At 56.1% G+C, this 57,671-nt stretch carries 47 protein-coding genes (2 of these 47 cut by a window edge); 16 read left to right on the top strand and 31 right to left on the bottom strand.

The window, feature by feature from the left end:
- Both mukF and cmoM read right to left on the bottom strand, forming a co-directional pair.
- A protein-coding gene (mukF, locus tag OWK27_RS15550) for a chromosome partition protein MukF (RefSeq protein ID WP_015570962.1) crosses the window boundary here: on the bottom strand, positions 1–646 show its start. Its footprint begins 677 nt before the window's first position; only the first 646 of its 1,323 coding nucleotides appear in the window; its start codon is at positions 644–646; the stop codon falls past the left edge of the window.
- A gap of 3 nt (positions 647–649) precedes the next feature.
- Complete coding sequence (gene cmoM, locus OWK27_RS15545; protein ID WP_063449157.1) at positions 650–1,429, bottom strand: tRNA uridine 5-oxyacetic acid(34) methyltransferase CmoM; 780 nt, start codon at positions 1,427–1,429, stop codon at positions 650–652.
- A gap of 124 nt (positions 1,430–1,553) precedes the next feature.
- Here cmoM and elyC point away from each other — a divergent pair, with 124 nt between their 5' ends.
- Complete coding sequence (gene elyC / locus OWK27_RS15540) at positions 1,554–2,333, top strand: envelope biogenesis factor ElyC (RefSeq protein ID WP_267590718.1); 780 nt, start codon at positions 1,554–1,556, stop codon at positions 2,331–2,333.
- Here elyC and OWK27_RS15535 read toward each other — a convergent pair.
- From OWK27_RS15535 to OWK27_RS15475, 13 genes are all read right to left on the bottom strand, one after another.
- Positions 2,310–3,203: a YcbJ family phosphotransferase gene (locus OWK27_RS15535; protein WP_148421038.1), complete on the bottom strand. Its 894-nt coding sequence runs from the start codon at positions 3,201–3,203 to the stop codon at positions 2,310–2,312. The genes elyC and OWK27_RS15535 overlap by 24 nt on opposite strands.
- 142 nt (positions 3,204–3,345) lie before the next feature.
- On the bottom strand, positions 3,346–4,092 hold the full coding sequence (gene kdsB, locus OWK27_RS15530) for a 3-deoxy-manno-octulosonate cytidylyltransferase (RefSeq protein WP_148421040.1): 747 nt from the start codon (positions 4,090–4,092) through the stop codon (positions 3,346–3,348).
- The gene (gene ycaR, locus OWK27_RS15525) at positions 4,089–4,271 is read right to left on the bottom strand and encodes a protein YcaR (RefSeq protein WP_006174474.1); all 183 of its coding nucleotides are present in this window, start codon (positions 4,269–4,271) and stop codon (positions 4,089–4,091) included. Before ycaR ends, kdsB begins: the two co-directional genes overlap by 4 nt.
- A gap of 45 nt (positions 4,272–4,316) precedes the next feature.
- On the bottom strand, positions 4,317–5,546 hold the full coding sequence (locus OWK27_RS15520) for a winged helix-turn-helix domain-containing protein (RefSeq protein WP_267590717.1): 1,230 nt from the start codon (positions 5,544–5,546) through the stop codon (positions 4,317–4,319).
- A gap of 43 nt (positions 5,547–5,589) precedes the next feature.
- The gene (gene lpxK / locus OWK27_RS15515) at positions 5,590–6,567 is read right to left on the bottom strand and encodes a tetraacyldisaccharide 4'-kinase (protein WP_267590716.1); all 978 of its coding nucleotides are present in this window, start codon (positions 6,565–6,567) and stop codon (positions 5,590–5,592) included.
- Positions 6,564–8,312, bottom strand: coding sequence for a lipid A ABC transporter ATP-binding protein/permease MsbA (gene msbA, locus OWK27_RS15510; protein WP_176610724.1), 1,749 nt, complete (start codon positions 8,310–8,312; stop codon positions 6,564–6,566). The genes lpxK and msbA overlap by 4 nt, the downstream gene beginning before the upstream one ends.
- Before the next feature lie 36 nt (positions 8,313–8,348).
- Positions 8,349–10,613, bottom strand: coding sequence for a ComEC family protein (locus tag OWK27_RS15505; protein WP_267590715.1), 2,265 nt, complete (start codon positions 10,611–10,613; stop codon positions 8,349–8,351).
- Positions 10,614–10,824: 211 nt separating this feature from the next.
- Positions 10,825–11,112, bottom strand: coding sequence for an integration host factor subunit beta (gene ihfB, locus OWK27_RS15500; protein WP_003858233.1), 288 nt, complete (start codon positions 11,110–11,112; stop codon positions 10,825–10,827).
- A 170-nt stretch (positions 11,113–11,282) separates the two neighbouring features.
- The gene (rpsA, locus tag OWK27_RS15495; RefSeq protein WP_003858235.1) at positions 11,283–12,956 is read right to left on the bottom strand and encodes a 30S ribosomal protein S1; all 1,674 of its coding nucleotides are present in this window, start codon (positions 12,954–12,956) and stop codon (positions 11,283–11,285) included.
- Positions 12,957–13,067: 111 nt separating this feature from the next.
- A complete protein-coding gene (gene cmk / locus OWK27_RS15490; RefSeq protein WP_152084089.1) occupies positions 13,068–13,751 on the bottom strand; it encodes a (d)CMP kinase in 684 nt (227 codons plus the stop codon).
- A gap of 185 nt (positions 13,752–13,936) precedes the next feature.
- On the bottom strand, positions 13,937–15,220 hold the full coding sequence (gene aroA / locus OWK27_RS15485; RefSeq protein WP_267590714.1) for a 3-phosphoshikimate 1-carboxyvinyltransferase: 1,284 nt from the start codon (positions 15,218–15,220) through the stop codon (positions 13,937–13,939).
- Between the two features lie 70 nt (positions 15,221–15,290).
- Entirely contained in the window at positions 15,291–16,379 is a 1,089-nt protein-coding gene (gene serC / locus OWK27_RS15480; protein ID WP_148421052.1) for a 3-phosphoserine/phosphohydroxythreonine transaminase, read from the bottom strand.
- 162 nt (positions 16,380–16,541) lie between these two features.
- A complete protein-coding gene (locus OWK27_RS15475) occupies positions 16,542–17,234 on the bottom strand; it encodes a DUF421 domain-containing protein (RefSeq protein WP_148421054.1) in 693 nt (230 codons plus the stop codon).
- 127 nt (positions 17,235–17,361) lie between these two features.
- Here OWK27_RS15475 and ycaO point away from each other — a divergent pair, with 127 nt between their 5' ends.
- From ycaO to pflA, 4 genes are all read left to right on the top strand, one after another.
- Positions 17,362–19,122, top strand: coding sequence for a 30S ribosomal protein S12 methylthiotransferase accessory factor YcaO (gene ycaO / locus OWK27_RS15470; protein ID WP_267590713.1), 1,761 nt, complete (start codon positions 17,362–17,364; stop codon positions 19,120–19,122).
- Positions 19,123–19,528: 406 nt separating this feature from the next.
- On the top strand, positions 19,529–20,386 hold the full coding sequence (gene focA, locus OWK27_RS15465) for a formate transporter FocA (protein ID WP_176610729.1): 858 nt from the start codon (positions 19,529–19,531) through the stop codon (positions 20,384–20,386).
- 51 nt (positions 20,387–20,437) lie between these two features.
- Positions 20,438–22,720, top strand: coding sequence for a formate C-acetyltransferase (gene pflB, locus OWK27_RS15460; RefSeq protein ID WP_003858247.1), 2,283 nt, complete (start codon positions 20,438–20,440; stop codon positions 22,718–22,720).
- A gap of 198 nt (positions 22,721–22,918) precedes the next feature.
- Positions 22,919–23,659 carry a pyruvate formate lyase 1-activating protein gene (pflA, locus tag OWK27_RS15455; protein ID WP_003858250.1) on the top strand — a complete coding sequence of 247 codons (741 nt, stop codon included), beginning with the start codon at positions 22,919–22,921 and terminating at the stop codon, positions 23,657–23,659.
- A 36-nt stretch (positions 23,660–23,695) separates the two neighbouring features.
- On the opposite strand, the gene OWK27_RS15450 is transcribed toward pflA, so the two are convergent.
- The 10 genes from OWK27_RS15450 to lrp all read right to left on the bottom strand — a co-directional run bounded on the left by OWK27_RS15450 (position 23,696) and on the right by lrp (position 37,673).
- Positions 23,696–24,217 carry an anti-virulence regulator CigR family protein gene (locus OWK27_RS15450; protein WP_267590712.1) on the bottom strand — a complete coding sequence of 174 codons (522 nt, stop codon included), beginning with the start codon at positions 24,215–24,217 and terminating at the stop codon, positions 23,696–23,698.
- A gap of 123 nt (positions 24,218–24,340) precedes the next feature.
- Positions 24,341–25,489 carry an MFS transporter gene (locus OWK27_RS15445; RefSeq protein WP_148421062.1) on the bottom strand — a complete coding sequence of 383 codons (1,149 nt, stop codon included), beginning with the start codon at positions 25,487–25,489 and terminating at the stop codon, positions 24,341–24,343.
- Positions 25,490–25,763: 274 nt separating this feature from the next.
- A complete protein-coding gene (locus tag OWK27_RS15440; protein ID WP_252003376.1) occupies positions 25,764–26,627 on the bottom strand; it encodes a dimethyl sulfoxide reductase anchor subunit family protein in 864 nt (287 codons plus the stop codon).
- Between the two features lies 1 nt (position 26,628).
- Positions 26,629–27,246: a DMSO/selenate family reductase complex B subunit gene (locus OWK27_RS15435; RefSeq protein WP_017384545.1), complete on the bottom strand. Its 618-nt coding sequence runs from the start codon at positions 27,244–27,246 to the stop codon at positions 26,629–26,631.
- A gap of 10 nt (positions 27,247–27,256) precedes the next feature.
- A complete protein-coding gene (dmsA, locus tag OWK27_RS15430) occupies positions 27,257–29,701 on the bottom strand; it encodes a dimethylsulfoxide reductase subunit A (protein ID WP_267590711.1) in 2,445 nt (814 codons plus the stop codon).
- 211 nt (positions 29,702–29,912) lie between these two features.
- Positions 29,913–31,205, bottom strand: a complete 1,293-nt coding sequence (serS, locus tag OWK27_RS15425) for a serine--tRNA ligase (RefSeq protein WP_148418764.1) — start codon at positions 31,203–31,205, stop codon at positions 29,913–29,915.
- A gap of 92 nt (positions 31,206–31,297) precedes the next feature.
- On the bottom strand, positions 31,298–32,641 hold the full coding sequence (gene rarA / locus OWK27_RS15420) for a replication-associated recombination protein RarA (RefSeq protein ID WP_267590710.1): 1,344 nt from the start codon (positions 32,639–32,641) through the stop codon (positions 31,298–31,300).
- Positions 32,642–32,650: 9 nt separating this feature from the next.
- Positions 32,651–33,265, bottom strand: coding sequence for an outer membrane lipoprotein chaperone LolA (lolA, locus tag OWK27_RS15415; protein WP_267590709.1), 615 nt, complete (start codon positions 33,263–33,265; stop codon positions 32,651–32,653).
- 127 nt (positions 33,266–33,392) lie between these two features.
- Positions 33,393–37,043, bottom strand: coding sequence for a DNA translocase FtsK 4TM domain-containing protein (locus OWK27_RS15410; protein ID WP_267590708.1), 3,651 nt, complete (start codon positions 37,041–37,043; stop codon positions 33,393–33,395).
- Between the two features lie 135 nt (positions 37,044–37,178).
- The gene (lrp, locus tag OWK27_RS15405; protein ID WP_000228469.1) at positions 37,179–37,673 is read right to left on the bottom strand and encodes a leucine-responsive transcriptional regulator Lrp; all 495 of its coding nucleotides are present in this window, start codon (positions 37,671–37,673) and stop codon (positions 37,179–37,181) included.
- A 543-nt stretch (positions 37,674–38,216) separates the two neighbouring features.
- On the opposite strand from lrp, the gene trxB reads away from it, so the two are divergent.
- The 5 genes from trxB to infA all read left to right on the top strand — a co-directional run bounded on the left by trxB (position 38,217) and on the right by infA (position 44,039).
- Positions 38,217–39,185 carry a thioredoxin-disulfide reductase gene (gene trxB, locus OWK27_RS15400; RefSeq protein WP_148418759.1) on the top strand — a complete coding sequence of 323 codons (969 nt, stop codon included), beginning with the start codon at positions 38,217–38,219 and terminating at the stop codon, positions 39,183–39,185.
- A 114-nt stretch (positions 39,186–39,299) separates the two neighbouring features.
- Complete coding sequence (gene cydD / locus OWK27_RS15395) at positions 39,300–41,066, top strand: heme ABC transporter permease/ATP-binding protein CydD (protein WP_267590707.1); 1,767 nt, start codon at positions 39,300–39,302, stop codon at positions 41,064–41,066.
- A complete protein-coding gene (cydC, locus tag OWK27_RS15390; protein WP_267590706.1) occupies positions 41,066–42,787 on the top strand; it encodes a heme ABC transporter ATP-binding protein/permease CydC in 1,722 nt (573 codons plus the stop codon). The genes cydD and cydC overlap by 1 nt, the downstream gene beginning before the upstream one ends.
- A gap of 45 nt (positions 42,788–42,832) precedes the next feature.
- A complete protein-coding gene (aat, locus tag OWK27_RS15385; RefSeq protein ID WP_176610739.1) occupies positions 42,833–43,537 on the top strand; it encodes a leucyl/phenylalanyl-tRNA--protein transferase in 705 nt (234 codons plus the stop codon).
- Between the two features lie 283 nt (positions 43,538–43,820).
- Positions 43,821–44,039 carry a translation initiation factor IF-1 gene (gene infA / locus OWK27_RS15380; RefSeq protein ID WP_002211347.1) on the top strand — a complete coding sequence of 73 codons (219 nt, stop codon included), beginning with the start codon at positions 43,821–43,823 and terminating at the stop codon, positions 44,037–44,039.
- A 206-nt stretch (positions 44,040–44,245) separates the two neighbouring features.
- On the opposite strand, the gene clpA is transcribed toward infA, so the two are convergent.
- Together clpA and clpS are read right to left on the bottom strand one after the other, a co-directional pair.
- The gene (gene clpA, locus OWK27_RS15375; protein ID WP_267590705.1) at positions 44,246–46,525 is read right to left on the bottom strand and encodes an ATP-dependent Clp protease ATP-binding subunit ClpA; all 2,280 of its coding nucleotides are present in this window, start codon (positions 46,523–46,525) and stop codon (positions 44,246–44,248) included.
- Between the two features lie 27 nt (positions 46,526–46,552).
- On the bottom strand, positions 46,553–46,873 hold the full coding sequence (clpS, locus tag OWK27_RS15370; protein ID WP_006174393.1) for an ATP-dependent Clp protease adapter ClpS: 321 nt from the start codon (positions 46,871–46,873) through the stop codon (positions 46,553–46,555).
- A 267-nt stretch (positions 46,874–47,140) separates the two neighbouring features.
- Between clpS and cspD the strand changes: the two genes are divergently transcribed.
- Positions 47,141–47,362 carry a cold shock-like protein CspD gene (gene cspD / locus OWK27_RS15365; protein WP_006809408.1) on the top strand — a complete coding sequence of 74 codons (222 nt, stop codon included), beginning with the start codon at positions 47,141–47,143 and terminating at the stop codon, positions 47,360–47,362.
- 70 nt (positions 47,363–47,432) lie between these two features.
- Here cspD and macB read toward each other — a convergent pair whose 3' ends face one another.
- The 3 genes from macB to OWK27_RS15350 are packed head-to-tail and all read right to left on the bottom strand — an operon-like array spanning position 47,433 to position 50,655.
- Positions 47,433–49,373 (bottom strand): macrolide ABC transporter ATP-binding protein/permease MacB, encoded by a 1,941-nt coding sequence (gene macB / locus OWK27_RS15360; protein WP_176610747.1) that lies wholly within the window; start codon positions 49,371–49,373, stop codon positions 47,433–47,435.
- On the bottom strand, positions 49,370–50,485 hold the full coding sequence (macA, locus tag OWK27_RS15355; protein ID WP_148418753.1) for a macrolide transporter subunit MacA: 1,116 nt from the start codon (positions 50,483–50,485) through the stop codon (positions 49,370–49,372). Before macA ends, macB begins: the two co-directional genes overlap by 4 nt.
- Positions 50,482–50,655 (bottom strand): hypothetical protein, encoded by a 174-nt coding sequence (locus OWK27_RS15350; RefSeq protein WP_176610748.1) that lies wholly within the window; start codon positions 50,653–50,655, stop codon positions 50,482–50,484. Before OWK27_RS15350 ends, macA begins: the two co-directional genes overlap by 4 nt.
- On the opposite strand from OWK27_RS15350, the gene OWK27_RS15345 reads away from it, so the two are divergent.
- On the top strand, positions 50,645–51,601 hold the full coding sequence (locus OWK27_RS15345) for a VirK/YbjX family protein (protein WP_267590704.1): 957 nt from the start codon (positions 50,645–50,647) through the stop codon (positions 51,599–51,601). The genes OWK27_RS15350 and OWK27_RS15345 overlap by 11 nt on opposite strands.
- Here OWK27_RS15345 and OWK27_RS15340 read toward each other — a convergent pair.
- Entirely contained in the window at positions 51,598–53,256 is a 1,659-nt protein-coding gene (locus OWK27_RS15340; RefSeq protein ID WP_267590703.1) for an ATP-dependent endonuclease, read from the bottom strand. The two genes, OWK27_RS15345 and OWK27_RS15340, sit on opposite strands and share 4 nt — an antisense overlap.
- Before the next feature lie 373 nt (positions 53,257–53,629).
- Here OWK27_RS15340 and aqpZ point away from each other — a divergent pair, with 373 nt between their 5' ends.
- From aqpZ to hcr, 4 genes are all read left to right on the top strand, one after another.
- Positions 53,630–54,325, top strand: coding sequence for an aquaporin Z (gene aqpZ, locus OWK27_RS15335; protein ID WP_267590702.1), 696 nt, complete (start codon positions 53,630–53,632; stop codon positions 54,323–54,325).
- A gap of 177 nt (positions 54,326–54,502) precedes the next feature.
- Positions 54,503–55,402 (top strand): lysine exporter LysO family protein, encoded by a 900-nt coding sequence (locus OWK27_RS15330; RefSeq protein ID WP_267590701.1) that lies wholly within the window; start codon positions 54,503–54,505, stop codon positions 55,400–55,402.
- 144 nt (positions 55,403–55,546) lie between these two features.
- Positions 55,547–57,199: a hydroxylamine reductase gene (hcp, locus tag OWK27_RS15325; protein ID WP_267590700.1), complete on the top strand. Its 1,653-nt coding sequence runs from the start codon at positions 55,547–55,549 to the stop codon at positions 57,197–57,199.
- 10 nt (positions 57,200–57,209) lie between these two features.
- On the top strand, positions 57,210–57,671 hold the 5' end (the start) of the coding sequence (gene hcr, locus OWK27_RS15320; protein WP_242174642.1) for an NADH oxidoreductase. Its footprint extends 507 nt past the window's final position; 462 of the gene's 969 nt are visible here — the first part of the coding sequence; its start codon is at positions 57,210–57,212; its stop codon lies beyond the right edge, outside the window.

Raw genomic sequence — 57,671 nt, 5'->3', positions numbered from 1 at the left:
GCAGCGTACCGGAGGTTTCTGACAGTAAAAGTTCACAGCTGGAGATAGCCGCGCGCCAGTCTTTATTAAGCAGCTGCGCAATATCGTCCTTAACCTGCTGCTGCTGTTCGTCCATCAGACGCTGGGTCAGATCGATACTGTCAAAAATCTCGGCGACCGAGTATTTCAGCGGTGCGTACACGTTGCGATGCCAGTGGAATTCGTCACCGTTTTCATCGGCCGCGTCGGCGGCACGCTTCAGCTCTCCTGCAACGATAGAGAGCTGCATGGAGAGGCGCAGCGTGGAAAATTCACGCTGGCGAATATAGTAATCGGTAATGCCGATGCCCAGTGGCGTCAGGCGATAGATAGCGTTTCCTTCCGCCTGCTCGCTGGTAAAGCGGTTCAGCAGACGTTGACGCACCATATCATTGATGGCGTTGTTGGCGCGCACGCTAATGGTTTCGCTGGTTTGCTCAAACGCATCACTGACGTGGCGGAACGCATCCACCAGTTCGCCTTCACTCATTTCGCCATCCAGGCGTTCGCCGTTTAGCGTCGCGACCGCCAGCAGGAAAGAGAGTCTGTCTACCGGCAGCGAGATGGAGAAATCATTTTTCCTGGCCCAGGCAACCAGTTCGGGGACTGTCTGGGAAAATTCACTCATAGATTATCCTTGCATCTGCGGCTTGCGCGCGGTGACGTGTATATAGCGGCCAAGGCTGAGATAAGGCTCCTGGCGGCAGTACCGCGTCTCTATTTCTGTTAAGGCGTCTAAACAGTCGTCCTGTTTTTGTTTATCACGCAGATAATCATGAAACACCCTCACGCCTGTTTTACCGGTAATTTCCCAACCGATCTCCTCCAGCCAGCCGTAGACCTGCTGCGGTTCACGTGGGAAATCCGGTGAAAGCGTGCGTCGTTTCTTTTTATACATGCCCTGCTGTACGTAGCCAAAATTGCCCACCAGCACGTTTCGCATCAGCAGGCCGTTGGCATTGTAAAACATCAGCGATAAGGCACCGCCCGGCCTCAGCATCGACCACAGCGTTTTTAACATCGCTTGCGGTTCAGCGACCCATTCGAGCACAGCATGAAACAATATCAGATCAACCTGCGTTTCCAAATGCTGCGGAATGTCCTGAGCGGCGCAATGTATAAAATGCATGTTGTCGCTCACACCTTTCTCTTCTGCCGCTCGCTCAGCGCGCGCCACCATCTCGGCAGAAAGATCGCACAGCGTGACGTGATGTCCCCGCTGCGCCATAAGGATCGCAGTCTGACCTTCCCCGCCACCGGCGTCCAGCACGCGCAACTGTCGGTCACCGAATTCGGCCAGCAGCTTGTCCAGATCCTGCCAGAGGATCGTCTGGCGAAGCTGACCTTTGGTGGTGCCATAAATGTTGCGCGAAAACTTTTCCGCGATGTCATCAAAATTGCGATCCCGCATTGGGAGGGTTCCACTCACTTACTGCAAAACCGCTATTTTGTCACACCCGCGCGGAGAATGAACCACTCTGGTGTAATATCACCGGAAATCGCCTGCTGTATGGTCAAAAAAGGAACCAAAAAGGATGCTTTTTACCCTAAAAAAATATATTGGAGGCATGATGCTTCCCCTACCCCTGCTGTTGATTATTATCGCGCTGGGGCTGGCACTGTTATGGTTTAGCCGGTTTCAGAAAAGCGGTAAATCCATCGTGACCGCGGGCTGGCTGGCGCTGCTGTTGCTCAGCCTGCAACCCGTCGCTGACGGTCTGTTACGCCCGATAGAAAACACCTACCCGACATGGCAGGGAAACCAGAAAGTGGGCTACATCGTGGTGCTGGGCGGTGGATATACGTGGGACCCGAACTGGGCCCCCAGCTCTAACCTGATCAACAATAGCCTGCCGCGTCTGAACGAGGGGATCCGCCTGTGGCTTGCCAATCCGGGATCGAAGATGATCTTCACGGGGGCTGCCGCAAAAACTAACCCGGTCAGCACCGCGGAAGCGGGTGCAAGAGTGGCTGAATCGCTTGGCGTGCCGCGTTCCGCCATCATTACCCTGGATAGCCCGAAGGATACCGAAGAGGAGGCAGCGGCGGTAAAACAGGCCATCGGCGACGTACCGTTCCTGCTGGTGACCTCTGCCTCACACCTTCCACGCGCGATGATTTTCTTTGAGAAGCAAGGCCTGCATCCGCTGCCAGCCCCGGCAAACCAGCTGGCTATCGACGCGCCGCTTAATACGTGGGAACGGATTATCCCGTCTCCGGTATGGCTGATGCACAGCGACCGCGTCGGATACGAGTCGCTAGGCCGCCTCTGGCAGTGGCTCAAAGGATCGTCAGGCAAGCCAAGGCAAGAGTGATTTTGCGGCAAGGTCGAAGCCGGCGCGATTAAATCGCCCGGTGTTGACCAGCTGCGCGACCTCATCCCACAGCAGATAGAGCCAGCGACGCCAGAGGAACGCTTCCGCAACGGGGGCGCGCTGAAGGTAGTGCCAGAGCAAATCTTCCGCCGCCCCGCCCTCGCTCAGCCTGAACAGCTCGTACTCACGCGGCGCCCAGAGCATGATCCCTGGCCCGAGCATCGCAAGAAGCTGGTCGCTGCGGGGATCTTTTAACATGCTGCGCAGCGTGAAGTTGCCGTGCACCAGCACGCAGTTGTCGTTAAACCCCTCAAACAGCGTCGGCAGGCATTCCCGGGTGCGAAAAAGAATGCGTTTGTCCTGCATCGTTAAGCCGGTGTTGTTGAATTGATTGAGCGTTCCCCACAGCACTTCAACGCGCTGGCGATACCACAGCGGCCAGAGGTTTTCCTGGGTGCTGTCTACCGCGCCAACCAGGCCGCGGCTGTCCTGCCGGTGCCAGGCAAGGAGAGCCTCGACTATCTGATCCTTCAGTTGTTCCCAGCGCTCAGGCGTACGCGCCGGGGCTTCAACAGAGACTCCGCGTAAACGCTCGATAAGCAGGACATCCGGCCCGGGATGCTCCTCATGCGTCATCACGCCGTAAACCGTGGGCATACGCACCGTTCCTTCCCGCGCCAGCATCGACATTTTCCACGCCAGCTGTCTGGCGACGCCCGGTGAGGTAAAGCTTCTGGCCATCAGCGGCATGGGGTGTCCCTGACTGTCATACAATGACCAGAGCGCGGTATCGGCCTTTTCATTCACGCACTCCACCCGGCTTAGCTTTTCGCCAAGGAGATGGCTGAGTTCTGCACGCAGCTGTTCCATATGAGATTACCCCCATTAAGACTACTGCTTTTATAATGAGCGTGCGCGACCCGGATGTCACCCGGAAGAGATCAATAATGGACAAGAAAAGGAAAATAGCCTGGCGGGAGAACATCCCCTCAAGCGAGGGGATGGTCGCGAATTAACGCATTTCGACGCGAACGCGCTCGAGATCTTCAGGGGTATCCACTCCGGTGCCGGGCACTTCCCGGGCGACCGCAACGTGAATTTTTTCGCCGTACCACAGCACGCGAAGCTGTTCGAGCATTTCGATATGCTCAAGCGGGCTTGGTGCCCAGGCAACGTAGCGACGAATAAACCCTGCGCGGTAGCCGTAAATGCCAATATGGCGCAGGAAGGTGTCGCCAATCGTCTCTTTCGATTGCGCGAAACGATCGCGATCCCACGGAATGGTGGCGCGGGAGAAATAGAGCGCGTAGCCCTCTGCGTCCATGACCACTTTCACCGCATTTGGATTAAACGCCTCTTCAGCGTGGTGGATCGGCACCGCGAGGGTAGCCATGCCGACCTGACGCTGAGCCAGGTTTTCGGCCACCTGACGGATGATCGCCGCCGGGATCGTCGGCTCATCACCCTGCACGTTCACAATCACCGTCTCGTCGCTAAAGCCGCACTTCTCGACGACTTCCGCCAGACGCTCGGTACCCGATTGATGGTCGGCGCGGGTCATGCATACTTCCCCCCCCGCGGCCTCAACCGCGCGCGCGACGTCCGGGTGATCGGTCGCAACGATAACGCGCCCGGCCCCTGACTCACGCGCCCGTTCAAGGACGTGCACGATCATCGGTTTGCCGTTAATATCCACCAGCGGTTTACCTGGCAGGCGCGTTGAGGCATAACGCGCAGGAATAATGACAACAAAACTCATGGCTTGCTCTCTTCTGCCACCAGGGAACGGGCTTCGTTTTCCAGCAGGACCGGAATACCGTCACGCAGCGGGAACGCCAGGCTGTCCAGTTTGCAAATCAGCTCTTGTTTATCCTGGCTGTAATACAGTTTGCCGTTGCACACCGGGCAGGCAATAATTTCAAGTAAACGGTGATCCATAGTTCCTCCGTATGGGTAATCGCTAAAGCTTATCACATTCCCTTTTCAGAGGGTGTCTGTTTCCCAGCCGCCCAGGCAGGTTGTAAACAGCCCTGCGGGCACGCGGCCCAGCGTAATTTCACCTGCCCCCTGCCAGCGCGCAAATTCACTGAGAGCGGTCGTTAACCCTTTTTCCAGGCCAGCCGTGACCTTTACGCCCTCTTCAAGCCAGAGCGCGATAATCTCCAGAATGCCGGCTTTACGGTGCATTTTGGCATCCATGCGCCCGACAAGCTGCCCTTTGTGCAGCAGCGGCAAAACAAAATAGCCATACTGCCGCCTGGGCGCCGGGGTATAACATTCGAGACGGTAGCTAAAACCAAACAGCTGCTCGGCGCGCTTTCTGTCCCAGACAACCGGGTCAAACGGCGACAGCACGGCACTGTGGGTCGCCTGTAGTTTGCCCTCAAGCGCCTGCGGCAGCAGCGGGACGACATCCGCGTGTAGCCACATTTCACCTAACGTATCTACCGACACCGGAATAACGCGCTGCTCCTGATGCCACTGTTCCAGCAACGGTTTTAACGCCGGCTGGCGCAGGCGATAGTAATCCGCCAGCCATTGCGGGCGAAATATCCCCAGGCTGCGGGCGCTGTTTTCAAGCATAACGGCTTCGGCTGCTTCCTGAGTAAGCAGGTCGCGAGCATCGTCCCAGTGCGGCATAACGCGGTGCGTGAGGTCATAGACGCGCTGAAAGTTGCGGCGCCCGACAACCATCACCTTGCCCGCCGTAAACAGCCCTTCCAGATGACGCTTGTGCGGCTTCCACTCCCACCAGCCACCGGCTCCTTTTCGCGGGTGTTCAAAATCCGCGGAGCGTACCGGGCCGTTTTCCTGAATATGGGCAATCAGCTGCTCAATTTCAGCCGCGTGTTCCGCCATCCAATCCTGCCGGTATTTCCAGCCCATGCTGTCCGGGGCGAGCATTCGGTGACGCACCAGCGCAAAATCGCTGCGCGGCAGAAAGCAGGCTTCGTGCGCCCAGTACTCCATCAGTTCGCCCTGGCTCAGCGCATTATCCAGCCATTGCGGTGGGTAGTTTCCCAGGCGGCTGAACAGAACCAGATACGGGCTGCGCGCCACGATGTTAATGGTGTCGATTTGCAGCAACGACATGCGCTGCACGGTAGAGAGGATATCCGCTGGACGCGCGCGGCGGCGGGGCTTTCGCAAAAGCCCCTGCGCGGCAAGATGCAGGTTACGTGCGGCTGCAAGTGAAAGTTGCGGTAGAGACATGCGTTTTCCTGTCAGTCAAGGCGCCACCGGAACCGCGTTGAAGTTACTGCACTAACGCGAGCAGTTCCTTGAGCAATTGTTCCGGCTGCTCGCCGCTGAGTTCGGCGTCAACCGGCAGGTACCACCAGTTTGCTTTCGCAAAGGCCCGGCATTTTACCGCGTCTTTTTCCGTCATGATCAGCGTCTGCCCGGGCGCGGTCAGCCCTTCGATCGCTTCGGCAACTAACGCCTGGTGATCGGCCAGCGGTACCCGCTTTTCAGGCCGGGCACCGCACTGCTCAAGCGTCGCGAAGAAACGCGGCGGATGGCCAATTCCGGCCATCGCTACCAGATGATCCAGCTGCGCGACGTCTCTGCGTTCGCCGCTCAGCATATTCACCGCCTGTCCGGGGCGAAGACGCATAGGGATTTCGCCCGCTCTGGCTTCGCCACCGTTAACAATCACGGCATCTACTGTTTTCAGGCGCGACGCCCGCTCACGCATAGGCCCGGCTGGCAGCCACCAGCCGTTGCCAAAACGACGAACGCCGTCAATGACCACTATCTCTTTATCACGCGCCAGCGCGTAATGCTGTAAGCCATCATCGGTGATAACGATCTGTACTTTGTGCTCCGCAAGCAGTGCTTTAACCGCATCGCTGCGCACCGGCGAGACCGCAACCGGCACGCCTGTACGCTGGTAGATAAGCACCGGCTCATCGCCGGCTTCGGCGGTAGTCGTCTCAGGCGTCAGCAGCAGTGGATACTGCGCCGCCTTGCCACCGTAACCGCGGGAGACCACGCCCGGACGAATACCGCGCTTCTGGAGTTGCTCCACCAGCCAGATCGCAACCGGGGTTTTGCCGTTTCCGCCTGCCGTCAGGTTACCCACCACCACCACCGGCACCGGCGCGCGCCAGGCGCGCCTGATCCCGAGGCGGTAAAGCAGGCGAATACCCCCGCTCACTAGGCCATACAGCCAGGAGAGCGGGAGGAGCAGCACCCACAGAGGAGATTCACCCGACCAGATGCGTGCAATCATTGACCGAACTGCATTTTATGAAGCTGGGCGTAAACACCGCGCTGTTCCAGCAGATCCATATGGCTGCCGCGCTCAACGATGACGCCGTCTTCCACCACCACGATTTCATCAGCCTGCTCAATGGTAGACAGACGGTGCGCGATAACCAGCGAGGTACGGTTTTTCTGAAGTTCATCCAGCGCCGACTGAATAGCGCGTTCAGATTCGGTATCCAGCGCGGACGTCGCTTCATCAAGGATCAGGATGGGGCTGTTGCGCAGGAGCGCACGGGCAATCGCGATACGCTGACGCTGACCACCGGAAAGCAGTACCCCGTTTTCACCAATGATGGTATCCAGACCATTATCCATCTTGTTGATGAAGTCCATCGCATAGGCCATACGCGCCGCATTCTCAATCTCTTCGCGGCTGTACTCTTCGGTACGGGCATAAGCAATATTATTCGCGACCGTATCGTTAAACAGATGCACATTCTGCGATACCAGCGCGACCTGGTTACGCAGCGACTGTAGGGTATATTCCCGCAGGTCGTGACCATCGAGCAGGATCTCGCCCTGATCGATATCGTAGAAACGGGTAATCAGGCTGGCAATCGTCGATTTGCCCGAACCGGAACGGCCGACCAGCGCAACGGTTTTACCCGCCGGAATCGACAGGCTAATATCGCGCAGCGCCGCCACTTCGCGGCCTGGATAAGTAAAGGTCACGTTGCGGAACTCAACGTCGCCTTTTGCGCGCTCAATCACGCGTGTCCCTTCATCTTTTTCCTGCTCGGAATCGAGAATGCTGAACAGCGTCTGGCAGGCCGCCATCCCGCGCTGGAACTGGGCGTTGACGTTGGTCAGCGATTTCAGCGGACGCATCAGCGCAATCATGGACGAGAACACAACGGTGATGGTACCCGCGGTCAGGGTCTCCATAACGCTTGGGAAACTCGCGGCATACAGAACAAAGGCCAGTGCCAGAGAGGCGATCAGCTGAATAATGGGATCGGAAATCGACGAGGCCGATACCATTTTCATCCCCTGCAGGCGCATTTTGTTGCTGACCTTGTCAAAGCGTTTGGTTTCGACTTCCTGACCGCCGAAAATCAGCACTTCTTTATGGCCTTTCAGCATCTGCTCGGCGCTGGTGGTAACCTGCCCCATCGTGTTCTGCATATTTTTACTGATGCTGCGAAAACGTTTGGACACCACGCGGATCGCGATGGAGACTATTGGTGCCAGCACAATAAGGATGAGCGACAGCTGCCAGCTGTAGTAGAACATCATCGCAAACAGACCGATGATGGATGCGCCTTCACGCACCACGGTAATCAGCGCGCTGGACGACGACGATGCAACCTGCTCGGAATCGTAGGTAATACGAGACAGCAGCGTACCGGTTGACTGTTTGTCGAAGAAAGAGACCGGCATCCCCATCATATGGCTGAACAACCGGCGGCGCATGGTCATCACCACTTTACCGGATACCCAGGAGATGCAGTAGCTTGATACATAGCTGGAGATACCGCGTAAGATCATCAGCCCAATAACCACCAGCGGCATCCATAGCAGCACTGAACGATCCGTTTTACCAAAACCGTCATCCAGTAACGGTTTGAGAAGCGATAACATAAACGTATCGCTGGCCGCGTTGAGGACTAACGCTACGCCCGCCACGAACAAGCCTGCTTTGAAAGGAGCAATCATCGGCCAGAGCCGGCGGAACGTTTGCCACGTGGAGAGATCTTTGTCGTTATGCATTCAAAAAACCAGCATTTGTTGAAATAGCCGCATATTCTACCCGTTATCTACGGGCGCGCCAAACCACTGATGATACCAACGCGGTAAATTGTGCTCGCGTAAGCGGCGAATTTGCCTGCCGTGGTGCGAAAACGTTACGGATATTTGCCCGGACTGCGGGGTATCCAGCCAGAGATAACCCTCCTTTCGATAGCGCCGAAGCACCTTCACCGACGGGAAACGCCACGCGTTATAGCGGGCCATGGAGGCCAGCGAAACCGCCCCCTCCACGCGCTGAACCAGCGGCGCTGAGGACGAGGTGTTGCTCCCATGATGCGGCACCTGAATCAGTGTAGACGCAAGCTGACGCCAGCGGTGGCTCAGCATCGCCAGTTCCGCCTGCGCTTCAATATCGCCGGTCAGTAAAACACTCTGCTCGCCGTCATCAATTTTTACCACGCAGGAGCGGTTGTTGCCTTTAGCGGCGGTGTTTTGCGGCGGCCAGTGCACGGTGAAGGATAATCCCTGCCACTGCCATCGCTGCCCGCGAAAACAGGGAAGATGCCCGGCCCAGAATAAGGGACTCCTGACCCACATTGCAGGCCAGGCCGTTCGTAGCGATGCCAGCCCTCCCGCGTGATCGAGGTGCTCATGGCTCAGGATAACCCCTTCCGGCCTCAGATGATGCCAGCGTAGCCAGGGGATAATCAGCTGCTGCGCGCTGTCGCCACCGGGCCATGCCGGACCGGTATCATACAGAATGGCCTTCCCGTTACGCTCAACGACCATTGCCAGCCCCTGCCCCACGTCGAGCATATGCAGCGTCCAGCCGTCGGTTTTTGCCCTGTGCCAGAGCGGAAAGGAAAGCACGATACCGCCTGCCAGAAATACCGCAGGCGCTGTTCGCCAGGCGCGGAATCGCCAGCCAACTATCGCAAGCCATGGCAGCAACGTGAGGTACTGCCAGCGTTCATCAACGTCCTGCCAGCCATACGGTAGGCGCTTCAGCAGCCAGAAAAGCCCTGCCAGAGACTTATCCGCTGCCAGCCACACGACATTTTCCAGCCCGACCATCGGCAGGAGATGCAGCAGCATACCGAACAGGATAAGCGGAACAGAGATAAAGGTGACCAGCGGAACCGCAAACAGATTCGCCACCAGCGATGAGAGGCTGAAGCCATGGAAAATGAGTACCTGAAGCGGTAACAACAGCAGCAGCATCCCGACCTGAAGATACAAAAGCGTAGCCAGAGGCCGTATGCGGCGGTCACGCAGCGGTTGCGGGAGTGGCAACCACTGATACCAGAAAATCAGCGCGGCTACCGCAAATGCCGACAACGCGAGGCTCTGCGACAGCACCGCCAGCGGATCGAAAATAAGGATTGCCGCCACGCAGGCAAGCCACACCTGCCAGGGTGACCACTGGCGACCGCTCATTCGTAACGCAGCCAGAACCGTAAGTGCCACAACCGTGCGCAGCGCCGGCGGCTGTAAGCCCGTTAACCACGCGTAAAACGCGGCAAAGCACAGTCCTGCCAGCAAGGGGACTGGCCAGCGGATCCAGTGGCCCGGCAGGAAAAACTGAATGCCCCGCACCAGTAACCAGACTACGGAGGCCGCCAGGGCAATATGCAGTCCCGAGATTGCCATGAGGTGCATCGTCCCCGTCTCACGCATCAGATTTTTTATCTCCAGTGATACCGACAGGCGCTCCCCCATTCCCAGCCCCAGGATCACGGGGCCCCACTGATACGGCGAAAGTGTAGCCTGTAGCGATCCCAGATAGCGCGCACGCAGGCTACAGCGCGCGTCAACGATCTCCGCATGGGTAAATCGTCCGCTCAGCGTCTGGTGCCGGGCAAAGGCATTTTTCTGCGAATCATAGCCGCCGTCGTTGAGTTCACCGTGTACCGCCCTTAGCCGCAGGGTCATCGCCCAGCGCTGCCCCACGCAGACGCGCTGTGGCAAATAGTTACCATACAGCGCCACTCCCGTTGCACCCCAGATACGCCTACCATTGAGGCTGACAATTTTCCCCTGGTGCATCGTTGCGCCGTCCGTTGCCGTTATCACCACCTCTGCCTGCTGCGGCCCTTTTGTTAAATGGTTCATCGGCCATACGCCCTGGTGTGCCGCCAGCATACCCCAGCAAAAAAAGAGCAACCCTAAGCCTGAAAACGTTAGCCATTTTCTCTGCGGCACGGCCAACGCAACGCCTGCGGCAATCATCATCCAGATAGTGGGCAAACCTGGCAAAGCGGGTAGCCAGTAGAGCGGAATTATGGCCAGAATGGCGCAAATACTGATGACGTGGATCCCCATTTTCACCTCCCTGTTAAAGGCGAGTATGCGGCGAAACTGGCGCGTCGTCAGACGGAAAAGGCGTGGTTTACGGCGGGCGCTGCAGCGCTTTTAGGCGTTTGCAGAAAACTAAGGAAGATAGTGCGGCGGAGATTCAGAAATGAAGGGATGGGTACAAAAAAAGCACCCTAAGGTGCTTTCTTTAAACTCAGTTAAACCCTGCGGGCTAAACTCAGTTACCGTAAATATTGGCGCGGTCGCGCAGTTCTTTACCCGGCTTAAAGTGCGGAACATACTTACCTTCCAGCTCCACTTTATCGCCAGTCTTCGGGTTACGCCCGGTGCGTGGTGCACGATAGTGCAGAGAAAAACTACCGAAACCGCGGATTTCAATGCGCTCGCCCTGGGCAAGAGTGGTGGCCATATGCTCCAGCATCTCTTTAACGGCATCTTCCACAGCCTTAGCAGGGATATGCGGTTGCTGACTGGCAAGTCTTTCAATCAATTCTGACTTGGTCATGATTCCTCCGGTTCCTTTCAAACCAATTAGCTGAACAGCTCATTAAACAAGGGCGGCCGTAGCCGCCCTTTGTTATTGATTACAGGACGAATCCTGCAATCTGTCAAGTCTGCTCTCCATCCTTCACGCTGTAAATGCGTTACAGCTCAAATGATGGTACAAACCTGAACTTACTCGCCTTTAGCTGCTTTGAAAGCTTCAGCCATTGCGTTGTTAGAGAAGTTTGCATCTTCCTGTTTGTTCACAGTTGCGATTGCATCTTTCTCATCAGCTTCGTCTTTAGCACGAACAGACAGGCTGATTGCACGGTTCTTACGGTCAACGCCGGTGAACTTAGCTTCAACGTCGTCGCCAACGCTCAGAACCAGAGTTGCATCTTCAACGCGGTCACGTGAAGCTTCGGAAGCGCGCAGGTAACCTTCAACGCCGTCAGCCAGTTCTACGGTTGCGCCTTTCGCGTCAACTGCAGTCACTTTACCGTTTACGATTGCGCCTTTCTTGTTCAGTGCAACCCAGTTGTTGAACGGATCTTCTGCGAGCTGTTTAACGCCCAGGGAGATACGCTCACGCTCTGCGTCAACCTGCAGAACAACTGCTGCGATTTCGTCGCCTTTTTTGTATTCACGTACTGCTTCTTCGCCTGCAACGTTCCAGGAGATGTCAGACAGGTGAACCAGGCCATCGATGCCGCCGTCCAGGCCGATGAAGATACCGAAGTCAGTGATAGACTTGATTTTACCTTCAACACGGTCGCCCTTGTTGTGGGTTTCCGCGAACTGCTGCCATGGGTTGTTTTTGCACTGCTTCAGGCCCAGGGAGATACGACGACGTTCTTCGTCGATATCCAGAACCATCACTTCCACCACATCACCAACGTTAACAACTTTGGATGGGTGGATGTTTTTGTTGGTCCAGTCCATTTCGGAAACGTGCACCAGGCCTTCAACGCCTTCTTCGATTTCAACGAAGCAGCCGTAGTCAGTCAGGTTAGTAACGCGACCAGTCAGTTTAGTACCTTCTGGGTAACGCTTAGCGATAGCTACCCATGGATCTTCGCCCAGCTGTTTCAGGCCGAGGGATACACGAGTACGCTCGCGGTCGAACTTCAGCACTTTAACAGTGATTTCGTCGCCCACGTTCACGATTTCGCTTGGGTGCTTAACGCGTTTCCACGCCATGTCGGTGATGTGCAGCAGGCCATCAACGCCGCCCAGGTCAACGAATGCGCCGTAGTCAGTGAGGTTCTTAACGATACCTTTGACTTCCATGCCTTCCTGCAGGTTTTCCAGCAGCTGATCGCGTTCTGCGCTGTTTTCGGATTCGATAACGGCACGACGGGAAACAACAACGTTGTTACGCTTCTGGTCCAGCTTGATTACTTTGAACTCAAGCTCTTTGCCTTCGAGGTGCAGGGTGTCACGGACTGGACGAACGTCTACCAGTGAACCTGGCAGGAACGCACGAATACCATTCAGCTCAACAGTGAAGCCACCTTTAACTTTGCCGTTGATAACACCGACCACAGTTTCAGCTTCTTCGTAAGCTTTCTCCAGCGTGATCCATGCTTCGTGACGTTTAGCTTTCTCACGAGACAGCAGGGTTTCGCCGAAGCCGTCTTCTACTGCGTCCAGAGCAACGTCAACTTCGTCACCAACCTGGATTTCCAGCTCGCCCTGGGCGTTTTTGAACTGCTCAGCCGGGATGGCAGACTCAGATTTCAGACCGGCGTCAACCAGTACTACGTCTTTGTCGATAGCAACAACAACACCACGAACGATGGAACCCGGACGGGTTTCGATTTCTTTTAAGGATTCTTCAAACAGTTGAGCAAAAGATTCAGTCATGTTTAATCTTCAGGTTAATATTAACGTCCACCTGGCTCCGTGCCGGATGGGGTTGTTTCACATACCCGCCGTCAATCCATTGCAGCGGGGGTACTGCTAAATCGGTCGCAATTACGCGAGTGCCAGTTTTTGGCGCGCATATTGTAGCGCTTTTTCAATCACTTGCTCAATAGTTAAACTGGTTGAATCCAGCACTAATGCATCTTCTGCAGGAACAAGTGGAGCGACGGCGCGGTTACGATCGCGGTCATCGCGCTCTTTTATCTCGGATAAAAGGCGATCAAAGTTAACACTAAACCCCTTTTCCTGCAACTGAAGCATGCGGCGTTGAGCACGTTCTTCCGAAGAGGCGTCAAGGAAAATTTTCACTGGCGCATCAGGGAATACCACGGTTCCCATGTCGCGTCCGTCGGCGATAAGCCCGGGGGCTTCACGAAAACCGCGCTGACGACGTAACAGCGCCTCGCGAACGCGTGGGAATGCCGCGACCTGAGAGGCCGCGTTAGCCACTTCCTGCGTACGGATTTCACCGCTGACATCTTCCCCTTCCAGGATCACTTCGAGGTTGCCATCGGTAGAGACAAAGCGCACATCCAGATGCGCGGCCAGCGGCACCAGCGCTTCTTCAGAGGCAACATCCACATGATGATGCAGCGCAGCCAGAGCCAGCACGCGATAGATTGCTCCCGAATCTAAAAGATGCCATTGCAATGCTTCCGCCATCGCTTTGCACAGAGTACCTTTCCCTGCGCCACTTGGCCCATCAATGGTGATTACCGGGGCAACTGCCGTCATCTTTTTCTCCTTAATTAAGGCATACCGTTAACATGAACGCCGCGCATTATACGCGCCAACGTGCGCAACTGTTACCTTTGCGTGTAAATTCCGGAATGATTGAAGCAGAGTGTAGAAGAAATGGACGAAGATGACCGTCAGAAAGCGTAAGGAAATGCCGCATCGGGCGATGCGGCAGGTATGCATCAGGCAAGCGTGCTAATGCGCGCCAGCTGTTCGAAGTAGTCCGGGAAGGTTTTCGCCGTGCACTTCGGGTCAAGAATAGTGACTGGCGTATCTGAAAGCGCCACCAGCGAGAAACACATCGCCATACGGTGATCGTTGTAGGTGCCAATTTCCGCAAACTGGAGTTTCGCCGGCGGCGTGACGCGAATGTAGTCTTCGCCCTCTTCCACTTCGGCACCCACTTTACGCAGCTCGGTGGCCATCGCGAACAGGCGGTCGGTCTCTTTTACGCGCCAGTTATAGATGTTACGCAGCGTCGTGGTGCCTTTCGCAAACAGCGCTGCGGTGGCGATGGTCATTGCCGCATCAGGAATATGGTTCATGTCCATGTCGATGGCGTTCAGCTCGCCGCGCGTACAGGAGATGAAGTCATCGCCCCAGGTAACAACCGCGCCCATTTTTTCCAGCACGTCAGCAAAATGGATATCGCCCTGCACGCTGTTGCGGCCAATGCCGGTCACCCTGACGGTGCCGCCTTTGATCGCGCCCGCAGCCAGGAAGTAAGAAGCCGACGACGCGTCGCCTTCTACAAGATAGTTGCCCGGAGACTGATACTGCTGCGCTCCGCGCACCACAAAGCGCTGATAAGACTGGTTTTCCACCTCAACACCAAAGGTTTTCATCAGGTGCAGCGTGATATCAATGTACGGCTTAGAGACCAGGTCGCCTTTAATGCTAATGACGGTATCCTGTGGTGCCAGCGGTGCGGTCATCAGCAGTGCCGTCAGGAACTGGCTGGAGACGCTACCGTCCACCTCAACATTACCGCCAGTGAAACCACCGCGCAGACGCAGTGGCGGGTAGTTTTCCTGCTCAAGATAATCAATTTGCGCGCCGCCCTGACGCAGGGCATCCACCAGATGGCCGATCGGGCGCTCTTTCATGCGCGGCTCGCCGGTCAGCACAATATCGTTGCTTCCCAGGCACAAGGCCGCCGCCAGCGGGCGCATTGCCGTACCGGCATTCCCCAGGAATAGCTCCAGCGCCTCAGCAGAACGTAACGCACCGCCGTTACCGGTGACTTCACAACGGGTACGATCCTCAGACAGCGTGTAATGAACTCCCAACGCTTTCAGCGCATTAAGCATATGGCGCACGTCATCGCTGTCCAGCAGGTTGGTAAGGACAGTGGTGCCGTTTGCCAGAGCTGCCAGCAGCAGAGCGCGGTTCGAGACACTTTTTGAACCAGGCAGATTAATGGTGCCATCTACCCGCGCGATAGGTTGTAACGTCAGGGATTCCATGAAACTCAACTCTCAACTCAACATAATAAAAACCCCGCAGCAAAACTGCGGGGGTGAAAAAAACAGCCAGTTAACCGTGACGACGCTCGAAGTCGATCATGAAATCAGTCAGGGCCTTAACGCCTTCCAGCGGCATAGCGTTATAGATAGAGGCACGCATACCGCCCACTACACGGTGACCTTTCAGCGCGTGCAGGCCCGCGGCGAAAGACTCTTCCAGGAACACGCTGTCCAGGTTACTGTCCGCCAGCTGGAACGGCACGTTCATACGTGAACGGTTAGCTTTGGCCACGTCGTTACGGTAGAAATCGCTCTTGTCGATCGCGCCGTACAGCAGTTCGGCTTTCTGCTGATTAATCTTGTCCATCTCCGCCACGCCGCCTTTTTGCTTCAGCCATTTGAAGACCAGGCCGGAAAGATACCAGGCAAACGTGGGCGGGGTGTTGAACATAGAGTCGTTATCGTTCAGGACGGTGTAGTCCAGAATCGACGGGCAGGACTTATGGGCTTTGCCCAACAGGTCTTCACGCACGATGACGATGGTCAGGCCCGCGGGGCCGATATTTTTCTGCGCACCCGCGTAGATCACACCGTAGCGGCTGACGTCCAGCGGCGTGGACAGAATGGTGGAGGAGAAGTCCGCGGTCACAACCACGTTTTCGCCAAAGTCTGGCTCTTCGTGAATGGCGATGCCGTCAATGGTTTCGTTCGGGCAGTAGTGAAGATACGCCGCGTTGTCAGAAAGCTGCCATTCGCTCATCGGCTTCACGGCGCGCAGCCCGTCAACGGTCACTTTGGCATCGATGACGTTCGGCGTGCAGTATTTGTGCGCTTCTTTTACCGCACTGGCTGCCCAGTAGCCGGCATCAACGTAGTCAGCGGTGGTTTTGTCGCCCAGCAGGTTGAGCGGGATGCCCGCAAACTGACCGCGTCCACCGCCGTGACAGAACAATACTTTGTAGTTCGAGGGAATGTTCAGCAGATCGCGAAAATCCTTTTCTGCCTCTTCCGCCACCTGGATAAACGCTTTACCACGGTGGCTGATTTCCATCACCGACGTACCCAGACCGTTCCAGTCACAAAGTTCCTGTTGAGCCTGTTTAAGGACGTCTGCCGGTAACATTGCCGGACCTGAACTGAAATTAAAGACTTGAGCCATTTCCCCTCACCACGCTAAATGCCATAAGTTATAACTGTGGATATCGGTTTTATCATTCAGTGACACGCGCCGCAATGTCTAAAACTTATGGCCGGAGAAATGTGCCCCTCGTCACACAAAACAATCTGCCGTACCGTTGTTATAAAACCGACAAAACCGCTGTCAGATGATGCGTTTAGCCCGGCTAACCTTCGTCCATTCTGGATTCGCACAGCGGGGGCATAATTGATGATCGCCCGCCTGCATGACCACCACGTGGCTGCATTTTATGCAGGCATACTCCCCCGCTTCAGGCACGGTCTTGTACCGTTCAATAAGCATATCCGGCAGGATGCACAGTCCGGGCTTCACTTCCTCGTCGGGGTAGTAGTAGACGCTGATTTGGCCGTTCGTTTCCATAATTGCCAGACGCACCTGGCCCAGCTGTTCAACGCTGCTTATGCGAAGCTCCATAAAGAACTCAAACTCCGTCATATTGGCGCGTTGCACATTCTCCCAGGCCAGCTGTCCGTCTTCGACAATAACCACCGGTTTCCCTTCGAACAGATCCTCCAGCTTTTCGCTTTTCGACATAAGCCACATGACCAGACGGTACAGCAGCGCAAGCGTTACGAAGACAATAAAGACCGGCACCATCGGCACATCGTCATAAAAGGCAACATCCCCTGCCGCCGACCCCAGCGTCAGGATGATCAGCACCTCAAACAGCGACATCTGGCGAACGCCGCGACGCCCGGTGATTTTCAGAAACAGGAACACGAGCACAAAGGTGTACAGGCTGCGCAGCGCCACTTCGCCTAAAAACTCTGGTGGGACTTTATCAAACGCCATCCGCTGGAGATCAAATGCTTTCATTTTTCTATGCCTTAACAGTAGGTTACTGTCTATAAGCATAGCCCAGCCATTTATTTTCGCCGGAGATAGCACCCGTCACGCAAAACCCGTATCATTGCGCGCTTTACGTACGATAAAAGTGAACGCCATGACTCAAACGTTTATCCCCGGCAAAGACGCCGCTCTGGAAGATTCCATCGCTCGCTTCCAGCAGAAACTGACCGACCTGGGCTTTAATATCGAAGAAGCCTCCTGGCTGAACCCGGTGCCTCACGTCTGGTCTGTGCACATTCGCGACAAAGACTGCGCGCTGTGCTTTACCAACGGTAAAGGCGCAACCAAAAAAGCGGCGCTGGCCTCTGCGCTGGGCGAGTATTTTGAACGTCTGTCGACCAACTACTTTTTCGCCGACTTCTGGCTGGGCGATACCATCGCCAACGGCCCGTTCGTTCACTATCCGAATGAAAAATGGTTCCCGCTGACTGAAGACGACGAACTGCCGGAAGGCATTCTTGATGCCCGCCTGCGCGCGTTCTACGATCCGGAAAACGAACTGACCGCCAGCATGCTGATCGATTTACAGTCCGGCAATGAAGACCGCGGGATCTGTGCCCTGCCGTTCACCCGCCAGTCTGATGAGCAGACCGTTTATATTCCGATGAACATCGTCGGCAACCTGTATGTGTCGAACGGCATGTCCGCCGGTAACACCCGCAACGAAGCGCGCGTGCAGGGATTATCTGAAGTCTTCGAACGTCACATCAAAAATCGCATTATTGCTGAGTCCATCAGCCTGCCGGAGATCCCGGCTGACGTGCTTGCGCGCTACCCGGGCGTGGTGGAATCCATCGCTAAACTGGAAGCGGAAGGTTTCCCTATCTTTGCCTATGACGGTTCACTGGGCGGCAAATATCCGGTTATCTGCGTCGTGCTGTTCAACCCGGCAAACGGCACCTGCTTTGCCTCCTTCGGCGCGCATCCGGACTTTGGCGTGGCGCTGGAGCGTACCGTCACCGAACTGCTGCAGGGTCGTAGCCTGAAGGATCTCGACGTGTTTACACCGCCAACCTTTGATGACGAAGAAGTGGCCGAGCACACCAACCTCGAAACCCACTTCATCGACTCCAGCGGTTTGATCTCCTGGGATATGTTCAAGCAGGATGCAGACTATCCGTTCGTGGACTGGAGCTTTGCCGGTACCACGGAAGAAGAGTTCGCCACGCTGATGGCAATCTTCAACGCCGAAGATCGCGAAGTCTACATTGCCGACTATGAACACCTGGGCGTTTACGCGTGCCGTATTATCGTGCCGGGCATGTCCGACATCTATCCGGCAGAAGATCTGTGGCTGGCAAACAACAGCATGGGTGCGCACCTGCGCGAAACCCTGCTGGCCCTGCCGGGCAGCGAGTGGGATAAAGAGGATTATCTGAACCTGATCGCCCAACTGGACGAAGAAGGCCACGATGATTTCACCCGCGTGCGCGAGCTGCTGGGTCTGGCAACCGGTAAGGATAACGGCTGGTACACGCTGCGCATCGGCGAACTGAAGGCGATGCTGGCGCTGGCGGGCGGCGATCTGGATCAGGCCCTGGCCTGGACAGAATGGACGATGGAATTTAACCAGTCGGTCTTCTCTGCCGAGCGCACTAACTATTACCGTTGCCTGCAAACGTTGCTTCTGCTGTCTCAGGAAGACGGCCGTGAACCACTGCAGTACCTGAATGCGTTTGTGCGTATGTACGGTGCAGACGCCGTTGAGGCCGCCAGCGCGGCGCTGAGCGGTGAAGCGCCATTCTATGGCCTGCAGGCGGTAGACAGCGATCTGAAAGCCTTCCCGGCACATCAGTCTCTGCTCAACGCCTATGAGAAATTACAGAAGGCAAAAGCCGCTTACTGGTCAAAATAAGCGCATATAACATTAATGGCAGTAGGCGTATTCACTCGCCTGAGCTATATTACGGGGCAATTTCATTGCCCCTTTTTTTATTTTTTCACGCAATGACGTTTGATTGTAATAATTAAGTTAACCACGGGTAAATATAATAATACTTACCTGCGTTTTACTGTTACTTATTATGGCAAATACTCCATTTTAATTAACTGTTTTAAGGGAGGTGGACTGAAAAAATTCAACTCTTTTCATAACTTTTAAAATTTATTTTTATACGGATAATCAAATACTTACTCCGCTTTTGCTGTAAAACCATACACACTGCGGGCCTATAAGCCAGGCGAGATATGATCTATATCAATTTCTCTTCTATAATGCTTTGTTAGTATCTCGTCGCCGACTTAATAAAGAGAGAGTTAGTGTGAAAGCTGACAACCCTTTTGATCTATTACTCCCCGCTGCGATGGCGAAAGTTGCCGAAGAAGCGGGTGTCTATAAAGCAACGAAACATCCGATGAAGACGTTCTATCTGGCGATCACGGCTGGTGTGTTCATCTCTATCGCTTTCGTCTTCTATATCACCGCTACCACCGGTACTGCCGCGATGCCTTACGGCATAGCCAAACTGATTGGCGGCATCTGCTTCTCGCTGGGTTTGATTCTTTGCGTCATCTGCGGCGCCGATCTCTTCACCTCAACGGTGTTGATTGTTGTGGCGAAAGCCAGCGGAAGGATCACCTGGGGTCAACTGGCGCGCAACTGGCTTAACGTCTACGTTGGTAACCTGATTGGCTGTCTGCTCTTTGTTTTGTTGATGTGGCTTTCTGGCGAGTACATGACCGCCAACGGCGGCTGGGGGCTTAACGTCCTGCAAACCGCTGACCACAAAATGCACCATACATTTATCGAAGCCGTTGCTCTCGGCATCCTTGCTAACCTTATGGTCTGCCTGGCGGTGTGGATGAGCTACTCTGGTCGTAGCCTGATGGATAAAGCCATGATTATGGTTCTGCCGGTTGCGATGTTTGTTGCCAGCGGCTTTGAGCACAGTATTGCGAATATGTTCATGATCCCGATGGGGATTGTTATCCGCAACTTTGCAAGCCCGGAGTTCTGGACTGCTGTTGGTTCAACCCCGGAAAGTTTCTCTCACCTGACTATTATGAATTTCATTACCGATAACCTGATCCCCGTCACTATCGGGAACATTATCGGTGGGGGTCTGTTAGTTGGGTTGACATACTGGGTCATTTACCTGCGTGGCGGCGACCATCATTGATGGTTGTCTCAGGCAGTAAATAAAAAATCCACTTAAGAAGGTAGGTGTTACATGTCCGAGCTTAATGAAAAGTTAGCCACAGCCTGGGAAGGTTTTACAAAAGGTGACTGGCAGAATGAAGTAAACGTCCGTGACTTCATTCAGAAAAACTATACCCCGTATGAAGGTGACGAATCCTTCCTGGCTGGTGCAACTGACGCAACCACCAAGCTGTGGGACAGCGTAATGGAAGGCGTTAAACTGGAAAACCGCACTCACGCGCCAGTTGATTTTGACACCTCCGTTGCTTCCACCATCACTTCTCACGATGCTGGCTACATCAACAAAGCCCTTGAGAAAATCGTTGGTCTGCAAACTGAAGCACCACTGAAACGCGCAATCATCCCGTTCGGTGGTATCAAAATGGTTGAAGGTTCCTGCAAAGCGTATAACCGCGAGCTGGACCCAATGCTGAAAAAAATCTTCACCGAATACCGTAAAACCCACAACCAGGGTGTATTCGATGTTTACACCAAAGACATTCTGAACTGCCGTAAATCTGGCGTTCTGACTGGTCTGCCAGATGCATATGGCCGTGGCCGTATCATCGGTGACTACCGTCGCGTTGCGCTGTACGGTATCGACTTCCTGATGAAAGACAAATACGCGCAGTTCGTCTCCCTGCAGTCCGATCTGGAAAACGGCGTAAACCTGGAAGCGACTATCCGTCTGCGTGAAGAGATTGCTGAACAGCACCGCGCGCTGGGTCAGATCAAAGAGATGGCGGCTAAATACGGCTGCGATATCTCCGGTCCGGCTACCAACGCTCAGGAAGCTATCCAGTGGACCTACTTCGGCTACCTGGCCGCGGTTAAGTCTCAGAACGGTGCAGCGATGTCCTTCGGCCGCGTATCCACCTTCCTGGATGCGTACATCGAACGTGACCTGAAAGCAGGTAAAATCACCGAGCAAGACGCTCAGGAAATGATTGACCACCTGGTCATGAAACTGCGTATGGTTCGCTTCCTGCGTACCCCAGAATATGATGAGCTGTTCTCTGGTGACCCAATCTGGGCAACAGAATCTATCGGTGGTATGGGCGTAGATGGCCGTACTCTGGTAACCAAAAACAGCTTCCGCTTCCTGAACACCCTGTACACCATGGGTCCTTCTCCGGAGCCGAACATCACCGTTCTGTGGTCTGAAAAACTGCCTCTGAACTTCAAGAAATTCGCCGCTAAAGTGTCCATCGACACCTCTTCTCTGCAGTACGAGAACGATGACCTGATGCGTCCTGACTTCAACAACGATGACTACGCTATCGCTTGCTGCGTAAGCCCAATGGTTGTTGGTAAACAAATGCAGTTCTTCGGTGCGCGTGCAAACCTGGCGAAAACCATGCTGTACGCAATCAACGGCGGCGTTGATGAAAAACTGAAAATGCAGGTTGGTCCTAAGTCTGAACCAATCAAAGGCGACGTGCTGAACTATGACGAAGTTATGGATCGCATGGACCACTTCATGGACTGGCTGGCTAAGCAGTACGTGACTGCGCTGAACGTTATCCACTACATGCACGACAAGTACAGCTACGAAGCTTCTCTGATGGCGCTGCACGACCGTGACGTTGTTCGCACCATGGCATGCGGTATCGCAGGTCTGTCCGTTGCGGCTGACTCCCTGTCCGCAATCAAATATGCGAAAGTTAAACCAATTCGTGATGAAGATGGTCTGGCTATCGACTTCGAAATCGAAGGCGAATATCCGCAGTTTGGTAACAACGACGCTCGCGTTGATGACATGGCGGTTGACCTGGTAGAACGTTTCATGAAGAAAATTCAGAAACTCACTACCTACCGTAACGCTATCCCGACTCAGTCTGTACTGACCATCACCTCTAACGTTGTGTATGGTAAGAAAACCGGTAACACCCCAGACGGTCGTCGTGCTGGCGCGCCATTTGGCCCAGGTGCTAACCCAATGCATGGTCGTGACCAGAAAGGTGCTGTTGCCTCTCTGACCTCCGTGGCTAAACTGCCGTTTGCTTACGCGAAGGATGGTATCTCCTACACCTTCTCTATCGTGCCAAACGCGCTGGGTAAAGATGACGAAGTACGTAAAACTAACCTCGCGGGTCTGATGGATGGTTACTTCCACCACGAAGCGTCCATCGAAGGTGGTCAGCACCTGAACGTGAACGTAATGAACCGTGAAATGCTGCTCGACGCAATGGAACATCCTGAGAAATATCCTCAGCTGACCATCCGCGTATCTGGCTACGCAGTACGTTTTAACTCCCTGACTAAAGAACAGCAGCAGGACGTTATTACCCGTACTTTCACTCAGTCCATGTAACTGGAATTGACTGAAATCACGCGTTAAAAAGCGTACAATAAAGGCTCCACGTCAGTGGGGCCTTTTTCTTCCCCACCCCAGTCTCTTTTGGCCGCTATCTATACTGAATGGATAACAGCCAAAACAGACTCGACATAGCCTTTGAGCTGTGCACCTACACAGGCCCCTGGATGGGCCAAATTCGGAGATATCACCGCAATGTCAATTATTGGTCGCATTCACTCCTTTGAATCCTGTGGCACTGTCGATGGCCCGGGGATCCGCTTTATTACATTTTTCCAGGGCTGCCTGATGCGCTGCCTGTACTGCCATAACCGTGATACCTGGGATACCCATGGCGGCAAAGAAGTCACCGTGGAAGATCTGATGAAAGAGGTGGTGACCTATCGCCACTTTATGAACGCGTCCGGCGGTGGTGTGACGGCATCCGGCGGTGAAGCCATTCTTCAGGCTGAGTTTGTGCGCGACTGGTTCCGCGCCTGCCACAAAGAGGGCATTCATACCTGTCTCGACACCAACGGCTTCGTGCGCCGCTACGATCCGGTTATCGACGAGCTGCTTGAAGTCACCGATCTGGTGATGCTCGATCTCAAACAAATGAACGACGAAATCCACCAGAATCTGGTTGGCGTTTCGAACCACCGCACGCTGGAGTTTGCCAAATACATTGCCAACAAAGGCGTCAAAACCTGGATCCGCTACGTGGTGGTGCCGGGCTGGTCAGATGATGACGATTCCGCGCATCGTCTGGGCGAATTTACCCGCGATATGGGCAACGTAGAGAAAATTGAACTCCTGCCCTATCACGAGCTGGGTAAACATAAATGGGTGGCGATGGGCGAAGAGTACAAGCTGGATGGCGTGAAGCCGCCGAAAAAAGAGACGATGGAACGCGTCAAAGGTATTCTTGAGCAGTACGGCCACAAGGTTATGTATTAAATAAAAGGCCCGGTTCTCACCGGGCCTTTTAATATTCTATTCAAAGACGCCGTTAATAACGGCAGTCACAATTGCTGTACTCAGGGCAATTAACACCAGGTCATCTCCCACCACGCGCCACTCATATCCCGGGTAGGACGGAAGCTGGCTCAGCATTGAGGCCGGCACGGCTTTCTTCGCTATGCCCGGAGGCAGCGGCTTTCCGCGCGCCAGGTTTTTCGCGATCCCCGGTGGCAGAGAATCATAGCCCGTTAAGCCGTAATTCAGTGCCAGATGGCGGGCACGATCGAAGCTAACGCGAGCGTCGACATCATTACCGACATCTTTGCTGTTTTTAAAGCTCTTGTCCGATTTTCCTGGGTTATCCTGACCTTTATTTTGCTTATTACCATGGTTACCAGCGTTGCCGTTACCATGATTGCCGCTATTACCCTGCCCGCCACCGTTTCCGTGCCCACCGCCATTCCCGTTTCCAGGATTGGCCATGACCGGAGCCGTTGCAAACGTTAAAGACAACACTACGGCAAGCGCGGTAGTGGAAAAACGACGAGTAGACATGATTGCTGCCTTTTAGTGGGAGAACTTATCTGAATTATCGCCAGGCGCGTAAAACTCACAATAAGTAAAAGTCTTATATGTGACAGGGACAAAAAAGCCCGTCATCGACAGGCTTTTAATTAATCAGGCGTGTGCCACAGGCGTTGGATGTTCGCCGACTTTACGCAGCAGCATTAACAGATAGATAAACGATACGCTGGCAATCATGATAAAGAGCAGGTTATCGGAATAATTTTGCATGAGCATGGCGGTAAAGGTCGGACCGAGCAAACTGCCGATGGTGTAGCTCAGTAATAATGCCTGGTTCATCGCCACCAGCTGATGATGCTCAACTTTTTCACAGGCCCAGGCCATCGCAACCGGATAGAGCGTAAAGCCCGCAGCACCCAGAATGAACAGCGCAGGCGCCATCGCGGCGTTGCTGAGCATGGCGAGACATCCCATGATCACCACAAAAACCTGAACGCGCAGCACCAGCAGGCGACCAAAGCGATCGGCCAGTCGACCGATCGGCCATTGACCGACGATCCCTGCGCTGACCATCACCGCCATCCAGAAGCCAATCCCGGAATCGCTAACGCCCTGATGGTTAAGATAGAGCGGCATCAGGCCATAGAGTGAGCCCAGCACGATCCCGGAGATAATGCAGCCGTTCACGCCTAAACGTGCCTGGCGAAGCCTCAGCATTGGCCAGACGTGGGTAGCTTCCTGATGCTCGCTGTTCTGGTTCACGATACGGGTGAAGAGCAGCGGCAGGATCGCGGCCAGCACCATCCCCGTCACCCACGGCAGAACGCTCATCAGGTCGGTTGGGAATTTACTGACCATTAGCTGGCCGATGACGGTACCCACGTAATAAACCATCATATAGGCGGCCAGCAGGCGCCCACGGTTACGGGAAGTACCGCTGCACATCAGGGCGCTTTCGACCACTACCCAGATCATCGCGCAGCCGACGCCCGCAATAAAGCGCCAGACCATCCAGCTCCAGAAGCCGACCATCAGGCCTAAACCGACGCATCCGGCGGCAAAAATCAGCGAGGCCAGATAATAGCTGCGGTTAAAACCAAAACGCTTAATAAGGCTGCCCGTTAATAAGGTACCCAGCAGGTTTCCGGTAAAAAAGGACGAGCTAACCATACCCACCTGCCAGGTCGGTAAGTTTTCATGGGCGAGCCATAGCGGGACGAGTGTGTTTAACACCGCGATCGCCAGGGTCAGCAAAAGCAAGCCACAGAGCAGCAAAAGCACCGGGCGGGTATAGGTGGTCATGGATTAAAAACCGTGAGGAAGTTCAGATTTCGTGCGCATCATGCCACCGGCAAAAACAAAGTCAATCCACCGATTCAGGCGTCACGCACGATATGCGCCATGTCGATTTAAAAAACTCATCCTGCTAATGCAAAGCCTGCTACAGATATTAATTATCTATTTGTTTTTATTTATTTCAGGGAATTTTTAATACGAAACGTCAGTCGAAAAATTTCATGAATGAAAAAAGAAAAGCCGGGCGCTATGTCCCGGCTTTTTATAACAAAAAATGAAATTAGCTGGCGATAGCCATACCGACGGTCATATGCAGACCATAAAACACGCCGCGACCAATCAGCTCCCCGGCCAGCACCAGCACAAAGGCCAGTGAAAGCAACGGCAGCGCAGGCTGGTAACCTTTGAGCTGAGGTGCAATCCAGCACACCAGTGCAGCCGCCAGCAACACCACGCGCCAGGCCATCAGCGCACCGTAGTCCGGCACCAGCGCAGAGGCCTGCTGGATAGAGCTGTGGATGGTGGCCAGCTCAGCCCCCTGCATCAGCGCCACAACAGCACTGATGACCAGCGCCAGCAGCGAGACCGCTGGCAGCAGACGCATTCCCCAGCCGTCCACCCCAGCGACGCGCAGCAGCAGATAGCCCAGCAGAGGACCGCCGATAAACATCGTCAGGAAGAAGCTCATCGGCGTCCAGACGCTGTACCAGGTAGGAACGGTATCAATGGTGTTGTACACCCGAACCATCATCCATACGAATACCACGCCCAGAACCATGGTGACGATGAGCCACAGCGCGCGTAACCCTGACGGCAGTTTTTTCAGCGCCGCCAGCAGCCAGCCCAGCCCGCCCACGGCAAAGAAGATTGCGCCACTGGCAATCTCGTTACTCAGCGAAGAGGCACCAACTCGATTCAGGGAGTTGAACGCACGCATCGGCGAGCCCAGGTGCAGCGTGGAGGCGATAAACCCAATGCCCATCAAAACCCATAGCCCAAACATACTCAATACCAGACGCTGCTGCTGTTCTGCACTGAGATTACCTTTCATTAGCGCCAGCGCGAGTACGATAAAACCACCGACCACGCACTGCCCAAACACCGTGAAGATCATCAGCGGCCATTCATGCCATCCACTTCCCATCTCACACCTCCTTCGGGTTTGCCAGGTAGCCGGTGGTGTCACCCGTCGGACGGCTGTTGGCGTTAGGTTTGATCACAATGCTCGGCTTCGTAAAGTGCGCGGACGGCAGCGGCGCAACGGCGGCAAGCTGGCCGTGCTTCTTGCGCAGCTCCTCAATCGGGCCGAAGTCCAGCGCGCGCAGCGGGCAGGACTCGACGCAGATCGGCTTTTTGCCGTCCGCCACGCGGCTGTGGCAGCCGTCGCACTTGGTCATGTGGCCTTTGGCGGCATTGTACTGCGGCGCGCCGTACGGGCAGGCCATGTGGCAGTAGCGGCAGCCGATGCAGACATCCTCGTCCACCACCACAAAACCGTCGTCGCGCTTGTGCATCGCCCCGCTCGGGCAGACCTTGGTGCAGGCCGGATCCTCGCAGTGGTTGCAGGCAATCGACAGATAGTAGGCAAAGACGTTCTGATGCCAGACGCCGTTATCCTCCTGCCAGTCGCCGCCCGCGTATTCGTAAATACGGCGGAAGCTGACGTCCGGGGTTAAGTCTTTGTAGTCCTTGCAGGCCAGCTCGCAGGTTTTGCACCCGGTGCACCGGCTGGAATCAATAAAAAATCCATACTGGGTTGTCATCGGTTACTCCTTACGCCTTTTCAACCTGAACGAGGTTTGTGTGGGACGGGTTGCCCTTCGCCAGCGGCGACGGGCGCTGCGTGGTCAGAACGTTGATGCAGCCCGCCTGGTCAATACGGTTTGCATCCGGGTTATACCAGGCCCCTTCCCCCAGCGCGACCACGCCAGGCATCATGCGCGGAGTCACTTTCGCTTCGATATGCACCTCTCCACGCCCGTTGAAGATGCGAACGCGATCGCCATTACTGATGCCGCGCGCTTTCGCATCCATCGGGTTGATCCACATTTCCTGCCGGCATGCGGCTTTCAGCACGTCAACGTTGCCGTAGGTGGAGTGCACGCGAGCCTTATAATGGAAACCGGTCAGCTGTAGCGGGAATTTCTCCGTCAGCGGATCGTTGTAGTTTTCAAATCCGGGGGTGTAGATCGGCAGCGGATCGATAACGTCCCCTTCCGGCAATTCCCAGGACGCGGCAATGTTTGCCAGCGCTTCGGAGTAGATTTCGATTTTGCCCGACGGCGTGGTCAGCGGATTCGCCTGCGGATCGTCGCGGAAGGCTTTATACGCCACATGATGCCCTTGCGGATCGCGCTGCTTGTACATGCCCTGCTTGCGGAAGGTATCGAAGTCCGGCAGGTCAGGAATGGCTTTGCGGGAAAGCTCGTGCAGATGGCGCATCCACCCTTCCTGAGTGCGCCCCTCGGTGAACTGCTGTTCAACGCCAAGACGTTTCGCCAGTTCGGAGGTCATCTCATAGATGGTTTTGCACTCGAAGCGCGGCTTGATGGCCTGGTCAGTGAAAATCACGTAGGACATATTGCCGCAGGAGGCGTCCAGCGCGAAGTCCATCTGCTCAGACGCGGTGCAGTCCGGCAGCAGAATATCGGCATACTTCGCTGACGAGGTCATGTGGCAGTCAATCACCACAATCATTTCGCACTTCTTGTCGTCCTGAAGGATGTCATGGGTGCGGTTAATGTCAGAGTGCTGGTTGATCAGACAGTTACCGGCATAGTTCCAGATCATCTTGATCGGCACGTCCAGCTTGTCTTTGCCCCGCACGCCGTCGCGCAGCGCGGTCATTTCAGGGCCGCGCTCGATCGCGTCGGTCCACATAAACATCGAGATGCTGGTCTCAACCGGGTTATCCAGCGTCGGCATGCGTTCAAACGGCAGAGAATAGGAGCCTTCACGCGCGCCGGAGTTACCGCCGTGAATACCCACGTTGCCGGTCAGAATTGACAGCATGGAGATGGCGCGGGTGGCGATTTCGCCATTCGCGTGACGCTGTGGCCCCCAGCCCTGGCTGATATAGGCCGGTTTTGCCGATCCAATTTCACGCCCCAGCTGAACGATACGTTCGACGGGAATACCGGTGATGGTGGATGCCCACTCCGGCGTTTTCGCTACGCCGTCGCTGCCCTGACCGAGAATATAGGCTTTGTAATGCCCGTTAGCCGGCGCGCTGGCCGGGAGGGTTTTCTCGTCGTAACCGACGCAGTATTTATCCAGGAAGGGCTGATCGACCAGGTTTTCAGTGATCATCACATACGCCAGCGCGTTTACCAGCGCCGCATCGGTCCCCGGACGGATTGGGATCCACTCATCTTCTCGCCCTGCCCCGGTATCGGTATAACGCGGATCGATGATGATCATGCGGGCATTGGATTTAGCCCGGGCCTGCTCCAGGTAATACGTTACCCCACCGCCGCTCATGCGGGTTTCACCCGGGTTGTTACCGAACAGCACCACCAGCTTGCTGTTTTCGATATCGGACGGACTGTTACCGTCTGCCCAGCCGCCATAGGTGTAGTTCAGGCCCGCAGCGATTTGCGCAGAAGAGTAGTCACCATAGTGGTTGAGGTAGCCGCCACAGCAGTTCATCAGGCGCGCCACCAGCGTTTTACCCGGCGGCCAGGAGCGGGTCATGGTACCGCCAAGCGTCCCGGTGCCGTAGTTCAGGTAGATGGACTCGTTGCCGTACTCTTTGATCAGGCGCTGCATGTTCGTCGCGATGATATCGTAGGCTTCGTCCCAGCTGATGCGCTCGAACTTTCCTTCCCCACGCTTGCCGACGCGCTTCATCGGATATTTCAGACGATCCGGATTATAAACACGTCGGCGCATTGAGCGGCCACGCAGACATGCCCGCACCTGGTGTAACCCTTCGTAGCTATCGTCACCGGTATTGTCGGTTTCGACATATTTGATTTCACCGTCCACAACATGCATGCGCAGCGGACAGCGGCTACCGCAGTTGACGGTACAGGCACTCCACACCACTTTTTCCGGGGCAGAGGCTGGAGACATAGCCTCCGCCGCCGACGCCAGTCGGGTAAAAGGGAGCGTAAAGGCGCTGCTGGCTACGGCCAGGCCACCGATTGCCGTGGTTTTCATCAACCCACGGCGAGTGACCTCGGCAGCCATTAACGCTTCAGGCGCTTTGATTTTCATAAAGACTCACTTTGGTTGCTCACAAAGAAAAGAGAGGCGGCGGAAACCGCTATATAGATTTATTTATAACGAATCTTTTCGTTTTCAGTTTTTTATGCTGACTTTCATTCAAAGGAGTATTACTACTTTAGAGGGAGGGGGTATTGCGTCGTATCAAATCACAGGCATAAAAAAAGCGCCCTGAGGCGCTTTTTTGTTTTAAAGCAGGTTATTAACCGATGTACTGCTGGCCTTTCATATAAGGGCGCAGCACTTCAGGGATCTCAATTCGGCCGTCTGCCTGCTGGTAGTTTTCCATCACCGCAACCAGCGTACGCCCTACAGCCAGACCGGAGCCGTTCAGGGTATGCACCAGACGGGTTTTCTTGTCGGATTTGCTGCGGCAACGAGCCTGCATGCGGCGCGCCTGGAAATCCCAGACGTTAGAGCAGGAGGAGATTTCACGGTAGGTGTTCTGCGCAGGCACCCAGACTTCCAGGTCGAAGGTTTTGCAGGCACCGAAGCCCATATCACCCGTGCACAGCGCCATACGGCGGTACGGCAGGCCCAGCAGCTCCAGCACTTTTTCCGCGTGGCCGGTCATCTCTTCCAGCGCGTCCATGGACGTTTCCGGACGAACGATCTGCACCATTTCAACTTTATCGAACTGGTGCATGCGGATCAGACCGCGGGTATCACGGCCGTAAGAACCCGCTTCAGAACGGAAGCACGGAGAGTGCGCGGTCAGCTTGATTGGCAGATCGTCTTCGTCAATGATTTCATCACGCACGAGGTTAGTCAGCGGCACTTCCGCCGTTGGGATCAGCGCGTAGTTGCTGCTGTCTGCTTCCTCGTCCAGCGGACGGGTATGGAACAGATCGCCGGCAAATTTCGGCAGCTGGCCCGTACCGTACAGCGTATCGTGGTTAACCAGATACGGAACGTAGGTTTCGCTATAGCCGTGCTGTTCGGTGTGCAGATCCAGCATGAACTGCGCCAGCGCGCGGTGCAGGTGAGCGATCTGACCTTTCATCACCACGAAACGAGACCCGGTCAGCTTAACCGCAGCCGCAAAGTCCAGGCCCGCGTGCATTTCGCCCAGGGTCACGTGATCGCGAACCTCGAAGTCGAACTCGCGAGGCGTACCCCAGCGTTTCACCTCAACGTTGTCGTTCTCGTCTTTGCCGACAGGCACGCTGTCGTCAGGAATGTTCGGGATCGCCAGCGCGATATCACGAATTTCGGCCTGAAGAACGTCCAGTTCCGCTTTCGCCTGATCCAGCTCTTCACCCAGCTTGTTCACTTCCAGGCGTAATGGCTCAATATCTTCCCCGCGCGCTTTCGCCTGGCCGATGGATTTCGATCGAGAATTACGCTCTGCCTGCAGATTTTCAGTTTGTACCTGCAGAACTTTACGACGCTCTTCAAGAGCGCGCAGCTTATCTACATCCAGCTTAAAGCCCCGGCGTGCCAGTTTTTCAGCGACTGCGTCTGGCTCATTACGCAGCAGATTGGGATCGAGCATGCTTATCCTGTGCTTATCGAATTAAAATAGGAAAAAGTGGCCACAGCCTGCGGCCACAGGGATACTATGCCAACATTACCGCAACGACTGAGCTAACGGTAGCGTTTTATAGGGCTATTTTGATCCTGTCCGGCCAGCCAGGCGAGCTTTTCGCCAATCTTGCCTTCAAGACCTCTGTTTGTAGGTTGGTAATAGCGGGTTTGTGCCATCTCCTGCGGGAAATATTCCTCTCCGGCGGCGTAGGCATTTGGCTCATCATGGGCGTAGCGATACTCCTGCCCGTAGCCCATCTCTTTCATCAGTTTTGTCGGTGCATTGCGCAAATGAACCGGTACATCATAATCCGGACGCTCGCGTGCATCCGACATCGCCGCTTTGAAGGCAGTGTATACCGCGTTACTTTTCGGCGCGCAGGCCAGATAAACAATAGCCTGGGCAATGGCGCGTTCGCCTTCCGCAGGCCCGACTCGGGTAAAGCAGTCCCAGGCGGAGATGGCGACCTGCATGGCGCGCGGATCGGCATTGCCGACATCCTCCGACGCAATCGCCAGGCAGCGACGCGCGACGTATAACGGATCGCCACCGGCGGTGATAATACGCGCGTACCAGTAGAGCGCCGCATCCGGGGCGCTGCCGCGCACGGATTTATGCAGCGCAGAGATCAGATCGTAAAAACGGTCGCCTTTATTGTCGAACCGCGCGCTGCGCTCACCGGCAATTTCGGTGAGCAGTTCAGGCTTCAAAACGCGCTTGCCTGCATCGTCCACTTCGGCCATATCGGCCATCATTTCCAGCGTGTTCAGCGCCCGACGGGCATCGCCGTTCACCAGTTCTGCAATTGCACGGCGCGTTTCATCCGGAAGAACGATATCCTGCCCACCGTAGCCGCGGGCCTTGTCCTCCATCGCCTGCGTCAGAACCTTTTCGATATCTTCCGTTGTCAGCGACTTAAGCAGATAAACACGAGCACGGGAAAGCAGCGCGGAGTTCAGCTCAAACGACGGGTTTTCGGTAGTCGCGCCGATGAAGAAAATCGTGCCGTCTTCAATGTGCGGCAGGAAGGCATCCTGCTGGCTCTTGTTGAAGCGGTGAACTTCGTCGACAAACAGAATGGTGCGACGTCCGGCATTGCGGTTTTGTCGCGCCCGCTCGATCGCCTCGCGGATCTCTTTCACGCCCGACGTGACGGCCGAAATGCGTTCGACATCCGCACTGGCATAACGGGCGATAACTTCAGCGAGAGTGGTTTTACCGGTTCCGGGAGGGCCCCAGAGGATCATGGAGTGCAGATGCCCCGCTTCAATAGCGCGCGGCAAGGGTTTCCCCGCAGCCAGCAGATGTTGCTGGCCGATGTACTGCGCTAAATTTTCTGGCCGCATACGGGCGGCCAGAGGTTGAAACGCATTATCTGAAAAATCGAGCGACAGATTGCTCACTCATGCCTCTTACTTATTGCGTTGGTCGTCCACCGTTACGCCCTGCGGCGGGGTAAAGGTGAATTTCGATGCGTCTACAGCGCCGTTTTGCTGAGACTTAAGCTGATAGTTACTGCGCTGATCGTCCTGCTCAACCGCACCGAACTGATTGATGGTACCGTTGCTGCTCACGTTGATGGTGAACTGCTTCAGGTTGCCGTTACTGCCTTTAGGCGTCAGGACAAACTCATCACCGTTTTGTTTGATGTTGTACTGCTGCCAGTCGCTGGTCTGGTTACGGGCGATCAGCATAAACGGGGTGTTGCTGGTGGCATCTTTCAGCCAGGTAGCGGTGGCTTGCTCAACAAACGGGTTGTAGAACCACAGGGTTTTACCGTCAGAGACCAGAACGCTCTCGTCCGGCTGGGTCATGTGCCAGTTGAACAGGTTCGGGCGTTTCACCCACAAATCCCCCTGACCTTCCTGCACCGCGTTGCCGCTGCCGTCAGTCACTTTTTGCGTGAAGCTGGCGTGGAAGCTGCTCACTTTGTCCAGTCGGCTTTTAAGGTCGCTGGCCGCATCAGCCCAGACGCTGCTGGCAACAAAACTGGAGAGTAATGCACAGGCGATGGCGATTTTTTTCATTGTTATTCCTTAAAATACGTCTTCCCGATATGGGGTTTCCGTTTCCATTCTGGACCTGCCCGAAGGCAGGCGACAGAAGAATATGCTTAATTTTTGCTGATTTACCCTTCTTTGCAATCGCTGAAGGTTATTCAAACGGCGGCGGCGCCAGCACCTCACGGTTGCCGTTGTGTCCCTGCTCGCTGACGATGCCCTGAGCTTCCATTTGCTCAATGATACGCGCCGCGCGGTTGTAGCCGATACGGAACTGACGCTGTACGCCAGAGATAGAGGCTTTACGCTTTTCGGTGACGAAGTTAACCGCCTGGTCAAATAACGGATCCAGCTCTTCACCGCCGTCAAAGCCACCGCCGCCGCCTTCGCTTTCGCTGTCGGAGGTAATGCCGTCCACGTACTGCGGACGTCCGCGCGCTTTCCAGTCCTGCACCACGGCGTGAACTTCCTGATCGCGAACAAACGCGCCGTGAACACGCACCGGAGAGGTGGAGTTCGGGCCAGAATAGAGCATATCACCCATCCCCAGCAGCGATTCAGCACCGCCCTGGTCAAGGATAGTACGCGAGTCGATTTTGCTCGACACGGTAAACGCGATACGGGTTGGGATGTTTGCCTTAATAAGACCCGTGATAACGTCCACGGACGGACGCTGCGTTGCCAGCACCAGGTGAATACCCGCCGCACGCGCTTTCTGTGCCAGGCGCGCGATGAGTTCTTCCACTTTCTTACCGACGGTCATCATCAGGTCGGCAAATTCATCCACCAGCACTACGATGTAAGGCAGTTTTTCCAGCACCGGATGCTGGGCATCCATGCTGTCACCCGGCTTCCAGTATGGGTCCGGAATCGGACGGCCCATGCGTGCCGCCTCGGCGATCTTCTCGTTATAGCCGGCCAGGTTACGCACGCCCAGCGCCGACATCAGCTTGTAGCGACGCTCCATTTCATTGACGCTCCAGCGCAATGCGTTGGCGGCATCCTTCATGTCGGTTACCACTTCCGTTAACAGGTGCGGAATGCCTTCGTAGACGGACAGCTCGAGCATTTTCGGGTCGATCATGATGAAACGCACATCTTCAGGCTGCGCCTTGTAGAGCATACTGAGGATCATGGCGTTCACGCCGACCGATTTACCGGAGCCGGTAGTACCCGCAACCAGCAGGTGTGGCATCTTCGCGAGATCGGCAACGACCGGATCGCCAGCAATATCTTTACCCAGCACCACAGTCAGCGGAGACGGGTTATCGCGGAATTTGGTGTTATCCAGAACCTCACGCAGATAAACGGTCTGGCGTTTCTTGTTTGGCAGCTCAAGGCCAACGTAAGGCTTGCCTGGAATGACCTCCACCACGCGCACCGCCACTGTCGACAGGGAACGCGCCAGGTCACGGGACAGGTTTGAAATACGCGCTGCTTTTACGCCCGGCGCCAGGTTCAGTTCGAAACGGGTGATTACCGGGCCTGGCGAATAGTTCACTACATCAGCCTTGATGCGGAAATCAGCCAGACGCGCTTCAACGAGGCGGGCCATCTGCTCAAGGGCAAAGGTATCCACCGGCTCGACTTCTGCCGGCGGCGGCGTTAACAGATCCAGAGACGGCAGCGGCGTGCTTGGGCGCTGCAGCGGACGGCTGTCACCATTACGCATCAGCAGCGGGTGAATCAGGCTCTCCTGCGGCTGTGGGGCTGGCTGCTGGAACTGCGGCGGTTGGGCCGGCTGCTGCGGCTGAACATGAGCCTGCGGCGCCGGCTGCTGCGGCTGAACATGAGCCTGTGGCTGCGGCGTCTGACGCACCGGTTCAACGTCTGGCATCACGCCCGGCGTGAACAGCGGTTCGCTCGGCCCGTCATCCACCAGATCTTTCATCGGTGAAAATTCAAAATCCGACAGCGAGAACGGGTTTGCCCCCGACGGCTGCTCGCCGGAATAACGCTGCTGCTGCGTTGCCGCGAACTGACGCGCTAATTCCGCTTCGGCAGCATCATCCTCATCCTGACGGGGGTGAACATCGTGTTGATACTCGTCGCCATAGCGCTGATTCTGCTGGGCGGCGAACTGACGCGCCAGCTCGTCCTGATGCTGTTCGTCAGCATCATCGTCGTATTCATTCTCACGCGCTTTCACTTCCGCCATACGCTGTGAAGGCAGTTTGATGCCGTACGACGCCAGCTCGCGGCGGGTCGGTACGCGAACGCGATTAGGGCGCGGCAGTTGAGGACCAATCCCCTCTTTCACCTGAGGACGCGGCGTACCGTCAGTCGCCGGGCTGAATAACGGAGCGGATGCGGCGGCGGTTGCCTGCTTCAGGGTTTCAGTTGCGGAAGCAACGGCTGGCGCTGGCTCAACAGGAGGAACGGCCGCGGAAGGGGCTTTTGCAGCAGGCTCCTGCACCGGCTCAGGTACGGGCTGATACCAGGCGGCAAGCTGCTCGCGCTCGCGGGCACGGCGCTCTTCCACTTCTTCAAAATAGTACAGCGGCGGACGAGACGGCTTCGCTTCTTCAACCACTTCAGGCTCAGGCTGCGGCGCAACGTATGGCTGTTCAGGCTCAACGTGTTCAGGTGCATAAGCCTGATACGGTTGTTGCGGCTCGCTGACAGGCTCATGCGGCTGATAAGGTTGTTGCCACTGCTCCTGCTGGACTGGGATATAGCTTTCAGGCTCTGGCGCAATGGTTGGCTCCGGCGTATGAACGCCAGGCGCGGTTTGCCAGTCGACCTGTGGCTGCTGAATCACGGACTCCGGTGCCGGAACTGGCGAGGACGGCATAACGGCTTCAACGGGCGCAGCATAGGCCTGCGCGGCCGTTGTTGCAGCGGCCGCAGCGGCTACCGGTTCAGTAACGGAATGGCCATTCAGCAGCGGATCGTACTCGTCATACTCGCCAGGGGTAGCTCGATTGCCGGAGAACAGTACGTCATCAGGATCCACGGCCGCACCGCGATACTCAATCTGCTCGTCTTCATCCATGCGCTTGCCGGAGAAAAGCGCGGCATCCGTTTTACGGCCTAACGGGTTAGCAAATTTTTCGGCAACGCGCTGGCGGCGCGCCAGGGCACCTCGCAGGATACGCGCGCGACGAGACTCGCGACGCTCGGCGGGCGCATCGTCTTCTTCATACTCATCTTCGTATTCGTCTTCATCGACCCACGTATCGTCACGACGCGTGCGGTTGCTGGCAAATGTCAGCAAGGTCAGGATAAAGCTGCCAATTTTTTCAGCGATGCTCACCCAGGACCAGCCGGTAAACAGCGTCAGCCCTGCCGCCCAGATACAGAGCAGCGCCAGCGTGCCGCCGCTGCTGTGAAGCATCGGCTGCAGAGCGGAGCTTAACAGGCTGCCAATCACCCCACCGGAGGCGAAGTACCAGATATCATCAGCGTTAATCGCCGCCAGCCCACAGGAGGTGAGGATGAGCGCCAGCGCGCCTATCAGGCGTAGCGAAACGGCAAAGTAGTCGATGTAGTCGTCATTCTGCCGATGACGCCAGGCAAACCAGCATCCGCCAATAATGATGACGGGAATGGTGTACGCCATCACACCGAAAATAAAGAATAGCGTGTCCGCAAGCCAGGCGCCGGGCACGCCGCCTAAGTTATGGATAGGCTCATGCCATGCGGTTTGCGACCAGCTGGGATCGGAGGGGTTAAAACTGAGTAAGGCAGCCATCAGCCAGACGGCAAAAAGGGCAATAACGATCAGTAACGCCTCAAGGAGACGACGTCCGCTGCTTAGCTTAGATAATGTGACTTCTTTGTCTTCAGTGTATTCCTGGCTCAAGAAAGGCTCTCCAGGTATCAGGCATGTCCTGCCTGTTTGCTAAAACGGACAACAGCGCCGGGTATCCCCGGCACTGTTGCTGTATGGATTAACAGGAGTGTAATCAAACTACACTGATTTTGCACCTGTTCCGTGTTAGCGCGTCTTAATAACCAGACGATTGCTCTGTTTGACCTCTTCCATCACCACATATGTACGGGTGTCGTTCACGCCTGGCAGACGCAGCAGGGTTTCCCCCAGCAGCTTACGGTAGGCGGACATATCAGGCACGCGGGTTTTCAACAGGTAGTCGAAATCACCGGAAACCAAATGACACTCTTGAATTTCTTCAAGTTTTTGTACAGCGGCGTTAAATTGCTCAAACACATCCGGTGCACCACGATTCAGAGTAATCTCAACAAATACCAGAAGTGAGGCATCCAGATAATGCGGGTTCAACAGAGCCGTATAGCCCTGAATAAAACCCTGTCTTTCCAGTCGACGCACACGCTCAAGGCACGGCGTCGGGGAAAGTCCCACACGTTTTGAAAGCTCGACGTTGGAAATACGCCCATCCTTTTGCAATTCATTAAGAATGTTACGATCGATACGGTCGAGATCTTTGCCAGGGCGCTTCTTGCTATCTACCATTATTATTGTCTCTCTGTATTCCTTCCCTACTCCTGCCTGGACCCTGTGCACATCACTGTTCAGAGCCTGTACCCGTTATTTATCACATCGCATGGTTATGTATTAGACGCGATGTGGATTCGGGTTCTGCGGTAAGAAGACCGTTGCCTGAAGGCAGTCACAGACATCACGTATGGCGTCTGTCCACACCATGCGTAGATTTCACTGACCCGGTAAAAATGGCATTTACGTGCATGTCTATGCGACATCCCGTACACGCGTCTTTTTTTCTTCCTTGAATGTTTTCGCAAAAGCGCAGGGGATTGTCAAAGCAAAACATCGATTTTTAGTACAAGATGCCGGATATTCATTACGGAGGGGTATTAATCCTCATTTTTCTGCCTTATAAACGAGCGCTTTTCAGTAGCAGACGTAATGTGAACGCGGCAGATCCATCGGGCGCGGCTATTGCATATATCGGAAGCAAAACTGCGGCGCTCTTTTTTTACGGCAACAAATTCCCTACAATCCAGCCCATTGCCTGCCAACAACAATGGGGATCTCATGGGCACGACCAAACACAGTAAGCTGCTAATCCTTGGTTCTGGACCTGCGGGATATACCGCAGCGGTCTATGCTGCACGCGCTAACCTGCAGCCGGTACTGATTACCGGTATGGAAAAAGGCGGTCAGCTGACCACCACCACGGAAGTGGAAAACTGGCCGGGCGACCCGAACGACCTGACCGGGCCGCTGCTGATGGAGCGCATGCACGAGCATGCCACTAAATTCGAAACCGAAATTCTGTTCGATCACATTAATAAAGTGGATCTACAGAACCGTCCGTTCCGTTTGACGGGCGACAACGGTGAATACACCTGCGATGCGCTGATCGTCGCCACGGGCGCCTCTGCCCGCTATCTCGGCCTGCCGTCTGAAGAAGCCTTTAAAGGCCGCGGCGTCTCTGCCTGCGCAACCTGCGACGGTTTCTTCTATCGCAACCAGAAAGTCGCGGTTATCGGCGGCGGCAACACCGCTGTGGAAGAAGCGCTGTATCTGGCGAACATCGCCTCTGAAGTACACCTGATCCACCGTCGCGACACCTTCCGCGCGGAAAAGATCCTGATCAAACGACTGATGGACAAAGTGGCGAGCGGCAACATTGTGCTGCACACCAACCGTACTCTGGAAGAAGTGACCGGCGATCAGATGGGCGTGGCGGGTCTGCGTATCCGCGATACCCAGAATACCGATAACGTCGAAACGCTGGAAGTGGCTGGCCTGTTTGTGGCGATCGGCCACAGCCCGAACACGGCTATCTTCGAAGGCCAGCTGGAGCTGGAAAACGGCTACATTAAAGTGCAGTCCGGGATCCACGGCAACGCCACGCAGACCAGCGTTCCGGGCGTCTTCGCAGCAGGCGACGTGATGGACCATATTTATCGTCAGGCGATCACCTCTGCGGGCACCGGCTGTATGGCCGCGCTGGACGCTGAACGCTATCTGGATGGGCTGGCTGAACAGGGTAAATAATCTTTACAAGTCAGTAACAAACGTAAATAAAGGCGGCCACTGGTCGCCTTTATTTTTCCCCGCGTGTAACATGCAGATGTCTAATTTCTTATAACGTCACCTGCAAAATACGCAATGGAAAAAACCCGTCAACAAGAGTTAACACGCTGGCTCAAACAGCAAAGCGTTCTTTCCCGCCGCTGGCTTATGATCTCCCGCATTCTGGGATTTATCAGCGGTCTGTTGATTGTTGCCCAGGCATGGCTGCTGGCCCGCATTCTCAACCATATGATTATGGAGAACATCCCGCGCGAGGCGCTGCTGTTGCCTTTTATCGTTCTGGTGCTGGTTTTCGTTCTGCGTGCGTGGGTCGTCTGGCTGCGTGAGCGGGTTGGGTTCCATGCCGGACAGCACATCCGCTATGAAATCCGGCGCAAGGTGCTTGACCGGCTTTCTGAAGCCGGGCCTGCGTGGATCCAGGGGAAACCGGCCGGCAGCTGGGCGACGCTGATCCTTGAGCAAATCGACGATATGCACGATTACTATGCGCGCTATCTTCCACAGATGGCGCTGGCGGTTTTTGTGCCCCTTTCGATTGTTATCGCCATTTTCCCGGTCAACTGGGTGGCGGCATTGATCCTGCTGGGTACCGCCCCGCTGATCCCGCTGTTTATGGCAATGGTCGGTATGGGCGCGGCAGATGCTAACCGCCGCAACTTCCTGGCGCTGGGTCGGCTGAGCGGACATTTCCTCGATCGCCTGCGCGGTATGGAAACGCTGCGTATCTTTGGTCGCGGTGAGGCGGAAACCGAAAACATTCGCCTGGCGTCCCAGGACTTCCGTCAGCGCACCATGGAGGTCCTGCGCCTGGCGTTCCTCTCTTCCGGCGTGCTCGAATTCTTCACCTCCCTGTCAATTGCCCTGGTGGCGGTCTACTTTGGCTTCTCCTATCTCGGCGCGCTGGATTTCGGCCACTACGGTACGGCGGTGACGCTTTCTGCCGGATTCCTGGCACTGATCCTGGCCCCGGAATTTTTCCAGCCATTGCGCGATCTCGGCACCTTCTATCACGCCAAAGCGCAGGCGGTGGGCGCTGCCGATAGCCTGAAAACCTTCATGGAAACGCCGCTGGCGCATCCGGAGCGCGGTGAAGTCACGCTGAATACCAGCGATCCAGTTACCCTTGAAGCGCAGGATTTTTCCATCCTGTCGCCTGAAGGCAAGGTACTGGCTGGTCCACTGAACTTTACCCTGCCTGCGGGTCAACGGGTCGTGCTGGTGGGCACCAGCGGCTCGGGTAAAAGCTCGCTGCTGAACGCGTTGTCAGGCTTCATGGCCTATACCGGATCGCTGCGCGTAAATAAAACGGAGCTGCGCGAGCTCGATCCCGAAGCCTGGCGTAAGCAGCTGAGCTGGGTGGGGCAAAACCCACAGCTGCCTGCCTCAACGCTGCGTGAAAACGTGCTTCTCGCCCGCCCGGACGCGCGTGAAGATGAACTGCAGTCGGTTCTCGATCGCGCCTGGGTCAGTGAATTTTTACCGCTGCTGCCGCAGGGTGTTGATACCGTGGTGGGCGATCAGTCTGCCGGGCTGTCGGTCGGCCAGGCGCAGCGCGTTGCGGTGGCCCGTGCCCTGCTGAACCCCTGTCAGCTGATGCTGCTGGACGAACCCGCGGCCAGCCTGGATGCCCACAGCGAGCAGCGCGTAATGGATGCGCTTAACGCCGCATCACAGCAGCAAACCACGCTGATGGTCACCCACCAGCTTGAAGGCATCGCCGACTGGGACCAGATTTGGGTGATGGAAAACGGTCAACTCGTTGAGCAAGGCGATTACGCCGCGCTTGTTGCCGCGCAGGGGCCTTTTGCGGCCCTGCTGGCGAATCGTCAGGAGGATATCTGATGCGCGCCCTGCTTCCCTATCTCGCACTGTACAAACGCCACAAATGGATGCTGACGCTCGGCATTGTGCTGGCTATTGTCACCCTGCTTGCCAGCATCGGCCTGCTTACGCTTTCCGGCTGGTTCCTTTCCGCGTCTGCGGCCGTGGGCTTCGCCGGGCTGTACAGCTTCAACTACATGCTCCCTGCCGCAGGCGTACGCGGCACCGCGATTACCCGAACCGCCGGGCGTTACTTCGAGCGTCTTGTCAGCCACGACGCGACCTTCCGCGTCCTGCAACACCTGCGTATTTACACCTTCAGCAAGCTTCTGCCCCTCTCCCCTGCCGGGCTGGCGCGCTTTCGTCAGGGCGAGTTGCTCAACCGCGTGGTCGCGGATGTGGATACGCTGGATCACCTCTACCTGCGCGTAATTTCCCCCATGGTGGGCGCCTTTGTGGTGATCGTGGTGGTCACGCTGGGGCTGTGTATTCTGGATGTTCCTATCGCGCTGACCCTGGGCGGCATCATGCTGTTGACGCTGATTATTTTACCGCCGCTGTTTTATCGCGCCGGTAAAACCACTGGGGAAAATCTGACGCGTCTGCGCGGTGAGTATCGCCAGCAGCTCACCTCATGGCTGCAGGGTCAGGCCGAACTGAGCATCTTTGGTGCCAGCAAGCGCTACCGCGCCCGGATGGAAAGCACGGAGCTTAACTGGCACGAGGCCCAGCGCCGTCAGTCTGAGCTAACCGCGTTCTCTCAGGCGCTGATGATGTTAATCGGCGGCATTGCCGTCATCGCCATGCTCTGGATGGCCTCCGGCGGCGTGGGCGGTAACGCCCAGCCGGGCCCGCTGATTGCGCTGTTTGTTTTCTGCGCCCTTGCCGCCTTTGAAGCTTTAGCCCCGGTCACGGGTGCGTTTCAGCATCTTGGTCAGGTTATTGCCTCTGCACTACGCATAACGGATATTGCGGAGCAGGAGCCGGAAGTGAAGTTCAGCAGCGGAGAAACCGCGGTACCGGAGCAGGTGGCGCTAACGCTCAGCGATGTCACTTTCGCCTATGACAGGCAGGCGCAAAACGCGCTGGAAGGCATCACGCTTTCCGTTAACGCCGGGCAGCGCATCGCGATCCTTGGCCGCACGGGATGTGGAAAATCAACGCTTCTGCAGCTTCTGACGCGCGCGTGGGACCCGCAGCTGGGTGAGATTCGCTTTAACGATACCCGGCTGGGTGACTTTAGCGAAGCGGCCTTGCGTAAAACCGTCAGCGTCGTGCCCCAGCGGGTGCATCTGTTCAGCGCCACGCTACGCGACAATCTCCTTCTCGCAGCGCCAGCGGCCTCTGACGAGGCGCTACGGGGGATGCTTGAGCAGGTCGGGCTGCACAAGCTGCTTGAGGATGACGGACTCAACGCCTGGCTCGGTGAAGGGGGTCGCCAGCTCTCCGGCGGCGAGCTTCGCCGTCTGGCGATTGCCCGGGCGCTGCTGCACGACGCGCCGCTGATGCTGCTCGATGAGCCAACGGAAGGTCTGGACGCGACAACCGAGAGCCAAATTCTTGATTTACTGGCAAACGTGATGAAAGGCAAAACCGTGCTGATGGTCACACACCGCCTGCGTGGACTCGCGAGTTTCGATCGCATAATTGTGATGGACAACGGACACATTATTGAGCAAGGTAGTCACGCAGAGCTGCTGGCAAAACAGGGTCGCTACTACCAGTTTAAACAGCGTCTGTAGGCTATATTTGTAGCGTCCTCACTCGCGTACTGGAGTTACGTTGTCATGCGCCTGGTCCAGCTTTCTCGCCATAATATTGCGTTCCCTTCCCCGGAGGGAGCGCTACGTGAACCTAACGGCCTGCTGGCGCTGGGCGGCGATCTCAGCCCGGCACGCCTCTTAATGGCTTACCAGCGCGGTATTTTCCCGTGGTTTTCTCCCGGCGACCCGATTTTATGGTGGTCTCCCGACCCGCGAGCCGTTCTGTGGCCTGGGCAGTTTCACTTGAGCCGCAGCATGAAGCGCTTTCACGCAAAATCACCCTATCGCGTCACGCTTAATCACGCCTTCGGGCAGGTCATTGAAGGATGCGCTGAAGATCGTCACGAAGGCACCTGGATAACCCGCGATATCATTATTGCCTACCATCAGCTACACGAGCTGGGCTACGCGCATTCCGTCGAAGTGTGGCACGGCGAGGATCTCGTTGGCGGCATGTACGGCGTGGCGCAGGGCACACTGTTCTGCGGTGAATCGATGTTCTCCCGCGCCACCAACGCCTCGAAAACCGCGCTGCTAGTTTTTTGCGAAGAATTTGCCCGGCGCGGTGGACAGCTGATGGATTGTCAGGTGCTGAACGAGCACACCGCCTCGCTCGGTGCCGTTGAAATCTCCCGTCGACACTACATCGAACATCTGGATCGGTGCCGCGCTGAGACCCTTCCGCGCGATTTTTGGATCCCCAGAGCGCTCTTTATGCCCGATGCCTAAATGTTTTCCGCATATTTTTTATGAGGGTGTTATAATTATGCCGCAGAGTAGCTTCTGCCTGTTGCCCCGCCGCCGTTTGGGACCCCCGCTTCAGATAACGTCCTGACGTTTATCCTGTTGTTCCCCTTTACGAATGCGCTTTCCGTTCGGTTGTACCGTGACGCTTGGGCAATGCGCTGAAACTGTTTTGCTGCGTTTTAAACGCGCAATTCTTTACTTAATTGATGAATTTCGGCATTATCTTGCCGGTTCAAAACTTGGTAGTGATACCCCAGAGGATTAGATGGCCAAAGAAGACAATATTGAAATGCAGGGTACCGTACTTGATACGTTGCCTAATACCATGTTTCGCGTAGAACTGGAAAACGGTCACGTGGTAACTGCGCACATCTCCGGTAAAATGCGCAAAAACTATATCCGCATTTTGACGGGCGACAAAGTGACTGTTGAACTGACCCCGTACGACCTGAGCAAAGGCCGCATTGTCTTCCGTAGTCGCTAATTGTTTTCGCCTGTAATGGCAGATGAATATTTAAAAGGTCGGGATAATCCCGGCCTTTTTTATTTGTGGCTTTAATGTTGCTACAGGGGAAGATGTATTTTAGTGCGGTCTGTTGCCCTCACCCCAGCCCTCTCCCACAGGGAGAGGGAGAAAGGCAGGCATAAAAAAACCGGGCAAAAGCCCGGTTTTTAACACACATATTACACTCAGTGAGCCGCTTCCGGCTTGTGCTTCGCCGCACTCTGGAAATCGTACGTCAGCTCGTTCTTCGCCTGATCCAGCCCCACCGTGACCTGGCCGCCGTCCACCAGCGAGCCAAACAGCAGCTCGTTCGCCAGCGGCTTCTTCAGGTTGTCCTGAATCACGCGCGCCATCGGACGGGCACCCATCGCCCGGTCGTAGCCTTTCTCGGCCAGCCAGTTGCGGGCCTCCTGGCTGACTTCCAGCGACACGCCTTTCTGATCCAGCTGAACCTGCAGCTCGACGATGAACTTATCCACCACCTGATGGATCACCTCGGTAGACAGGTGATCGAACCAGATGATGTTGTCCAGACGGTTACGGAACTCCGGCGTGAAGATCTTCTTGATCTCCTCCATCGCATCGGTGCTGTTATCCTGGTGGATCAGGCCGATAGATTTACGCTCGGTTTCACGCACGCCGGCGTTGGTGGTCATCACCAGCACCACGTTGCGGAAGTCCGCCTTGCGCCCGTTGTTGTCGGTCAGCGTCCCGTTGTCCATCACCTGCAGCAGGATGTTGAACACGTCCGGGTGCGCCTTCTCGATTTCATCGAGCAGCAGTACCGCGTGCGGATGCTTGATCACCGCGTCGGTGAGCAGGCCGCCCTGGTCAAAGCCCACATAGCCCGGAGGCGCACCAATCAAGCGGCTGACGGTGTGACGCTCCATATACTCGGACATATCAAAGCGCAGCAGCTCGATGCCCAGCGCTTTGGAGAGCTGAACCGTCACCTCGGTTTTCCCGACGCCGGTCGGACCGGCAAACAGGAAGGAACCAACGGGCTTGTGGTCATGCCCCAGTCCGGCACGGGCCATCTTGATCGCTTCGGTTAAGGCCTCAATGGCCTTATCCTGACCAAAGACCAGCATTTTCAGGCGATTGCCGAGGGTGCGCAGCGTGTCGCGGTCGCTCTGGGAAACGCTCTTCTCAGGGATACGCGCGATGCGGGCCACCACGGACTCGATATCCGCCACGTTAACGGTTTTCTTACGCTTGCTGGCCGGCATCAGGCGCGCACGCGCTCCCGCCTCATCAATTACGTCAATCGCCTTATCCGGCAGATGACGATCGTTGATGTATTTCACCGCCAGCTCCACCGCCGCACGTACCGCTTTCGCGGTGTAACGCACGTCGTGGTGCGCTTCGTACTTGGTTTTCAGGCCGTTGATGATCTGCACCGTTTCGTCGACGGACGGCTCGGTGACGTCGATTTTCTGGAAACGACGCGCCAGCGCACGATCTTTTTCAAAGATGTTGCTGAACTCCTGGTACGTTGTGGAGCCCATTACGCGGATCTTGCCGCTGGAGAGCAGCGGCTTGATCAGGTTAGCCGCATCCACCTGGCCACCGGAGGCCGCCCCTGCGCCGATGATGGTGTGGATCTCATCGATAAACAGGATGCTGTTGGTATCCTGCTCCAGCTGTTTTAACAGCGCCTTGAAGCGTTTTTCAAAATCACCACGGTACTTGGTGCCCGCCAGCAGCGAGCCAATATCCAGCGAGTAGATGATGCAGTCAGCAATCACTTCCGGAACGTCGCCCTGCACAATGCGCCAGGCCAGCCCTTCAGCAATCGCGGTCTTGCCCACGCCGGATTCACCCACCAGCAGCGGGTTGTTCTTACGGCGGCGGCACAGCACCTGTATGGCGCGCTCCAGCTCTTTGTCGCGGCCAATCAGCGGGTCGATTCCGCCCACGCGAGCAAGCTGATTAAGGTTGGTGGTGAAGTTTTCCATACGATCCTCCCCGCCTGCTTGCTCTTCGCTGTTGTTGATCGGGTTGCTGGAGTCGGATGCCTGGTTAGGCTCGTCTTTTCGCGTTCCGTGAGAGATAAAGTTGACCACGTCGAGTCGGCTGACTTCATGTTTGCGCAGCAGGTAGGCCGCCTGGGACTCCTGCTCGCTGAAGATGGCGACCAGCACATTTGCGCCCGTCACTTCGCTACGCCCGGAAGACTGGACGTGGAAAACCGCGCGCTGCAGCACGCGCTGGAAGCTGAGCGTCGGCTGCGTGTCGCGCTCTTCTTCACTGGCTGGCAGCACCGGTGTGGTTTGTTCGATGAAGGCTTCGAGTTCCTGACGTAGCGCCACCAGATCCACGGAGCAGGCTTCCAGCGCTTCGCGGGCAGATGGGTTGCTTAGCAACGCGAGCAGCAGGTGCTCGACGGTCATAAACTCATGTCGGTGCTCACGCGCTCTGGCGAAAGCCATGTTTAAACTGAGTTCCAGTTCTTGATTGAGCATAGGCACCTCCCCCAATTTTATGCCTTATCAGGCCTTTTCCAGCGTACACAGCAACGGATGCTCGTTCTCCCTTGCATAGTCGTTCACCATCGCCACTTTGGTTTCCGCGACCTCGGCAGTAAAGATGCCGCAGATCGCTTTGCCACGATAATGAACGGTAAGCATCAGTTGCGTTGCACGTTCTACATCATAAGAAAAGAACTTTTGTAGCACGTCAATAACAAATTCCATCGGCGTGTAATCATCGTTCATTAACATAACTTTATACATAGATGGCGGTTTTAGCGCGTCGCGCACCTTATCTTCCGCCAGCTGGTCAAAATCCAGCCAATCGTTGGTCTTACCCATTATGCATAACCACTTTGAATCTACCTCAGATGTTAGATAACAATCATCTATTACTGTCATCCGCGATGTCTGTCACAAACTGTTGCAATAGCGTTAACTGCCTCAAATTTTGGTTGATTATTGTCCCAACTCGAGCGCCAAACGCTTGACGGCTTCTTCCGTTTCTCTAAATTGTACAAGCGTGAGATGGCGAGCTTTTGAACAGCCCCCACTCCACCACCGGTTCATTCCATCTTAACTTATAAGATTTACGAAGGATGTCGAAGCATGGAAATGGGTACTGTTAAGTGGTTCAACAACGCCAAGGGGTTTGGCTTCATATGCCCCGAAGGCGGCGGCGAGGATATCTTCGCTCACTATTCCACCATTCAGATGGATGGTTACAGGACGCTCAAAGCCGGGCAGTCCGTCCGGTTCGATGTACACCAGGGGCCAAAAGGCAATCACGCCAGTCTTATCGTGCCCGTTGAAGCAGAAACGGTTGCATAGCTCTCTGTTTCATTGTGTACACCCCGCAGGCAAAATGCCAGCCCGATCGGCTGGCATTTTTATTTTCGGGCTATTCCCGCGCCAGCGCATCCACCGGATCCAGCCGTGCCGCGTTTCGCGCAGGCAGCCAGCCAAACAAAATCCCGGTAAAGGTGGAACATAAAAACGCGGTGAGTATCGCCATTGGCGAAAAGCCAATTTCCCAGCCGGGTAAAAACAGCTGAAGCGCAAAGGCAATCAGCATGGAGAGCGCAATGCCCATCGCGCCGCCCACCAGGCATACCAGCACCGCCTCAATCAAAAACTGCTGAAGCACGTCGCTGGCTCTGGCCCCCACCGCCATGCGGATGCCGATCTCCCGGGTACGTTCGGTCACCGACACCAGCATGATGTTCATCACCCCGATCCCGCCGACGACCAGCGAAATCACCGCCACCAGCGTCAGGAACATCTGAAGAGTACGTGTGGTCTTTTCCGCCGTTTTCAAGAGGCCATCCATGTTCCAGGTAAAGAAGTCTTTCTTGCCGTGGCGCAGGGTTAACAGCCGCTCCAGCTGCTGTTCCGCCAGCGCGCTGTCGTAGCCTTCCTTCACCCGCACGGTGATGGAGTTGAGCCAGGACTGCCCCATAATGCGCCCGGAAATGGTGCTGTACGGCAGCCAGACGCGCAGGATCTTGCTGCTGCCAAACATCGACTGTTTCTCTTCCGCCACGCCAATCACCGTAGCGGGCATGTTGCCCACCAGGATCACCTCCCCGACCACGCGGGTTTTATTCGGGAAAAGCTGCCTGCGTGAGTTCGCATCCAGCACCACCACCTGCGCCCTGCCCGCCAGCTGTTCGGCGTTGAAGGTCGCCCCTTCGCTGAAGGTCATGCCGTAGACGTTGAAGTAATCTCCGCTGACGCCGTTAGCGCTGGCCGCTACGTCGATGTTGCCGTAGCGCAGACGCAGGTTCTGCGAAACGGCAGGCGTGGCGGAGTTCACCCACGGCTGCTTCTGAATAGCCGCCAGATCGTCGTACTTCAGCGCCTGCTGATACTGCGGCTCGTCGTCGCCAAAATCTTTCCCGGGGTAGACGTCAATGGTATTCGTCCCGATGGCGCGAATATCCGCCAGCACCAGCTGTTTCGCCGCGTCTCCCACCACCACAATCGACACCACCGAGGCGATACCGATGATAATGCCGAGCATGGTCAGCAGGGTGCGCATTTTGTTGGCCGCCATCGCCAGCCAGGCCATGGTCAGCGCCTCGCGAAAGCCGCTCGAAAATTGCCCCCAGCCGGTTGAGGCAGGCAGCGCCTCTTTCGGCGCGGCCGCTCTGGACTCACGCGGCGGCGGGTTGCTGACCAGCTCGCCGTCGTGGATCTCAATAATCCGTTCAGCCTGCGCCGCCACCTGCGGATCGTGGGTGACGATAATCACCGTATGCCCCTGATCGCGAAGCTGGTGAAGGATCGCCATAACCTCTTCACCGGAACGGCTGTCGAGCGCGCCGGTCGGTTCATCGGCCAGGATAACCTGGCCACCGTTCATCAGCGCACGGGCAATACTTACGCGCTGCTGCTGACCGCCGGAAAGCTGTGAGGGCTGATAATCCACCCGCTCCGCCAGCCCGAGACGCGTTAACAGCGCCTTCGCGCGCTCGAGGCGCTTTTTACGCTCGACGCCCGCATACACCGCGGGCACCTCCACGTTCTGCGCCGCGCTGAGGTGAGAAAGCAGATGGTAACGCTGGAAGATAAAGCCAAAGTGTTCGCGGCGCAGCTTCGCCAGCGCGTCGCCGTCCAGGGTGGAGACGTCCGTTCCCGCCACGCGATAGGTGCCGCTGGTGGGTTTATCCAGACAGCCGAGAATATTCATCAGCGTCGATTTACCGGACCCCGAGGCCCCGACAATCGCCACCATTTCACCCGCTTCCACGCGCAGGGAGATGCCTTTCAGCACCTCCACCGGCCCGTCGCCGGACGGGTAGCTGCGGCGAATATCATTCAGCTCAAGCAGCGCCGTCATTGCGCGGCTCCGGGCAGGCTTTCGCTGATGACCACTTCCTCACCCTCTTCCAGCCCTTTCACCACCACCACGTCGGTGTCGTTACGCGCGCCAATCACCACTTCCCGCTCGCGGGTTTCGCCGTTGCGCAGCACTTTAACCTTGTAGCGATTGTCCCCGGCGGATTCGCCCAGCGCGGAGAGCGGAACCGTCAGCACGTTTTTGACGCCGGTGAGCTGAATATGCACCTGTGCGGTCATGTCCAGACGCAGCACGCCCTGCGGGTTCGGCACCTCAAAACGGGCATAGTAAAAGATGGCGTCATTCACCTTCTCCGGCGTCGGCAGGATATCCTTCAGCGCCCCTTCATAGCGGGTTTGCGGATCGCCCAGCACCGTAAACCAGGCCTTCTGGCCAGGCTTAAGGTGAATCACGTCCGCTTCGGATACCTGGGCTTTCACCAGCATGGTGCTCATGTCCGCCAGGGTCAGAATGTTTGGCGCCTGCTGCGCGGCGATAACCGTCTGGCCCTGCAGGGTGGTAATCTGCGTCACTTCCCCGGCCATTGGCGCCACGATTTTCGTGTAGTCGAGGTTGGTTTTCGCCGTGTCCAGCGAGGCCTGATTGCGCTTGATTTGCGCGTCGATGGTACCAATCTGCGCCTGCTTCACCGCCAGCTCCGTGGCGGCGGTATCCAGATCCTGTTTTGAGATGGCCTGCGTTTTCGCCAGCGCCTGCTGACGCTTCAGGGTGACCTGAGCGAGATTCCGCTCCGCCTGAGCCTGAGCGCGCTGCGCGCGCAGCTCCATCAGCGTGGCTTCCACCTCGCGGATCTGGTTTTCAGCCTGTTCAGGATCGATCACGCCCAGCAGCTGGCCTTTTTTAACCTTATCGCCAATCTCAACCGACAGCGTTTTAAGCTGGCCGCTAACCTGCGCACCTACGTCAACCTTGCGCAGGGCATCCAGCTTCCCCGTCGCCAGCACGTTTTGCTGCAGCTCGCCCGGGCGAACAATCAGCGTTTGATACTGCGGTACCGGCGCGTTCAGCACCTTCCATACCCAGAATCCGCCCGCTAACACCACTATCGCCAGCAGCAGAAACAGCTTTCTGCGTTTTCCCTTCAGGTTCATAAATATTCCAAATAGTTGTTCTGGCTATCATCAACGTTGATTTTATCTAAACCACTCATCAACGAAACCCCCGATCGCCGTAATCGTCGGGAATTGTTTACCCAGCGTTGATAAAGCCCCTGCTGAAATAGCGATCTTCCACCAGAAGCAGGATCTAACATGTCTTCCATCGTCGAGACACCTTATTCAACGCTGTCTCAGCCAAAATCGGGCTGGCAACTGTTCAAAAGCCTGGCATCGGGAACCCTCACGCCGGGGCTGGCGTGGCAAAATCCGGCCTATCGACGAAAGTTTATGCTGCGCTCGCTGGCGACGCCGCTCACCACGTCGCGCCTGCTGGCAAACCTCGCAAAGCAGCCCCGCCTGATGCAGATCCTGGAGGTGCAGCCCGGCCTGCCGTGCCGTCTGCATCGACCGTGGCTGACAGTCAACATGGGCCGTCAGCATACGCTGGAAGCCCTGAACTATCACTATCAGATGATGAGCCGCCATCTTCCCGCGCCGCTGCTGAACGGCTATCTCTCTGGTGAGGGCATCACGCTGGTGACGTTAACCGGCAAAGACGAACAGCAGTTTAGCGTATGCCTGCGGGCAGACGCGTTTCTGGATAAAGAAGGCGAAGCCACCCTGACCTTTGTCGATTGTCAGAACACGGTGCTGGCCGAGCTGACCTTTACGCTCTGCAACTATGAAGGGAAACCATCGCTGTTTATCGGCGGAATGCAGGGGGCGAAAGCGCATGTCCCGCACGAGCAGATCCAGCTCGCCACGAAAGCCTGCCACGGCCTGTTCCCGAAACGTCTGCTGGTTGAAGCGGTAATGATCCTCGCCGACGCCTTCCCGGTAGAACAGATCCTCGCCGTGAGTAACGCCACCCATATCTACCGCAGCTGGCGTTACCGCAGGAAAAAAGAGGGAAAACTGCTGGCGGATTACGACAGCTTCTGGCGCTCTCTTGGCGGAGAACGGCTGGATAACGGCAACTTTGCCCTGCCGCTGGCCATGCCGCGCAAGCCGATGGAAGAGATCGCGAGTAAAAAGCGCTCCGAATACCGCCGTCGCTATGCGCTGCTTGATAGCCTTATCCAGCAGGTTTCACGGACGACTGGCCGTTAATCGGCCCTCCCGCGCGCCAGCCAGAGGACGCGGGAGAACATTTTACGCAGCAGCGTGGGCACGGATTCTACGCCCCGCCTTCCCGCTTCCGTCGCGACCTCTATGGCTAAATCCGGTTTTGACGACCGGTGGATCGCTTTGGCGATCACCCGGCGCATGTTCATTGGCACATCCACCGGGATCATCGCCACGCGGTGAAAAACGTCGTCAAAGCCCTGGCGGTACATAAAGTGCTCCATGTCCATCGCCGGCAGCGCCGTCAGATGGTCACGCTCCGCTTCCCGATCGTTATTGAGCAGGCCGCGTACGGTCGCCGCATATTTTTTCCCGGCCTCATCGCCATCCACCAGCACGTGCCATTCAATCCCCATCCGGCGGGCGAACTTGATCAGCGGTTTCAGGCCAGACTGCGCAAACTCGATGACCTTGACCCCTTCGGCGTCGAAGTGGTGCCCGCACTGGCGCGCCAGCTCGTTAATCACCCAGGTTTCGGTTTCCCCTTCCACCAGCAGCCAGCAGCGGGCAAACAGCGACGACGCGCGGTTAAAACGGATATGGAACGCAATCCGTCGGCCATCCTCGGCGTTCAGCCCGCCCGGTCCAAGCCGGTAGGCGGTGACGCGCGACGATTCACGCACCAGACGGCAGACATATTCCACCGGCGTCAGGGATAGCAGCTCGCCGGAATTGGTGGTAGTCACGCGCTGCAGGGGGAGCAGGTTCAGCAGATGCCATGCCACGGAGAGCATGATCGGGTGCAGACGCGTCTCCGGATCTTCCACCAGCAGCAGCGGACGCGCGTCCCGGTCAAGGCGCACCGTGCCTTTCGCCTGTAAAAGCGTGGAGAATAATCCCAGCAGGATCACCCTGTGCGAGCGCCCGCCGGGGCGGTCGATCATGCGGTTGATGATATCGAGATAGCGCCAGCTTCGCTGCTCATCGTGCGAGCGGCGGCGCATCAGACGGTGACGAGACGGCCCCGTTCCCTGCTCGGAAAAGTAGTGCTCCAGCAGTTGAACCATGGCGGAAAGCCCCTGACGGATCTGGCCGTCGGTAAGGTTCTGCGGGCGCGAAACCAGCTCGCGGGCGAGGAAATCCAGCTCGCGGGCGGTAACCTCCACCTCCGGCATATCCGGCACCGTGCCGTTTCGGATCCGGCGCATAAAGCGCGCGTCGCGCAAGCGCAGCACGGGGGAGAGGCGGATCAGATGACGGGCCAGCTCGTCGATGTTGTCGAGCGGGATCGGATTCCCCTTCTCATCGAGGAATTCACGCAGGGTTAGCACCCCTTCGTTGTGCGCCATTTCGCCTTCAAGGCGATAGAAAATACGGTGGAAGCCATCTTCACAGGGCACCCAGCAGGGTGACATCGGGCGGTAACGGCGCACGCGATGGCGGCCGGGTTCGGCCTCGCGGAAGGTCAAAATAATATGCAGATGCTTTTCGCGTCCGTTGACATCGCCCGGCGGAAACCAGAAGTCATCGTGGACGAAGTGGTACAGATTCTCCTCAGGCGAAAGCAGCAGCGTCAGGGCGTCCAGCAGGCTGGATTTCCCCCAGGCATTTTCGCCGATAAGAACGTTGTTCTGTTCCAGCTGCAGCGACAGGCGGTTAATGCCGCGAAACCCGACAATCTCCACACGTTCGAGTAGCATAAATCCCCCGCAATTCGTCGACTTTTCCTTCAGTTTATCAGCAGTATAGCGGTACGGGGTCCGGCTGGACACTGCTATATCCCCCTGTTGCTGGTTCTGAGCACAAAAAATTCAGAATTTACCCATCAACTTTCATTTGAAAAAGCCCCTTCCGGGCAAGATACTTCCGCCCGAGAATTGGACTACGATCGTTTTACCTCCAGTTTGAACAAGGAATGACATCACATTGCCTTAAATCAAATTTACTCAATTTATTTAAGTGGCGAAGGGATGTTATTGGTTTTTAAAATAATGACTCTTTGAGTCGTCATCCCTTTATGGCGATATAACCCGTGCGCGGGAAAGCGCGCGGACGTTTATTATTGAGGTGGTTATGTTCAGAAAATTAGCGGCAGAATGTTTTGGTACATTCTGGCTGGTGTTTGGCGGCTGCGGTAGCGCAGTACTGGCAGCAGCATTCCCGGAATTAGGTATTGGTTTTGTCGGTGTTGCACTGGCATTTGGTCTGACGGTTCTCACTATGGCCTATGCGGTAGGCCATATTTCAGGCGGTCATTTTAATCCGGCCGTAACGTTAGGCTTATGGGCGGGCGGCCGTTTCCCGGCAAAAGATATTATTGGCTATATTATTGCTCAGGTTATTGGCGGCATTATTGCTGCGGCGGTTCTGTACGTCATTGCCAGCGGTAAAGCAGGCTTCGACGCCGCGGCCAGCGGTTTTGCGTCGAACGGTTTCGGCGAGCACTCACCGGGCGGCTACTCTATGCTGTCTGCTATCGTGATTGAAATTGTGCTGACCGCAGGGTTCCTGATGGTGATCCACGGCGCAACGGACAAGTATGCTCCTGCCGGCTTCGCGCCCATCGCGATTGGTCTGGCGCTGACGCTGATCCACCTGATTTCCATTCCGGTGACCAACACCTCCGTTAACCCGGCGCGCAGCACCGCGGTAGCTATCTTCCAGGGCGGCTGGGCGCTTGAACAGCTGTGGCTGTTCTGGGTGATGCCGATCGTCGGCGGTATTCTGGGCGGCGTGCTGTACCGTACCCTGCTGGAAAAACGCGATTAATGGTTTTATCCCTCTCCCCCGGGAGAGGGCCTGAGTGAGTGCAGCAAGCCGCACAACCTCATTTATACAAGCCGGGTCAGGCGCAGCCGCCACCCGGCTTTTTTTGTCGCTTTACTGAGATGCCTTTATTGGGTAGTGTCTTTGACGCTTAACCGACACTCAAAAGGACGGCTGTTCATGTTCTCAGGACTCCTCATCATTCTTTTGCCCCTTATTTTGGGCTACCTTATTCCGCTGCGTAATGAATCAGCCTTAAGGCTTATTAATCGTTTTCTCAGCTGGATTGTTTACGTCATTCTGTTCTTTATGGGGATCAGCCTGGCCTTCCTGGATAATCTGGCAACAAATTTACTTTCCATTCTGCATTATTCTGCGGTCACGGTAGTGGTTATTTTGCTGTGCAATATTGCGGCCCTGTCCTGGCTGGAGCGCACTATTCCCTGGAAAAACCACCATCAACAGGAAAAGCTCCCTTCCCGTATTGCGATGGCGCTTGAATCATTAAAGCTGTGCGGCGTTGTGGTTCTCGGTTTTTTGCTCGGGCTGACAGGGCTGGCATTCTTGCAGCATGCCACCGAAGCCAGCGAATATACGCTTATATTCCTGCTCTTCCTGATTGGTATTCAGCTTCGAAATAACGGCATGACGCTAAAGCAGATTGTCCTCAACCGTCGCGGAATGATTGTGGCCGTTATTGTTGTGGCCAGCTCGCTGGTCGCGGGGGTGATTAATGCCTTTATTCTCGATCTGCCGCTGAAAACCAGCCTGGCGATGGCGTCCGGTTTTGGCTGGTATTCTCTCTCCGGCATTCTGCTCACCGAGTCGTTCGGTCCGGTGATTGGCAGCGCCGCCTTCTTTAACGATCTGGCGCGCGAGCTGATCGCCATCATGCTCATTCCCGGCCTTGTGCGCCGCAGCCGCTCGACCGCGCTGGGGCTGTGTGGTGCCACCTCAATGGACTTTACCCTGCCGGTATTACAGCGCTCGGGTGGGCTGGAGATGGTTCCTGCCGCCATCGTGCACGGCTTTATTCTGAGCCTGCTGGTGCCGATTCTGATGGCATTCTTCTCCGCCTGATACTGCGCTGGCGGCAGTGTACCTGCCGCCAAAATTGCGCTAAATCAATATCCCTCCATTTAATGCAAGAAAGCCCTTTTCACCGTTCTGACACAGGCATAACCTTAAACATGCATTTAAAATATAACTTTAACAGGTGTGATTATGTTCTGTGTGCAATGTGAACAAACCATCCGTACCCCGGCAGGCAACGGCTGCTCCTGGGCGCAGGGTATGTGCGGTAAAACCGCAGAGACGTCAGATCTCCAGGATCTGCTGATTGCTACGCTACAAGGCTTGTCCGCATGGGCCTGCAAGGCCCGCGAATACGGCATTGTCGATCACTACGTCGACAGCTTTGCGCCGCGCGCATTTTTCTCCACGCTGACTAACGTTAACTTCGATTCTCCGCGCATTGTGGGCTATGCCCGCGAAGCAATTGCCCTGCGTGAAGCCCTGAAAGCACAGTGCCTGAACGCCGACGCCGCTGCCCGCGTCGACAACCCGATGGCGGAACTGCAGCTGGTGAGCGACGACCTGGGCGAACTGCAGCGTCAGGCGGCAGAATTCACCCCGAATAAAGACAAAGCAGAGATTGGCGAGAACATCCTTGGCCTGCGTCTGCTCTGCCTGTACGGCCTGAAAGGTGCGGCGGCCTATATGGAACACGCGCACGTTCTCGGCCAGTACGACAACGACATTTACGGCCAGTACCACAAAATCATGGCATGGCTCGGCACCTGGCCTTCCGATATGAACGCGCTGCTTGAGTGCTCAATGGAAATCGGCCAGATGAACTTCAGGGTGATGAGCATCCTGGATGCCGGTGAAACCAGCACCTACGGCCACCCGACCCCGACGCAGGTCAACGTGAAGGCGACCGAGGGCAAATGCATCCTGATTTCCGGCCATGACCTGAAGGATCTCTACAACCTGCTGAAGCAGACCGAAGGCACCGGCGTGAACGTTTATACCCACGGTGAAATGCTGTCCGCGCACGGTTATCCGGAGCTGCGCAAGTTTAAGCATCTGGTGGGTAACTACGGCAGCGGCTGGCAGAACCAGCAGGTTGAGTTCGCCCGCTTCCCTGGCCCGATTGTCATGACCTCTAACTGCATCATCGACCCAACCGTGGGCGCGTACGATGACCGTATCTGGACCCGCAGCATCGTCGGCTGGCCGGGTGTAAGCCACCTCGACGGCGACGATTTTGGTCCGGTCATCGCTCAGGCGCAGCAGATGGCCGGCTTCCCGTACAGCGAAATTCCGCACCTCATCACCGTCGGCTTTGGCCGCGAAACCCTGCTGGGCGCCGCAGATTCCCTGATTGACCTCGTCAGCCGTGAGAAGCTGCGCCACATCTTCCTGATTGGCGGCTGCGACGGCGCGCGCGGCGAGCGTAACTACTTCACCGATTTCGCCACCAGCGTACCGGAAGACTGCCTGATCCTGACGCTGGCCTGCGGCAAATACCGTTTCAACAAGCTGGACTTCGGCAACATCGAAGGTCTGCCGCGCCTGGTGGACGCGGGCCAGTGTAACGATGCGTACTCAGCCATTATTCTGGCGGTCACGCTGGCTGAGAAGCTGGGCTGCGGCGTGAACGACCTGCCGCTGTCGCTGGTGCTCTCCTGGTTCGAGCAGAAAGCGATCGTAATTCTGCTGACCCTGCTCTCTCTCGGCGTGACCAACATCGTCACCGGACCGACCGCGCCAGGCTTCCTGACGCCGGACCTGCTGGCCGTGCTGAACGAGAAGTTTGGCCTGCGTTCCGTGACCAACGTTGAAGACGATATGAAGCAGCTGCTGAGCGCGTAAGGAGTAATTCATGACCATGCCAACCTCTCAGTGCCCGTGGCGGATGCAGGTTCATCACATCCATCAGGAGACGCCGGACGTGTGGACGCTGTCGCTGCTGTGCCATGACTACTATCCGTACCGTGCCGGTCAGTATGCGCTGGTCAGCGTCCGTAATTCGGCGGACACCCTGCGCGCCTATACCATCTCCTCCACGCCGGGCGTGAGCGAATATATTACGCTCACCATCCGCCGCATTGATGACGGCGCGGGCTCGCAGTGGCTCACCCGTGACGTGAAGCGCGGGGATTATATCTGGCTGTCTGACGCGCAGGGCGACTTCACCTGCGACGATAAGACGGAAGATAAATTCCTGCTGCTGGCAGCGGGCTGCGGCGTAACGCCGATTATGTCGATGCGCCGCTGGCTGGCGAAATATCGTCCGCAGGCGGACGTGCAGACCATCTTCAGCGTGCGCTCGCCGGAAGATGTG

Origin of the sequence: Enterobacter cloacae complex sp. 2022EL-00788 (assembly GCF_026627565.1) — a bacterium.
Taxonomy (GTDB): Bacteria; Pseudomonadota; Gammaproteobacteria; order Enterobacterales; family Enterobacteriaceae; genus Enterobacter; species Enterobacter pasteurii.
The sequence above is the reverse complement of the archived record's forward strand: the minus strand, read 5'-3'. Positions and strand labels throughout refer to the sequence as shown.

Bases quoted from the DNA above. Each gene is read 5' to 3' on its own strand.
- cspD (WP_006809408.1), top strand. From the start codon at position 47,141: ATGGAAATGGGTACTGTTAAGTGGTTCAACAACGCCAAGGGGTTTGGC.
- ihfB (WP_003858233.1), bottom strand. From the start codon at position 11,112: ATGACCAAGTCAGAATTGATTGAAAGACTTGCCAGTCAGCAACCGCAT.
- OWK27_RS15505 (WP_267590715.1), bottom strand. From the start codon at position 10,613: ATGGGGATCCACGTCATCAGTATTTGCGCCATTCTGGCCATAATTCCG.
- aqpZ (WP_267590702.1), top strand. From the start codon at position 53,630: ATGTTCAGAAAATTAGCGGCAGAATGTTTTGGTACATTCTGGCTGGTG.
- kdsB (WP_148421040.1), bottom strand. From the start codon at position 4,092: ATGAGTTTTGTTGTCATTATTCCTGCGCGTTATGCCTCAACGCGCCTG.
- OWK27_RS15535 (WP_148421038.1), bottom strand. From the start codon at position 3,203: ATGGAACAGCTGCGTGCAGAACTCAGCCATCTCCTTGGCGAAAAGCTA.
- hcp (WP_267590700.1), top strand. From the start codon at position 55,547: ATGTTCTGTGTGCAATGTGAACAAACCATCCGTACCCCGGCAGGCAAC.
- cmoM (WP_063449157.1), bottom strand. From the start codon at position 1,429: ATGCGGGATCGCAATTTTGATGACATCGCGGAAAAGTTTTCGCGCAAC.
- cydD (WP_267590707.1), top strand. From the start codon at position 39,300: ATGGAAAAAACCCGTCAACAAGAGTTAACACGCTGGCTCAAACAGCAA.
- cydC (WP_267590706.1), top strand. From the start codon at position 41,066: ATGCGCGCCCTGCTTCCCTATCTCGCACTGTACAAACGCCACAAATGG.
- OWK27_RS15520 (WP_267590717.1), bottom strand. From the start codon at position 5,546: ATGTCTCTACCGCAACTTTCACTTGCAGCCGCACGTAACCTGCATCTT.
- OWK27_RS15440 (WP_252003376.1), bottom strand. From the start codon at position 26,627: ATGGGAAGTGGATGGCATGAATGGCCGCTGATGATCTTCACGGTGTTT.
- OWK27_RS15330 (WP_267590701.1), top strand. From the start codon at position 54,503: ATGTTCTCAGGACTCCTCATCATTCTTTTGCCCCTTATTTTGGGCTAC.
- ycaR (WP_006174474.1), bottom strand. From the start codon at position 4,271: ATGGATCACCGTTTACTTGAAATTATTGCCTGCCCGGTGTGCAACGGC.
- macA (WP_148418753.1), bottom strand. From the start codon at position 50,485: ATGAACCTGAAGGGAAAACGCAGAAAGCTGTTTCTGCTGCTGGCGATA.
- OWK27_RS15450 (WP_267590712.1), bottom strand. From the start codon at position 24,217: ATGTCTACTCGTCGTTTTTCCACTACCGCGCTTGCCGTAGTGTTGTCT.
- macB (WP_176610747.1), bottom strand. From the start codon at position 49,373: ATGACGGCGCTGCTTGAGCTGAATGATATTCGCCGCAGCTACCCGTCC.
- infA (WP_002211347.1), top strand. From the start codon at position 43,821: ATGGCCAAAGAAGACAATATTGAAATGCAGGGTACCGTACTTGATACG.
- OWK27_RS15475 (WP_148421054.1), bottom strand. From the start codon at position 17,234: ATGAAAGCATTTGATCTCCAGCGGATGGCGTTTGATAAAGTCCCACCA.
- lpxK (WP_267590716.1), bottom strand. From the start codon at position 6,567: ATGATTGCACGCATCTGGTCGGGTGAATCTCCTCTGTGGGTGCTGCTC.
- elyC (WP_267590718.1), top strand. From the start codon at position 1,554: ATGCTTTTTACCCTAAAAAAATATATTGGAGGCATGATGCTTCCCCTA.
- lrp (WP_000228469.1), bottom strand. From the start codon at position 37,673: ATGGTAGATAGCAAGAAGCGCCCTGGCAAAGATCTCGACCGTATCGAT.
- clpS (WP_006174393.1), bottom strand. From the start codon at position 46,873: ATGGGTAAGACCAACGATTGGCTGGATTTTGACCAGCTGGCGGAAGAT.
- OWK27_RS15340 (WP_267590703.1), bottom strand. From the start codon at position 53,256: ATGCTACTCGAACGTGTGGAGATTGTCGGGTTTCGCGGCATTAACCGC.
- lolA (WP_267590709.1), bottom strand. From the start codon at position 33,265: ATGAAAAAAATCGCCATCGCCTGTGCATTACTCTCCAGTTTTGTTGCC.
- serC (WP_148421052.1), bottom strand. From the start codon at position 16,379: ATGGCTCAAGTCTTTAATTTCAGTTCAGGTCCGGCAATGTTACCGGCA.
- OWK27_RS15350 (WP_176610748.1), bottom strand. From the start codon at position 50,655: ATGGAAGACATGTTAGATCCTGCTTCTGGTGGAAGATCGCTATTTCAG.
- serS (WP_148418764.1), bottom strand. From the start codon at position 31,205: ATGCTCGATCCCAATCTGCTGCGTAATGAGCCAGACGCAGTCGCTGAA.
- cmk (WP_152084089.1), bottom strand. From the start codon at position 13,751: ATGACGGCAGTTGCCCCGGTAATCACCATTGATGGGCCAAGTGGCGCA.
- OWK27_RS15435 (WP_017384545.1), bottom strand. From the start codon at position 27,246: ATGACAACCCAGTATGGATTTTTTATTGATTCCAGCCGGTGCACCGGG.
- pflA (WP_003858250.1), top strand. From the start codon at position 22,919: ATGTCAATTATTGGTCGCATTCACTCCTTTGAATCCTGTGGCACTGTC.
- aat (WP_176610739.1), top strand. From the start codon at position 42,833: ATGCGCCTGGTCCAGCTTTCTCGCCATAATATTGCGTTCCCTTCCCCG.
- clpA (WP_267590705.1), bottom strand. From the start codon at position 46,525: ATGCTCAATCAAGAACTGGAACTCAGTTTAAACATGGCTTTCGCCAGA.
- rpsA (WP_003858235.1), bottom strand. From the start codon at position 12,956: ATGACTGAATCTTTTGCTCAACTGTTTGAAGAATCCTTAAAAGAAATC.
- ycaO (WP_267590713.1), top strand. From the start codon at position 17,362: ATGACTCAAACGTTTATCCCCGGCAAAGACGCCGCTCTGGAAGATTCC.
- pflB (WP_003858247.1), top strand. From the start codon at position 20,438: ATGTCCGAGCTTAATGAAAAGTTAGCCACAGCCTGGGAAGGTTTTACA.
- OWK27_RS15445 (WP_148421062.1), bottom strand. From the start codon at position 25,489: ATGACCACCTATACCCGCCCGGTGCTTTTGCTGCTCTGTGGCTTGCTT.
- aroA (WP_267590714.1), bottom strand. From the start codon at position 15,220: ATGGAATCCCTGACGTTACAACCTATCGCGCGGGTAGATGGCACCATT.
- dmsA (WP_267590711.1), bottom strand. From the start codon at position 29,701: ATGAAAATCAAAGCGCCTGAAGCGTTAATGGCTGCCGAGGTCACTCGC.
- msbA (WP_176610724.1), bottom strand. From the start codon at position 8,312: ATGCATAACGACAAAGATCTCTCCACGTGGCAAACGTTCCGCCGGCTC.
- trxB (WP_148418759.1), top strand. From the start codon at position 38,217: ATGGGCACGACCAAACACAGTAAGCTGCTAATCCTTGGTTCTGGACCT.
- OWK27_RS15345 (WP_267590704.1), top strand. From the start codon at position 50,645: ATGTCTTCCATCGTCGAGACACCTTATTCAACGCTGTCTCAGCCAAAA.